At 66.7% G+C, this 57,671-nt stretch carries 16 protein-coding genes (1 of these 16 running past the window's edge); 10 read left to right on the top strand and 6 right to left on the bottom strand.

The window, feature by feature from the left end; translation table 11 throughout:
* On the top strand, positions 1-310 hold the 3' portion of the coding sequence (gene rlmH, locus MTBLM5_RS17390; protein ID WP_173977311.1) for a 23S rRNA (pseudouridine(1915)-N(3))-methyltransferase RlmH. Its footprint begins 149 nt before the window's first position; 310 of the gene's 459 nt are visible here — the last part of the coding sequence; its start codon lies beyond the left edge, outside the window; its stop codon occupies positions 308-310.
* A gap of 123 nt (positions 311-433) precedes the next feature.
* Entirely contained in the window at positions 434-940 is a 507-nt protein-coding gene (locus tag MTBLM5_RS17385) for a hypothetical protein (RefSeq protein ID WP_173977310.1), read from the top strand.
* A 192-nt stretch (positions 941-1,132) separates the two neighbouring features.
* On the opposite strand, the gene MTBLM5_RS17380 is transcribed toward MTBLM5_RS17385, so the two are convergent.
* From MTBLM5_RS17380 to MTBLM5_RS17360, 5 genes are all read right to left on the bottom strand, one after another.
* On the bottom strand, positions 1,133-1,927 hold the full coding sequence (locus tag MTBLM5_RS17380; protein WP_173977309.1) for a hypothetical protein: 795 nt from the start codon (positions 1,925-1,927) through the stop codon (positions 1,133-1,135).
* A 44-nt stretch (positions 1,928-1,971) separates the two neighbouring features.
* Positions 1,972-3,669, bottom strand: coding sequence for a diguanylate cyclase domain-containing protein (locus tag MTBLM5_RS17375; RefSeq protein WP_173977308.1), 1,698 nt, complete (start codon positions 3,667-3,669; stop codon positions 1,972-1,974).
* A 93-nt stretch (positions 3,670-3,762) separates the two neighbouring features.
* The gene (locus tag MTBLM5_RS17370; protein WP_173977307.1) at positions 3,763-4,485 is read right to left on the bottom strand and encodes a response regulator; all 723 of its coding nucleotides are present in this window, start codon (positions 4,483-4,485) and stop codon (positions 3,763-3,765) included.
* Positions 4,486-4,576: 91 nt separating this feature from the next.
* Entirely contained in the window at positions 4,577-5,113 is a 537-nt protein-coding gene (locus MTBLM5_RS19015; RefSeq protein ID WP_254431116.1) for a metalloregulator ArsR/SmtB family transcription factor, read from the bottom strand.
* 76 nt (positions 5,114-5,189) lie between these two features.
* Entirely contained in the window at positions 5,190-5,813 is a 624-nt protein-coding gene (locus MTBLM5_RS17360; RefSeq protein ID WP_254431120.1) for an SUMF1/EgtB/PvdO family nonheme iron enzyme, read from the bottom strand.
* A 333-nt stretch (positions 5,814-6,146) separates the two neighbouring features.
* Between MTBLM5_RS17360 and MTBLM5_RS17355 the strand changes: the two genes are divergently transcribed.
* From MTBLM5_RS17355 to MTBLM5_RS17345, 3 genes are read left to right on the top strand one after another with little or no spacing between them, the layout of a single operon-like run.
* Positions 6,147-49,910, top strand: a complete 43,764-nt coding sequence (locus tag MTBLM5_RS17355; RefSeq protein ID WP_173977305.1) for a LamG-like jellyroll fold domain-containing protein — start codon at positions 6,147-6,149, stop codon at positions 49,908-49,910.
* A gap of 40 nt (positions 49,911-49,950) precedes the next feature.
* On the top strand, positions 49,951-51,723 hold the full coding sequence (gene mutL, locus MTBLM5_RS17350; RefSeq protein WP_173977304.1) for a DNA mismatch repair endonuclease MutL: 1,773 nt from the start codon (positions 49,951-49,953) through the stop codon (positions 51,721-51,723).
* Complete coding sequence (locus MTBLM5_RS17345; RefSeq protein ID WP_173977303.1) at positions 51,723-52,616, top strand: hypothetical protein; 894 nt, start codon at positions 51,723-51,725, stop codon at positions 52,614-52,616. The genes mutL and MTBLM5_RS17345 overlap by 1 nt, the downstream gene beginning before the upstream one ends.
* Here MTBLM5_RS17345 and MTBLM5_RS17340 read toward each other — a convergent pair.
* Entirely contained in the window at positions 52,603-53,010 is a 408-nt protein-coding gene (locus tag MTBLM5_RS17340; RefSeq protein ID WP_254431115.1) for a response regulator, read from the bottom strand. The two genes, MTBLM5_RS17345 and MTBLM5_RS17340, sit on opposite strands and share 14 nt — an antisense overlap.
* 203 nt (positions 53,011-53,213) lie before the next feature.
* Between MTBLM5_RS17340 and nadA the strand changes: the two genes are divergently transcribed.
* From nadA to MTBLM5_RS17315, 5 genes are read left to right on the top strand one after another with little or no spacing between them, the layout of a single operon-like run.
* Positions 53,214-54,236 carry a quinolinate synthase NadA gene (gene nadA, locus MTBLM5_RS17335; RefSeq protein WP_173977302.1) on the top strand — a complete coding sequence of 341 codons (1,023 nt, stop codon included), beginning with the start codon at positions 53,214-53,216 and terminating at the stop codon, positions 54,234-54,236.
* Positions 54,226-55,062, top strand: coding sequence for a carboxylating nicotinate-nucleotide diphosphorylase (gene nadC / locus MTBLM5_RS17330; RefSeq protein ID WP_173977301.1), 837 nt, complete (start codon positions 54,226-54,228; stop codon positions 55,060-55,062). Before nadA ends, nadC begins: the two co-directional genes overlap by 11 nt.
* An 18-nt stretch (positions 55,063-55,080) precedes the next feature.
* Positions 55,081-56,697 (top strand): L-aspartate oxidase, encoded by a 1,617-nt coding sequence (gene nadB / locus MTBLM5_RS17325; protein ID WP_173977300.1) that lies wholly within the window; start codon positions 55,081-55,083, stop codon positions 56,695-56,697.
* Positions 56,694-57,089 (top strand): cyclic nucleotide-binding domain-containing protein, encoded by a 396-nt coding sequence (locus tag MTBLM5_RS17320; protein WP_173977299.1) that lies wholly within the window; start codon positions 56,694-56,696, stop codon positions 57,087-57,089. The genes nadB and MTBLM5_RS17320 overlap by 4 nt, the downstream gene beginning before the upstream one ends.
* Positions 57,086-57,463 (top strand): hypothetical protein, encoded by a 378-nt coding sequence (locus MTBLM5_RS17315; protein ID WP_173977298.1) that lies wholly within the window; start codon positions 57,086-57,088, stop codon positions 57,461-57,463. The genes MTBLM5_RS17320 and MTBLM5_RS17315 overlap by 4 nt, the downstream gene beginning before the upstream one ends.
* The last annotated feature ends 208 nt before the right edge of the window (positions 57,464-57,671 follow it).

The raw sequence follows: 57,671 nt of genomic DNA, 5'->3' as shown, positions 1-57,671 counted from the left end.
CGAGGCCGAGCTGCTGCTGGCGGCGATTCCTGAGCGCGCCCTGGTGGTGGCGCTGGACGAGCGCGGCAAGACGGTGGGGTCCGAGGATTTCGCCGCCCAGATCGGGCGTTGGCGCGACGATGGCGTCGCCGACCTGGCCTTCCTGATCGGCGGCGCCGACGGCCACGGCGAGGCTGTTCGGTCGCGCGCCCAGTTGCTGCTGTCGTTCGGGGCCATGACCTGGCCGCACATGCTGGTCCGCGCCATGCTGGCCGAGCAGGTGTGGCGGGCCCAGGCGATCCTTTCCGGCCACCCCTATCACCGCGCTTGAAAGCGCTTTCCGCCCAGGTCGGAATCCATTCGGCTTAACCCAAGGTATACGTCTTTTCTTGAAATACGGACCCGCTCGCGCAAGGATGGGCCTGCACGGGGTGGATACGGAAGGGGTGGCTCAGTGGAAGGGGATATTCCGCCGGAAGAACTGGCGGGCTTCGAGGAATACAAAGCCAAGGTCGCCGGCACCAATATCAGCGGGCAGACCTTGCTTGCCACCGACTATCTCAATCATTTCAATGAGATCGTGATGCTTCTCGACATGCTGCCGGACATGCCGGACATGATCGAGGAATGCAAGATGTGGCAGCCCAAGGATTACAAGTCCCACTTCGCCGATTCGACCTTCTCGGACAAGCAGCTGGCCATCGAGGCCTATGACCGGGTGCCGACCAAGTTCCGCCGCCCGTTCGAGGAAACCATCGGCCAGATCAATCAGCTGTTGCTGGACGGCATGGACCGGCTGGACCATCTGATCGCCGACGGCGTGGCCACCGACCAACTGCAGGAATCCTGCCGCGCCCTGGCGCGCGCCGCCCAATTGCTGATGGATTGCGCCTCGTCGATCATCCACGGGTCCGACCGCGCCATGGCCCAGGCCGAAATCGACGGACTGCTGGGGCGCTAAGGTGGGTCGATATTCAGGCATGTCCCGCCCAAACATCGTGACGGCAGGGATTTCAGACACAGATGAACACAGATAAACGCAGATGAAATGGTATCTTTCTTCATCTGTGCCCCGCGAAGCGGGGTTCTGTGTTCATCTGTGTCCTAAGTCTTGCCCTCGCCGACCGAATGTCGATTGGCGCCAATGGCTCCCCTATTTCTTGGTCTTGGTCAGCTTGTTCAGCCGTTCGGTGCGCTTGGCCTTGGGCTCGCTGTCGGCCTCGGTTTCGGCCGGCGGGGTCTGGTTGACGAACGGGTTGACGCCCTGCAGCACCATCCACACCTGGGCGAAGAAGGCGCTGGCGACGCCGATGCCGGCGAACGAGATCATCAGCCTGACCGAATCGACCGCCACGCCGGCCAGACCCTCGGTCGGCAGGGTGGCCGCCGCCTCGTCCCACAGCATATTCATCACCAGGAAGGGCAGGCCGCACAGGACATAGCCCAGGCCCACCCCCAGGCCGCCGGCCAGCACCATCAATTGCAGGCGGTTGCCGCCGGCCTCGCCCGGCTTGGACAAGGCGACGTGGGGCAGCACCAGGAAGAAGCAGCCGATCAGCAGCTGGAAAATCTGCACGCCGGCCACCGCCAGCAGCGGGCCGTCCTTGATGCCGTCCAGCAGCAGTTCCAGGAACGGCCGGGGGAAGCTTTCGAACATCAAGGCGACCTGATAGATCACCGCCACCAGCACCGCGCGCAGGCTGAAGCCGAACCGGACCGGCTGTTCGTCCAGGGCGACCTGCCGCATCCAGGCGGTGGCGAAGGTGCCGATGGCCAGGGACTGCAAGATGAAGCCGATCGACGGGCCGGGAGCCGGAGTCGCCTGGGCCAGGCGCGCCACGATGGCCACCACCAGCCAGGGGGCGACGCAGCGCAGGAACGGGCCGGGCCGCTCCATCGGCAATTGGAAGGCGCGGGCAGCTTGGGGGGTGAAGCGAGAAAGGCTCATGGGTGCCTCGGGTGCCAAAGGGGCGACACCATAGCGCGAAACCGTCAGCCGGTCACCAGCCCCGGCGCATGAAACTGCCAACTGCCCCGGCCGGCGCGCTTGGCGCGGTACATCGCCTCGTCGGCGGCGGCGACCAGGGTGTCGGGGGCGATCCCGTCCTGCGGATAAAGGGCGATGCCGACGCTGGCGCCGACCTGCACGCGGACGCCGTCGATTTCGAACGGTTCGGCCAGCGACGCCACCAGTTTGGTGGCGATGCGGCCGGCATCGTCGGGCCCCTGCACGCCGGGAACGATGATGGCGAATTCGTCGCCGCCCAGGCGGGCCACCAGGTCCGAGGTCCGCACCGCGCCCTCGATACGGGCGGCGGCGCGCTTCAGCACCTTGTCGCCGGCGGCGTGGCCCAGGGTGTCGTTGACCTGCTTGAAGCCGTCGAGGTCGAGATAGAGCAGCGCGAACGAGCAGCCATCTTCCTTGGCCAGGCGGACCTGATTGGCCAATCGGGCCTCGAACTGGGCGCGGTTCAGAAGGTTGGTCAGGGCGTCATGCTCGGCCCGCCACCGCACCGTGGCCTCGCGCCGCTTGCGGTCGGTGATGTCCAGGAAGGTCGCGACATAGCCCTCGACGCGGCCATCGGGGGTCTTCAGCACCGAAATGGACAGCGATTCCGGAAAGACCTCGCCGGCCTTGGTTTTGTTCCACACCTCGCCGTGCCATTCGCCGGCCTGCAGCAGCTCGGCCCACAGGGCGCGGTAGAACGCCTCGTCGTGGCGGCCGGACGACAGGAGCGACGGGTTCTTGCCGATGACGTCGGCGGCCTCGAAGCCGGTGATGCGGGTGAAGGACGGGTTGACGGCGATGATGCGGTTGTGGTCGTCCGAGACCATCACCCCTTCAGAAATATGGTCGAACACCGTCTTGGCCTGGCGCAGCACCCGGTCGTGATCGCGCCTGGCCGCCTCGCGCTGTTCGATGCTGGCGCGGAACACCTGGGTCGCGCGGATCAGGTCGCCGATTTCGTCCTCGCGGTCGGTTTCCTGCTCGGGCACGTCCAACCCCTGGGCCAGGCGGCGCATCGTCCGGGTCACCTGGGCCAGCGGCCGGGTGACCGACTTGCCGATCCACCAGGCCAGCAGGACCCCGATCAGGCCGATCAGGCCGGTATGGCTGCCCCACTGCAAGATGGTGTCGCGCCACACCTGATCGAGATCGTCGACATAGATCCCCGAGCCGATGATCCAGCCCCATGGTTCGAAGCGCTGGACATAGGACAGCTTCGGGCGCGGCTCGGCGCTGCCGGGGCGGGGCCAGAGATACGAGACGAAGGCCCCCTCGCCGGCGGCGGTGCGCTCGACGAATTCCTGGAACAACAGCCGGCCGCTGGGATCGCGGGTCTGGCTGACATCGCGGCCGATCCATTCGCCCAGCGGGTGCCAGACGATGACCGGGTTCAAGTCGTTGATCCACAGATAGTCGTTCTTGCGCCACGACATCGAGGCGATCGCCTCGACGCCTCGGGTGCGGGCCTCGGCGTGGCTGATGGCCCCGACGCGGGCCTGGTCGTCCAGATAATGCAGGTGGCCCAGGGCCGCCTCGACCAGGATGCGGGCCTGGCTTTGGCGTTCCGTCTGGATGCGCTGGTGCACGGCCTGAACGCCGCCGATGGCGATCACCACCACCGCCGCCAGCATGACGACCAGGATAAGATAGAGCCTAAGCCCGATTGGTGTATTGCGTAGCATCCCCGACCTCGCGGCTGGGTCTAGCATACCGACTTCGGTGAAGGATACCCAACCGAAGGTATCGCGGGGCGCGGATTTTTTTTAAGTCCCGGGTTACTTGTTCAGTTCGAAATAGCCCTGGACCAGCATGATCTGCTTGATCAAATCCTCGGCCGAGATCGGCTTGGTCAGGACCTTCGAGGCGCCGACCTGGCGGGTCAGCTCGTGGGCCTGCTCGTTCTTGTCGCCGGTCAGGATCAGCACCGGCTTCTTGCAATTGACGTTGGCCTTGTCCGAGCGCAGCTCCTGCAGGAACTGGCCGCCATCCATCTTGTCCATGTGCAGGTCGCACAAGATGACGTCGGGGAAGATCTCGCCCGAGCGCAGCATCTCCAAAGCCTCGATGCCGTTCCTGGCCTCGGTGATCTGGGCCGGGTTGGCCTTGGTCAGCAGCTTCTTGATGATATTGCGCATCACCTCTTGGTCATCGATGATCATGATATGCAGGCCGGCGGTGCCGATCTGGATGGACAGGGCGGCGCCGTCCTTGAACTTCTCGACCTGCTTGGCGACCTCCTTGGGCAGCGGGATCTTGTGCAGGCGGCAATGATTGCCCAGGGCCTGGCCGACATCCTCGCGCGAGAAGGCGAAGCGGGTCTCGACGCCGCCGCGCACCGCCGGGAAGGTGACGGTCAGGGCGACGTCCTGGGCCGGGTCGAACGACAGCGCCAGCGGCGGCGTGTCGGGCATCGGCTTTCCATTGGCCTCGCCATAGCGGCGCATCGCATCCAGAAAGTCTGCGCGCGGAAAAACGATGACGCGGCGTTCCATAATCATGATCGGTATTCACCCGGTTCCAAACCCGCCGATGTCATACCTTGTGCGTCTGTGTATTTCTAGTGGCAGCGTGTGACGGAATGAAATGATTTCATCGAGCCACCGCCTGACCGAGCCCCCGCAACAACTCCCGCGTTTGGTTTTTCGCCAGCGAATAGTAGATGCGAGTGGCGTCGCGGCGGGTCGAGACCAGTCCTGCCACCCGCAGCCGGGCGAGGTGTTGTGACAGTGCCGAGGGCTGCAGGCCGACCAGGTCGCGCAGCTGGCCGACACTGCGTTCGCCGTTGGCCAGGTCGGCCAGGATGGCCAGGCGGACCGGGTTGGCCATGCCCTGCAGCACCAGGACGGCCAGACTTACTTCCGACCGGCCGGGCCGGCGCAAGGGCGCGGCGCGCGACAGGTCCTGGGGCAGGGCGCCACGGGTCTGCAATTCCCCTAAAATCGCCTGGGCCTCGTCGGGCGACAGCGCCAGGCCGGAATCGGCGGCGCGATCGCACACCTCGTCGGCGGTCAGCGCCACCGTCGGGCCGGAAAAGATCAATGAAGTGATCGCCACGCGATGGGCGGTCGGGAACAAGCCGGCCCGGCGCAGGGCGGAAATGGCGGTTTGCATGCTGTTGGCGGTCATCGGGTCCTCCTTGCTCAGACGTGCAAATGATAATCACTCGCAATAAAAGCGCAAGCGGAAATTCCGATCCGGTCGTTCAGCGGCGTGGGGCGGGCGGTTCGCAGACCAGGCGGATGCCGATATTATAGCTCCCCAGGCGGCCGTCGTTCTTGGCCCGCGCGTTCCAGCGGGCGTTGGCCGAGTAATAGTACCACGAGCCCCCCTTGATCACCCGCTGGGGGCAGGCGGCAAGGTCCTGGTCGATCGGCCCGGAACGGTCGGCCGACCAGCAATCCTGGACCCATTCCCAGACATTGCCGTTCATATCGAGCAGGCCCCAGGGATTGGCCGGGAAGCTGCCGGCTGGGAGCGACCCGTAGATCGGGGCCGGGCCGCAATCGCGGCAATTGGCCAGGTTGGCGCCAGGCTCGTCACCCCACCAGAACGCCGTGTCGGTTCCGGCCCGGGCGGCGGCTTCCCATTCGCGTTCCGATGGCAGGCGGCATGTCAGTCCGGACCGCGCCGACACCCACCGGGCAAAGGCCTGGGCGTCCTCCCAACTGACATTAATGACCGGGCGCAGTCCCTTCCCCCACCCATGGTCATCCGAGACCGGGCGGCACTTCCCGTTTTGAGAGCATTTGGCCCAATCATCGAAGGATATCTCGCTATGACTTACGTATAGGTTGAGCTGCTCGGGTGAAGCCCCGATGGGGATCATGATCATGCGCGGGCATTCTGTGCACAGCACTACATTTTGTGGCGCTTCTGCAAGTGCCCCCCAACCACTCAGGTTGAAGGCACCAAAAATCGTCAAAATTCGAAGAATTCGCACCGCCGTTACCGTCGTCTTCAGGCCCTGGTTATTGGAATAATACCATGTTTGTGGCAGAATACCGTGCCTCCCCGTGTCGGCGAAATGGGGGGCGTAACAGCGGGGTTGGACGCTTTGCCCAAAGATGGAAAGACAGCGGCGGACGGTGCGTCGGCGGCGCAGCAGACCGTTATCGAAGCAGGTGGGGCGACCCGGGTCGTCATTCCCGGTGCCGATTTCTTGCTTGAGGCCGATTACGTTCGGGCCGGTGCCGACCTGATTCTGGTCGGTGCCGACGGTACCAAGGTTGTCGTCCGCAATTATTTCGCCACCGAGACTCCGCCGGCCCTGGCCAACGCCGCCGGCGCGGTGATCGATCCTGAATTGGCCGAATTGCTGGCCGGCCCGCTGGCGCCCGGACAGTTCGCCCAGGCGGGAGTTCCCGGCAGCGGCCTGAAGAGCATCGGCAAGGTCGAGGCCAGTTCCGGTTCGGTCGAGGCCCGCCATGCCGACGGCACCCGCAGCATCCTGAAGCCCGGCGACCCGGTCTATCAGGGCGACCAGTTGCAGGCCGCCGACGGCGCCAATGTCGGGCTGATCTTCGCCGACGGCACCGCCTTCGCGCTGGGTTCGAAGGGCCGCGCCGTTCTCGACAATCTGGTGTTCGACGCGGACGCTCATTCCGGCTCGGGCCAGTTGTCGGTGGTGTCGGGCTCGTTCACCTTCGTTTCGGGCCAGATCCCCAAGACCACCCCCGACGCGCTGCAGATCAAGACTCCGGCGATGACCATGGGCATCCGCGGCACCGCCGGCGGCGGCGCGGTGTCGGGTGCCGGCGTCCAGGTGGTGCTGGTGCCGGAAAAGGGCGGCGTGGTCGGCGAGCTGACCTTCACCACCAAGTCGGGCCAAAGCTTCACCGTCAACACCCCCGGCATGGGTCTGTCGGTCAGCCCCAGCGGCGCCGCGCAGGTCCAGGCCTTCAGCGCCCAGCAATTCGGCGCCATGGTCGGCAACGCGGCGACCGGCAGTTTCACTCAGAATGTCAGCGGCGGCTTCAATTCTGGCACCGGCCCGGGCAACGAGCCGGGGCCGGGACAGTTCCTGCCGTCGGTCCCCAATCCCAACCTGAATTTCGACCAGAAGTCGCCGCTGGATAAATCCGCCGCCGAGAGAGTGGCCTCGCTGGTGCAAGAGGGTGGAAAGGCGCTGCAGGCTGAGATCAAGGTCCTGATCCAAGCGATCGACACGACCTTGCCGCCGCCGCCGACAGTGACGACGACAGCCGACCCGTACGCGTCGAAGATCACGACGGCGGTCACCGCGGTTTCGGCGCTGACCGGCGCCGTCACCGGCATCACCAAGGTTCTGGCGACGCTGAATCCGTCCGAGCAGGCCCATCTGCTCTATGACATGATCCTGACCGACGTCAGCGGCACCAAGCTGGAAGAAGCCCAGGCGATCTTGCAGCTGCTTTCCGGCCATAGCTGGAAGCCGGCCAGCGAGGTCGGCCCCGACGGGGCCACCATCATCACCTATTCGTTCCCGACCCAGGTGCCGGCCGATTATGCCGGCTCGGTCGAGGGCCAGGGCTTCATCGCCTTCACGCCCGAGCAGCAGGCGGCGGCGCGCGCCGCCATGGCCGAATGGGCCAAGGTCGCCAACATCACCTTCGTCGAGGTCACCGGCGACGGCGGCGAGATTCGCTTCGCCAATTCCACCACCGGCCCGGAAACCGCCTGGGCCTATCTGCCGGGCGAGGGGACCGGCGGCGACGTGTGGTTCGACGCCGGCGACCCGCAATTGGGGTCGCTGGTGCCCGGCAGCTATGGTTTCATGACCCTGCTGCACGAACTGGGTCACGCCTTGGGCCTGGAACATGCCGGCGATTACAACGGATTCGCCGTCCAGACCAGCGCCTACGATTCGCAGATCTACAGCATCATGTCGTATTTCGGCGGCGGTCTGGTCGGCTATTCCGATAGCCCGCTGCTGCACGATATCGTCGCCATCCAGCAGATGTACGGGGCGCGCGGCGAGGATCTGGCGGCTCAGTATCTGGGCGGCCTGCCGTTCGCCACCATCGCCGCCGACGGCACCATCCAATTCGCCGCCTCGCAGGATTATGACGACGACGGCGACATCGACGCCACCGACGACGCCATCGAGACGGAAATCAACGCCACCATCGCCGCCATCTCGTCGGACCTGGACGGCGACGGCGTCATCGGCGACACCGACGACAAGATCGCCGCCCTCGAAGCGTTGATGACCACCAAGCAGAATGCGGCCGAGGCCATCGTCACCGAGCTGGGGACGGCGGCGCAAGGCAGCGCGCTCTATAAGAACCTGCAGACCGCCACGGCGGAAGTGAAGGTGGCCAAGGCCGCCGCCAGCGCCCAGGTGATCGCCGCCAAGCAGGCGGCCGTGCAGACCAAGATCGACGCGCTGATGAGTGCGTGGGAAGCCAATTCCAGCACCGACATTTCGGCCATCACCGCGCTGAAGGCCAAGCTCACCACCTATCAGACCCAGTTCAACACCTACAAGACCGAAGCGACCACCCTTTCGGCCAATTTCGTCAGCACCAAGATCAACAACCTGATCAGCAACACGATCGGGCCGGCGCAGACCAAGCTGACCACCGCTCTCGAGGCGGCGACCGCCAAGGCCAACATCCTGGGCACCGTCGCCGCCAATCCCAATGACAATTCGGTCATCACCACCGCCATCAACGCCTGGGTCGACGGCACCGCCACCTCGGACGAGGCGACCAAGGAAGGCACCCGCGTCGCCGCCACCTTGACGGTCAACGCCGCCAAGACCGCCAGCGCCAATGCCATCGCGGCGTTGGAAGCCGCGCGCACCGCCGAGCAGCCGGCCTATCTGGATTGGCAGGAAAAGCTGGGTGCCGCGCAGGGCAAGCGCGCCTATGCCGACGGCACCGTCAAGCCGATCGTCGATGACGCCGCCGACGCGGTCGCCACCTTCTCGACCACCGCGACCACCGTGGTCATCGGGAATGCCACCGTCAATGTCACCGCCGGTGCCAGCCTGACGCTCGCCGCCAACAAGACCCTCGAGGCCTGGGGCGAAAGCGGCGCGGCCCGCTTGGACGCCATCGATCAGGCGCTGGCGGCGGCCCTGTCGGCCAAGACCAACGCCGCCGCCAACTACACCGCCGCCGTCAATGCCTACAAGGCCGCCCATGCCGGCGCTTCCGACGCCGATGCCGACAAATATGTCGAGGTGGCGGCGTGGAAAGTGCAGAAGGTGGTCGCCGACGATGCCTATGCCCGCATCCTGACCGCCGACGCCCTGGTGCGGCTGGGCAGCGACTACAATATCGCCCTGCAGAAGGTGGCCAGCGCGGTGTCGGCCGCCACCACCGCGACCAAGTCCTCGCTGCTGGCCGACGCGCTGACGGCGGCCAATGCCGCCAAGACGGCCGCCGATACCGCTTTCACCAATTCCAGCCCCGCCGACCTGGCGGTGACCACCCAGGCCAAGAATTTGGCCGCCGACGCGGTGACCAAGATCCAGGCCGCCGCCAACGCGCCGTCCGACGCCAGCCTGCTGAATGCCGCCCTGGCCCTGCCGCCGCAGGACGCCACCTTGGAAGCCACCACCATCCTGGTGGCGCAGGGCCTGGCCGCCGACCTTGAGGTCAAGGGCTTCTTCACCGCGCTGTTGACCGAGTACCAGGCCGCCTATGCCACGGTGAACGCCGCCGCCGCCGCGGCCGAAGCGATCGCCGCCCAGGCCGAGACCGCCTATGTCACCCTGCACGGCCAGGTCCTGACCCTGGAGCAATCGGCGGCGACCGCGCTTGGCGCGGTGCTGACCGCCTATGACAATCTGGCCAAGGCCCAGGGCGCGGAAGCCGCCGCCGAATGGTACGAGAGCTTCTCGGAAACCATGGCGACCAAGAGCGTCAGCAATGACCTGCTGACCGCCGTCAACGCCGCCGTCGATGCCACCAAGCTGGCCGAGCAGGCCGCCCAGACGGCCAAGACCCAGGCCGGCGAGGCCGACACCCATGTCGCCGACGTCACGGCGACGCAGTCCGACGCCACCGACGCCCGCGCCGCCGCCGATCTGGCCCAGACCAAGTATCTGGAAGCCGAGGCCGCCCGCGCCCAGGCCCAGGCTCTGCTGGCCAAATCGACCACCTGGCGGGTCCATTCCAACGACATGGACACCATCTACCAGGCGGCGGTGAAGGCGGTCCTGTCGGCCTCGGCGGCACGCGATTCTGCCGATTCGGCCGCCGACAACGCCGAGGCGACCTTGGCTCTGGCCCAGGCCCAAGCCGCCGGCGACGCGGGTGCCATCGCCGCCGCCCAGGCGGCGCGCACCGCCGTTGCCGCCCAGGCCGAGACCCAGGGCATCACCGCCGCACAGAAGCAGGCGGCTGCCGCGGTCGAAGAGGTGCTGCGGCTCGAGGCCCAGGCGCAGGCGGCACTGACCCAGGTCAACAAGGCGCAGGCCGCCTTCGCCACCGCGCTGGTCAACACCAACCAGGGCATCGTCACCACCGACCTCGGCACCGTCCAAACCAAGCTGGGCAACGCCCAGACCGAGCTGGCCAACGCCCTGGCCGCCAACACCCGGGGCGCGGCCGAGACCGCCGCCACCAACGCACGGGCCCGGTTGGAAGAGGCGCGCACCGCCGCCCTTGACGCCATCGCCAAGGCCGACGCGGCTTCGGTCGATTGCGCCGATGCCGGCCTGGCCGCCATCGCCACCTCGAAGACCACCGCCGAGAATGCGGCGACCGCGGCGGTCAATTTCGCCAGTGCGGCCAAGACCGCCCTGGCGACGGCCAAGGCCAAACTGGATTTGATGAATCCGACGCGCAACGATAACGCGACGTTGGCCACCGATATCGACAACGCCAAGAATACCGCCGTCAATTCCTCGAACGACCCCAACGGAACCAACGATGCCGCCGGCAAGCTGGCGGCTGCCGCGGCCGAGCTGGCCACCGTCAAGGCCATCGTCGCCTCGTTGCTGGCTTTGGGACCGGCGGCGGCGGCCAAGGCCAAGAGTGCCAACGATTCGATCCTGTTCCTCGAGCAGCAGGTGATCAAGGCATCGAAGGCGGTAGCCGAAGCCGATTCCGCCGAGAAGCAGGCCCTGCAGGTCGATGCCGCCGCCGAGGCCAAGCTGGCCACCTACACCGCCGCCGCCGCCGCCAAGGCCGCCGCCGAGGCCGCCGCCGCCGAGGCCGCCGCGCGTGAGCTCGAGCGCATCGCCGAGGCCGAGCGCACCCGCACCGCCCTGGACGATGCCGCCAACAGCCAGGCCGGCGGCTATGCCACCGACGCGCAGACTTACAAGAACCAGGCGCGCGACTACCAGAACGAGGCGCGGACCGCCTTTGACGATGGCGACATCGCCGGCGTCCAGCTGGCTTCGACCAAGGCCGCCGCCGCCGCGCTGAAGGCCAAGGCGGCGTTCCAGGCCGCCGCCGATGTCGCCGACGGCCACGCCGTCGCCATCGGCAATGTCGCCACCGCCGCCGATTACAACAAGCAGGCGCAAAGCTATGCCGCCGCCGCGCGGGCGATTTCCGACGCCGCCACCAATCTGGAAGCCGCCGCCGCCTCGTGGCGGACCGGCACGGTGGTCACCGCCCGTTTCGGATCGGTGGCCGCCAATACGCTGGCGTCGACCTCGCTGACCACGGCCAAGTCGTCCTATGACGCCGCCGCCACCGCCGCCGCCGCCGCCCGTGCCGAGACCCGCGATCCGCTGGTGGCCGCCGCCGCCGCCGAAGCCGCCCGCGATTCGCAGGCGACCTCGAAGGCCGCGGCCCTGGCCGATTATCAGACGGCGCTGGCCGCCAACAACAACGACGCCACCAATCTGGTGGTGATGGCCTACAAGGACGCCTACGACGCGGCTGTGGCCGCCTATGACAATGCCGTCGATGCCGCCACCAAGGCCCGCGCCGCCGCCGATTCGGCGGTCACCCGCGCCACCCTGGCCGAGGCCACCTCGGATTCCGCCTACGATTCCTATGTCGCCGCGCAGGAATCGGTGGCCGACGCCGCCTCGGTCCAGGCCAACGCCGAAGCGGCCGAAATCATCGCCCAGTACACCGCCCAGCGCGACATCGAGACCTCGATGTCGGCGGCCCTGGCTTCGGCCGACGCGGCGCTGAAGAAGGTCACCACCAATACCGGCGACACCGACAATCTGGATTACGCCGCCACCGCCAAGACCAAGGCCGACGCCGCCAAGGCCCAGGCCGATGCCGCCAAGGCGGCGTACGACGCGGCGGCGGTCGATCCCAACGACGCCACCGTGTTCGGCATCTCGGACGCGACCGGATACAATACCGCCGCCCAGACCGCCTACAACCAGGCCAAGGCGGCGTCCGACGCCGCCCAGCTGGTGGTGGCCGAAGCCGACGCGGCGGTGATCGCCGCCAAGGCCGCCTATGACAAGGCCGCCGACCTGCCCGACCAGATGCTGGTCGATCTCAATAATGACGGCAATTTCGACAACGATGCCAACGACCCGCAAGCGGTCGCGGCGGCGGCGGCCCGGGCCGTGCTGTCCAAGGCGGCGACCGATTACGCCAAGGCCCTGGGCATCCAGTCCGAAGTCGCCAAGCAGGCGGCGCTGGCCAAGTCCTATGCCGACCAGGCCTTCGAATCGCTGAACGTCACCAAGTCGCTGCAGGCCCAGACCCAGGCGGCCGGCGCCGCCAGCCTGGCCGACGCCCAGTTCGCCGCCGACCAGGCCAAGGATTCCGCCGCCAGCGCGGCGACCAAGGCCGCCGAAGCCAAGGCCGCCGCCCTGGCCGCCCGCGACCTGATCGACGGCACCGGGTCGAACGACCTGCGCACCACGCTGAACACCCAGATCACCGACGCCACCGGCCGCCTGACCGATTTCGGTGACAACAGCGCCGGCCGCTACAAGGTGCTGGCCGACAAGATCGCCGCGCTGCAGACCAAGTTGACCACGCTGCAGGGCCAGGGCGTCACCGTCAGCGGTGTCGATGTCAATGCGCTGAACACCGCCAGCGGTACCGCCAACACCGCCATCGGCACCGCCCGGGTCGCGGTGCTGGGCGATGCCGGCAACAATGTCTTGTCGGCTTCCGCCAAGGCCGACGCCGCCTATACCGCCGCCGTCAACGCCTTTGACGCCCCCAACAGCACCGACGACGCGACCGGGCTGGCGGCGACGGCGCAAGATTCCTACGACGCCACCGGCACCACCAACGATGCCGCCGGCCAGGCCGCCATCGCCGCCGCCGCGACCGACCTCGCCACCGCCAAGGCGGCGGCGGAAGCGGCCGGCGTCTTCGCCAAATCCGCTGCCGCCGCCTCGGAATCGGCGGCCATCAAGGCGGCGGTCGCCCAGGATCAGGTCAAGGTGGTGGCCAACCTGCAATCCGACATCTCGGGGAAGGTCGCCGCCGCCGCCAAGGCGCTGACCGACGCCGAGACCAAGGTCACCATCGCCATCGCGCGGGCCGATGCCGCCGAATTGCAGTCGCTGGCGGCCAACATCGTCGATACCACCGGCACCGCCAACGACGCCCTGGGCAAGGCGGCGGCGGCGACCACCGCCAAGACGTCCGCCGCCAGCGATATCGCCTCCATGCTGACCGCCTACACCGCGCGGGTCGGCAATACCGCCGCTTCGGCGTCGTCGGACCAGACGGCGCGCGCGCTGATCGATGCCGCCTACAAGAAGGCGCTGCTGGCCCAAGGCGCCCTGGACGACGCGGTCAGCCAGTCCAACACCGCGCTGGGTGCCGCCAATGACGGCGCCACCGCCAAAAGCGCCTATGGCCAGTTGGCGCTGATCAACCAGACCATCGGCGGCACCAAGCTGGGGGCGGCCACGGTCAGCGCCGGCCAGGCCACCGAATATGTGAACACCATCCAGGCGGCCAAGGCGGAAGTGACCCGCCTGGCGGCGATCGTCGATGCCGCCAAGACCAATGTCGATGCCCAGCGCGTGGTCGTCGCCGACCAATTGCTGGTGGTCAACGCCGCCACCACCCTTCTGACCCAATCCGACGCCGCCCGCACGCTGTACCAGACGGCGGCGGCGCAGTTGGACATCGCCAAGGCCAAGGCGGCGACGGCGGCAGCCCAGGCCGACCTGGCCAAGACCTATGCCGACCGGGCCGCCCAGGCGGCGATGAACGCGGCGTCCGAGGTCAATCCCAACGCCCTTTACCTGGGCAAGACCGCCGCCCAGTGGAGCACCGAGGCCGCCGCCGCCAAGGCCGCCGCCGCCACGGCGCGGGGCGACGCCAACACCGCCTATCAGAACGCGATCAACGCCTACGACAATCCCAATTCCACCAGCGGCGACGCCGTCGCGGCGGCTACCGCCGCCGATGCGGTCAAGACGGTGACCTTGTCCACCGGCGCCTTCACCCTGGAAAGCAGCACGTCTGCGCAGGCTTGGGCCGACAAGGCGCTGGCCGCCAGGAACGAGGCGGCGACCCAGGTCGATAATGCCGACCGCGCACTTGCCACCGCCACCAATGCCGAAAGCTCGGCCGCCGCCTCGGCGACCGCCGCGTCGAACGCCAGCAACGCCGCCGCCATCTTCGAGCAGGCGGTCGACAGCGCCTATGCCGGCGCCCAGCGCTCGGAAGCCGACGCCCTGGCCGCCAAGAGTGCCGCCGCCACCGCGAAGACCAGCGTCGACCAGATCATCGGCGCCGATGCCAACGCTGCCGGCTCGGTGCTGAACAAGCTCACCACCATCATCAGTTCGATCGACACCTGGAAGGCTGCCAATCCCAGCGCCGATGCCAGCGTCGCCAACGGCATTCGCGCCAAGGCGGTGGCCCTGCTGGCCAAGGCCGACAGCACTACTGTCGGTGCATTGGGCATCAAGCAATTGGCGGCTGCGGCGGTGACCGACGCCACCACCTTCTCGGACCAGGCGAGCGCCAAGGTCACGGAGATCAACACCATCGACCTGACCTCGCCGAACCATGCCAGCCATGGCGACGTCAACAATATCGCCGACGCCCAGGCCGCCAATAGCCTGGCGACCGAGGCGACCACGGCCGCCACCAACGCCAAGAACAAGGCGACCATCGCCAGCCTGCAGGTGTCGAGCGCCAACCAGCTGGTTGCCGATGCGGCCGCACTGTCGACCAGCTTCTCGGGATGGCAAAGCCAGGTCGCCCAAGCGGCGCAACTGTCCGCCGCCCAGGCGGTGCAGACCGCCGCCGCCGCCGCCGCCGCCGATGCCAAGAACGATGCGGTGACCATGTCGGAAGACGGCACCGCCACCATCAACGTGCTGGCCAACGACACCCGGACCGACGGGGCGGCGCTGAACCAGGGCCGCATCGTCTCGGTCGGACAGCTGACGCCGCCCGGGCACGGCAAGGTCACGCTGTCGGCCGACGGTACCCAGGTCATCTATACCCCGGATGCCAATTACTCCGGCACCGACAGCTTCACCTACACCATCACCAACACGGTGACGCTGACCAATTCCTACACCGGCCTGACCGAGACCAAGGTGACCTCGGACACCGCCACGGTGACGGTGACGGTGCTGGGCGTCAATGACGGCCCGACCGTGGTGGCCGATGTCGGCACCGCGCTCAATTCCTCGACGCCGGTCACCATCGATGTGTTGGCCAACGACAGCGATTTCGACGGCGACACGCTGTCGATCTCGGCGGTGACGCAAGGCGCCAAGGGCACGGTGGCGATCAGTTCGGGCAAGGTGATCTACAGCCCGACCGCCGCGCAATTCCAGTCGCTCCGGGCCGGCGAGACCGGGACCGACACCTTCACCTACACCGCGTCCGACGGCAAGGGCGGCACCACGACCGGCACCGTCACCGTGACGGTGACCGGCACCAACGACCTGCCGGTGGTGTCGGCCTTCACCAAGGCCACGGTGGAAGAGACCCCCTACATCTTCCAGGCGTCCGATTTCGCCGGCGCCTTCGTCGATGTCGATGGCGACGCGCTTTCCAAGATCAAGATCACCACCATTCCGACGGCGGCCTCGGGCACGCTGGAATTCACCACCGACGGCACCACCTGGATTCCGGTCACCACCACCTTGCTGCAGACCGGCGAAGTGACGGTCACGGTGCCCAACCTGAATGCCGGCTATCTGCGCTTCGTTCCCAACGGCAGCTATACCGGGTCGGCGACCTTCGGCTGGAAGGCCCATGACGGCACCGGCTATTCGGCCAGCGACGCCACCGTCACGGTCACGGTGTCGAACGTCAACGACGCCCCGACCTTCACCGCCGACGCCAGCCTGCCCGTGATGACCGAAGGCGCCACCAATCCGGCCGGCGCGACGGTCAGCGCGCTGTTCGGCGCGTTGTTCTCGGACGCGGATGTCGGCGGTTCGATGGGCGGCATCGCCATCGTCGGCAACAGCGCCGACCCGGTGAAGGATGGCGTCTGGCAATTCTCGTCCGACAACGGCACCACCTGGACCAATGTCGGCACGGTCAACGATACCGGCGCCGCCTTGGCGGTGCAGGCCAGCGCCAAGCTGCGCTTCCTGGCGAATTCCGATGCTTCAGGCGCCATGCCCGACCTGATCGTGCGCGCCGTGGACGACACCTATGCGGCGGCCAGCGGCACCTGGTCGAACAGCGCGACGGCGACCAAGTCCTTCGTCAATACCGGGACGCCGACCGGAACGTCGTTCTTCTCGCAGACGACGAAGGCCCTGCACGCGACCGTCACCGGCACCAACGACGCCCCCAGCCTGTCCGGCCCGGCGGCCTATTCGGTCGAGGAAGACACCGCCACGCCGACCGGCATGACCGTCGGGGCGCTGTTCGGGGATGTCTTCGTCGATCCCGATCCCAGCGCCGCGCTGGCCGGCATCGCGGTGGTGGCCAACAGCGCCAACGCCGCCACCCAGGGCAAGTGGCAATATTCGGTCAACGGCACCAGCTGGACGGATGTCGGCACCGTCAACGACACCGGCTCGGCCCTGTCGCTGTCGGCCGCGACCCAGTTGCGTTTCGTCCCGGTGGCCAATTACGAGGGCAGCACGCCCAGCCTGACCGTGCGGGCCATCGACAACACCTTCACCGGCCTGTTCTCGGATGCGGTCACCCGCATCACCACCAGCACCGTCACCAACGGCAATGCCACGGCGATCTCGGGGACGACCGGCACGCTGAACGCGACGGTGTCGGCCGTCAACGACGCGCCGACCATGACCGCCACGGCGACGCTGGCGGCGGTGGTCGAGGATAGCGGAACCTATCCGGGGGCCACGGTTTCGGCGCTGTTCGCGGCGAATTTCTCGGATATCGACGCGGGCGCCTCGCTGGCCGGCGTGGCGGTGGTCGGCAACAGTGCCGAGATGCAGAGCCACGGTGCCTGGCAATATTCCAGCAATGGCGGCGCCAACTGGACGGTCATCGACACCATCTTCAACGATACCGGTGCGGCCCTGGCACTGTCGGCTGCGACCCTGGTGCGGTTCGTGCCGGCCCCGGAATATAGCGGAACCCCGCCGTCGCTGGTGGTGCGCGGGATCGACAATTCCTATGGCGGCGGGTGGTCCGACAGCGCCGGCAACGGCATGATCGTCGATACCTCGACGCGGGGCGGCATCACCCCCTTCGCCGCCACCACCACCCAGCTTGCCACCACCGTCACCGCCATCAACGATTCGCCGGTCCTGCTGGACACCGACCGGGTGTCGGTCACCTATGATTTCGAGAATCTGACCCCCGGCGTCGGCATCGACGGCCAGGACGGCTGGGTCGCCAACACCCTGGGCAGCACCCACGCGCTGGTGGGCGACACGACCGCGGACGGCGCCTTCACCGACGGCACCGCCTATGCGCCGTCAAGCCCGCAATCGGTGGGGCTGAACATCTCGCGCATGATGGCGCTGCCGGCCCGTCAGCCGGGCGACAAGCTGGTCATCGAATACGACACCACGCCCAATTACTGGGGCTCGTTCTTCCGCCTGGGCCGCGACATCAATGTCGACGGCAATCTGGTGGATGGCGCCAATCTCGATGCCGGCGAGGCCTCGATCGGCGTCGAAATCCACCAGACCCCGTCGGAACAGATCCGCCTGCACCTGGCCGACGGCACCCAGACGGTGTGGCAGGATCTTAACCTGACCAACGATTCCTATATCGCGGGTTGGGTGCGCTTCCGTCTGACCCTGGACCCGGCCGCCAATGGCGGCCAGGGCAGCCTGAGCCTGGAATACAAGGAACTGACCCAGCCCGGCGGCGGCACCTGGCAGAGTGTCGGCGGCCTGACCAACATCCCGGCGGCCCTGGGCGCCACCGGAGCGGCTGATCCCGCCAGCTGGAACGCCATCGTCTTCGGCGGCGCCAACGGCGAATCGCGCCTCGACAACATCGCCATCTCGGCCCAGCCGAGCCTGCACGCCATCGTGCCTCCGATCGCCGAGGATACCACTGCCCCGGCCGGCTTGTCGGTCGGCGCCCTGCTGGCCGGCCTGGTGGTCGATGTCGATGCGGGATCGGCGGTGGCCGGTGTGGCGGTGGTCGGCAACAGTGCCAATTCCACCACCCAGGGCGTCTGGCAATATTCGACCGACAGCGGCGCCAACTGGCACAATGTCGGCACGGTCGGCGACAACGCCACCGCGCTTGCGCTGTCGGCGGCGTCGAAGCTGCGCTTCCTGCCGGCGGCCAATTATGACGGCACCCCGCCCGGCCTGGACGTGCGGGCAGTCGATAACAGCTATGCCGGCGGCTGGACCAATGGCGCCAGCAAGGTCACGCTCAACGCCGCCAGCCATGGCGGGGCGACGGCGCTGTCGGATCAGGTGGCGACCATCGACACCATGGTCACCGAGGTCATGGACACGCCGATCGTTTCGGCGCCGACGGTGCAGGCGACGACGACCGTCGATACCACGGCGACGCTGGCCCTGGCGGCCGCGGTCACCGACCCCAGCGAATCCGTCGCCTGGGTCGATATCTACAACGTGCCGACCGGGGCGACCATCACCAACGCCATCAGTCTGGGCGGCGGCGTGTGGCGGGTGCTGCCGGCCAATCTGGGCACCCACACCCTGACCTTCCCGGCCGGCGGAGAAACCGATCTGGCCCTGCCGCTGATGGTCACCACGGTCGATGGCTTGACCAGCCTGACCACCTCCAAGACCCTGTATGTCGCCGTCGGCTCGACCATGGAGGTCAATGTCGATGGCACCTATGACGGCAGCCCGCTGGCGATTTCGCAAACCATCACCGGCGGCAGCTCGGTCGATGTCATCACCGGCGGCTCGGCGGCCGATACCCTGATCGGCGGGGCTGGCGACGACACCGTGTCGGGCGGCGATGGCGCCGACGTGATCGTCGGCGGTGCCGGTGCCGGCAACGACGTCTATTACGGCGGCACGGCCGCGAGCGACACCAGTGCCGACGACTGGATCAAGTATCCCAGCGCCGTCAATCCGGTCACCGTCAACCTGACCGCCGGGACCGCTTCCGGCCTGGATGTCGGCGCCGATACCATTTCGGGCATCGAGCATGTTGTGGGCGGCGCGGGCGCCGATTCCATCATCGGCAGCGCCGTCGCCAATACACTGATCGGCGGTACCGGCGACGATACCCTGACCGGCATGGCCGGCGCCGACGTTTTGGTCGGCGGGCAGGGCAACGATACTTTTGTCGCCACGCTGGGCGATGGCAGCGACCGAATCATCGGCGGCGACAGCACCGGCGACACCGGCATCGACACCCTGAACATGTCGGCACTGACCGCATCGGTGACGGCCAACCTGTCGGTGGGCACGGTGGTCGGCTCCGATAACGGGTCGGATTTCGCTATCGGCATCGACAACGTGATCGGCGGGTCGGGCGACGACATCTTGTATGGCAACGCGCAAGCCAACGTCATCGATGGCGGCGCCGGCAACGATATCCTGCGTGCCGACACCATCTATAATCGCGCCGGTTCGCCCAGCCAAATCTTCCGGGTCAGCGAAGCCGCGGACGGTTCCGGCGGTAACGGTTATTCGGGCGAGGCGGTGGTATCCGCCAACGGCCGCTACGTCGCCTTCACCTCCAACGCGACCAATCTGGTTGCCGGCGACACTGATACCGACACCGACATCTTGCTGAAAGATCTGGCGACAGGCGCGATCCAGCGGGTGTCGATCTCGCCGACCGGCGGGACATCGGATCATGATGTCGATGTCGCCAAGATCTTCAAGGTCAGCCCGGACGGACGCTATGTGCTGTTCGCCTCGGATCAGGCCTATGCGCCGACCGACACCGCGGTCGGTGATCAGGGCGATCTGCTGATCAAGGATTTGCAGACCGGGGCGGTGACGCAGGTCAATACCACCACGAACGGCCAGCAGGGCAGCTGGACCGTCGAGGGCGCCGATATGTCGGCCGACGGCACCTCGGTCGTGTTTACCGCCTATGTCTGGAGCCTGCCCGGTTCGGGCGTTCAGCACAAACACGTCTTCTCGAAGAATCTCGCCACGGGCGAGCTGACCCAGATCGATTCCGGTGTCGCCAATCTGGATCAGGCCGGCAGCCAGGTCGTGCTATCGACCGACGGCAGCAAGGTGATGTTCAGCACGTCGGCGCCGTTGGTGGCCGGCGCGCCCGGCGGTGGCGCCCAGTCGGTTTATGTCAAGGACCTGACCACCGGCACGGTGGTACTGGCCAGTTCCGAGGCCGACGGCACGCCCTCGACCGATGGTGGTTATTCCGCGGTCCTGTCGGGCAACGGCAAGTTCGTCGCCTTCACCAGTTCCGCCGATCTTCTGAATGACGGATTGACCGGGGTCGCCCATGTCTACGTCAAGAATCTGGAGACCGGCGGATTGGTCCGTGCCGATGTGGCTACCGACAACACGGTCGGCAACGCCTCGGCCTACAATGTTTCGATTTCGGCCGATGGCCGCTATGTCGCCTTTGCCTCCACTGCCGGGAATCTGGTGGCCGCCGACGGGAATGGCGCGCCGGACGTGTTCATCAAGGATGTGGTCGGCGGAAGCCTGATCCGCGTCACGCCTGAAACGCCGTTGGTCAGTCACGCCTTTACCGGCTACGACGACGTGCGGATTTCCGCCGATGGCCATCATCTGATCTACTCGACATGGCAAGGTCTGACCGCCGGCGACAGCAATGCCACCCGCGATGTCTTCACCGTGTCGAACCAGCTGTGGCAAGCTCCGTCCGGTGGCGACACCCTGATCGGTGGCTTGGGCAACGACACGCTGATCAGCGGCGTTGGCGTCACCTCGCTGGTGGGCGGCGATGGGCTGGATACCGCGTCCTTCTCGGGCGCGACCGAAACGGTCAATGTCAACCTGGCGACCGGGACGGTCACCAATGACGGGTTCGGCACCGCCGAGACCATCGCTTCGGTCGAGAATGTGGTCGGCGGCGCCTTCGACGACACCTTGTTAGGCGACGCCAGCACCAACACTCTGATCGGCGGTAGCGGGTCCGACACCATCCGCGGTGGTGGCGGGGCCGACATCCTGTCCGGCGGCGCCGGCATGGATTCCTTCCTGGTCGGGGCCGGCGAGTCCACCAGTGCGGCCACCGACACCATCACCGATTTCGGCGGGACCGATGTCCTGAATTTCAGCGCGGGCGCCGGGTACAAGTACTACGTCTCGCCCACACCGGTCGTCGGCACCAACGTCGCGGCGGCGATCGCCGCGCTGGATCCGGCGGTCACCGACGCGGTGGTGTTCCTGTCGAACGGCACCGACGGCTGGCTGTACGTCAAGGGCGCCGGGACCGGCACCAGTTTCGACGGGACCTTGGTGGCGCTGGCCGGACAGTCGGCGCCGGTGTCGATGGCCAATATCGGCGGCGTCAATGGCCAGTTGACGATCGGCACGGCGGGCAACGACGCCATCCCCCTGGCCGGCGCGGTCAGTGGCGACATGGCGGCCGGCGGCACAGGCGACGACACCTATATCGGCAGTGTGATCCCGTCGGGCCAGGCGACCTTGTTCGACAGCGCCGGCAACGACATCTTGGATGTGTCGGCCATCGCCCAGTGGCAGTTGAAGGGGATGGAACGGTCGGGCACCGATCTGGTGATCCGCTTCGCCCCCGAGGCCGGCGGCGGTTCGGTGCTGATCAAGAACCATTTCGGCGGCAACGCCATCGAACAGTTCCTGGGCGATGACGGCTTGGGCACCATGACCACCGGCCTGACCGGCGGCACCCAGCACGACATCATCGTCGGCACCACCGGGGCGGACGTCCTGACCGGCGGCGGCAGCGACGACATGTTCTTCGGTGGCGGCGGGTCGGATACCTTCATCGGCGATGCCACCACCGACGCCTGGGGCAACATCAAGGGCGGCGAAGTGTCGTTCGGCCTGTCGGGTGCGGCGGTCACCGCCAATTTGTCGGCTGGTACCGGCAGCTCGGGCGGCGACACCTACACCTTCCAGGCCATCGATTCGGTGATCGGCTCGGCGCTTGGCGACACCCTGACCGGGCGGGCCAGCGGTTGGTCGGGCCTGACCGGCGGCGCCGGTAACGACAGCTTGATCGGCGGCGGCGGCAACACCTGGGCGCTGTACGAGACCTCGGCGGCGGGCGTGACCGTCGATCTGTCCGCGGGCACCGCCAGCGACGGGTTGGGCGGCACCGATAGCATCACCAACATTTCGGGCGTGCGCGGCTCGGATTTCGCCGACACCCTGATCGCCGCGGCCGGCGGTTCGACCCTGGCCGGCGGCAAGGGCGCCGACGTCATGACCGGCGGCGCGGGCGCCGACACCTTCCTGCACCGGGTGGGCGACGCCGACACCATCACCGGCGGCAGCGGCTGGGATATGCTGGCCATCGACACCGACGGCAACGGCTCGGGCGCGCTGAACCTGACCACCATGACGGCGCAGATTTCCGGCATCGAGGCGGTCAATCTCAACTGGAACAGCGGCAATCAGACCGTCACGCTGAACAGTGCCGCGCTCACCGCCGTCACCGGGGGCGCCAACCTGTTGTTCATCGACGGCAGCGCCGGCGATCAGGTCAATGTGACCGATAACGGCTGGGCATTCACCAGCCTGTTCACCTCGGGCCAGACCTATGCGGTGTTCACCAACGGCGCCTCCACGCTGAAGATCGACACCGATATCGGCATGTCGTTCGCGGGCGTCACCAACATGGCGCCGGCCCTGGGCGGCACCTTGGCGGCGACCACCACCGAAGGTCAGTCGGTCACCCTGACCAGCACGATGATCGTCGGCTTCGACCTCGAATCCTCGGCCTCGGCGCTGACCTATGCGGTCGCCAGCCTGCCCGGCAACGGCACGATTGTCGTCAACGGCAGCACTCTGGCCGTCGGCGGCACCTTCACCCAGGCCCAACTGACCGCCGGCCAGGTCGTCTACCAGCACGGTGGCAGCGAGATTTCCACCGATACCTTGACCCTCACGGTCTCTGACGGCACCAATACCAGCGCGGCGAGGACCCTGAACCTCAGCGTGACGCCGGTCAACGACGCACCGGTCGTCGAGGGACTATCCGCGGGCGCTCCGTGGTCCGTCATGAACTTCGACGGCTCGGACGATTACGTCACGGTGGCGGCCCCCACCGTCGGCGGCGACCTGACCATCGAATGCTGGGCCAAGGTCGACAGCGTCGGCAACTGGGCCCGTTTCTTCGACATCAGCGCCGATGCCGTTAATCAGCGCCTGGTTCTCGCGCTGGAAGCCGGCACCGGAAAGCTGGCGTTCCAGACCCGCACCGACGCAAACGTCACCACCACCCTGACATCTGCGTCCGCGCTGCCCCTGAACCAGTGGCTGCATCTGGCGGCCACCGTGGATTCGTCGGGCAATGGCACCCTCTACATCAACGGCGAGGTCGTCGGCACCCTTCCGGGCATGTCGCTGTTCTCGGAGGCGGCCAGGTCTTTGAACTACATCGGCAAGAGCGGCTACGGGCCCGATCCGCTGTTCGATGGCCAGATGGCCGAGGTCCGCCTGTGGAACACGGCGCTGACCCAGCCCCAGATCCAGGCGAACATGGACCAGCGCCTGACCGGGTCCGAGACCGGACTGGTCGGCTGTTGGCCCCTGAACGACGCCAACGTGGTCAACCTGGTCACCAGCACCACCGAGACCGTCAATGGTTCACCGGTCGTCGCCGCGACCGGCCCGACCATGGCATCCGGCGTGGTCACCTCGGGCCTCACCGTTGCCGAAGAGGGTTCTTTCTCGGGTGTCCTGGCGGGCAGCGACGCGGAAGGATCGTCCCTGACATGGGCCAAGGCGGCGGACCCGTCCCACGGCACGGTCACCGTCAACGCCAACGGCTCGTTCGTCTACACGCCGAATGCCAACTATTACGGCAGCGACACCTTCGCCGTGACGGTGTCGGACGGGCTGTTGACCACCAACCAGTCGATCACCGTTACCGTTACCAGCGTCAACGACGCGCCGGTGGTCGCCTTTACCGACAACCTGACCGCTACCGAGGACACCGTCCTTCCGATTTCCGGGGTCTCGATCTCGGATGTGGACGGCCTGCCGACCGACCAGTTGCAGGTCACCCTGACTGCCGGCAACGGCACCGTGTCGCTGGGCACCACCACCGGCCTGACCCTGGGTGCCGGCGCCTTCACGGGCTCGTCCGTCGTGACCTTCACCGGTAGTCGGGAAAACATCAACACCGCCCTGGCGAGCCTCAGCTATCGCGGCCAGTCCGATTATTCCGGCCCCGGTCAGATCACCTTCAGTGTCGTTGAACTGGGCGGAAGCGATCCCAAGACCGGAACCGCGACCATCAACCTGAGCGTCCAGCCGGTCAACGATACGCCGGTGCTGAGCCTGCCCAACCCGACGTCGATGTTCATCGAAGGCGGATCGACGCAGCCCCTGGCGAACCTGACCCTGACCGACGTCGATACCGGCGGTTTCTCGGGCATGGTGGTCCGGATCGACAATCCGCAGGCCGGCGATTCGTTGTCATTCACGCCGACCGGCAACGTCACCGGCAGCTACAATGCCGGGACCGGCATCCTGACGCTGACCGGCAATTCTGCGCTGGCGGATTACCAGGCGGCGGTGCGTTCGGTTACCTATAGCAATACGCTCGACAATCCCTCGACGACGCCGCGCCAGATCACCGTGGTCGCCGACGACGGCACCAGCGCCGCCACCATCACCTCGACCGTGACGGTGACGCTGGCCAACGACGCGCCGGTTTTCTCGAGCTTCCAGATCAATGCGGGTTCCACCAGCACCGACAATTCGGTCACCGCCGGCACCCAGTACCAGCCGGTAGCGGCGAAGCTGGCCGATGGCGGCTATGTGGTCGCCTGGAAGGGCACGCTGCCCAGCGACACCGAATACAGCTGCATCGTCATGCGCCGCTTCAACGCGGACGGCACCGCGCGCGATGTTGCTGACGTCATGGTCAACACCACCACCGCCGGCGACCAGGGTCTGCCGTCGGTGGCCGCCCTGACCGACGGCGGCTATGTCATCACCTGGAACAGCGCGGAAGGCGCTGACATCGGCGTGCGCACCCGCGTGTTTAACGCCGACGGCACCGCCCGAACCGCTGTCGATTTCTTCGCCGACACCGACCATACCGGCGAACAGGCCTACGCCCAGTCGGCGGGCCTGGCCGGCGGCGGCTTCGCCGTCGTCTATTCGACCGGGGCGTCCGGCTCCCGCAATATCGGGCTGCGTCTGTTCAACCCCGACGGCAGCGAATTGCTGTCCGAGCGGACGGTCAATACCGACAATACCATCGAGCAGCTGTATCCGACGGTGGTCGGCCTGAAGAACGGCAATGTCGCGGTATTCTGGCAGACCAACAGCGTGCCGGGTGGGTCCGGCACCGACATCGCCGGCACCATTCTGTCGCCGACAGGAACGGTGGTGGCGGCCGACTTCATCGTCAATTCGACCGTCGCCGGCGGCCAAAGCTATCCGGCGGCGGCCGTTCTGTCCGACGGCACCTTCGTCGTCGCCTATCAGACCACCACCACCACCTCCGACATCCTGGTCCGGCATTTCGCTGCCGACGGCACGCCGATCGGCGACGAGGTATCGCCGCTGCAAAACACCACCCTGGTGCAATACCGGCCGCACATCACCGCGACGCCCGATGGCGGCTATGTGATGAGCTGGTATTCCGACAACGGTACCCGGCAATACATCGCGCGCGCCTTCAACGCCGACGGCACGGCGCGAACCGACGAATACGTCCTGGGCACCACGCTGAACGACGAGACCGGCGGCAACGCCATCATCGGCCCGCTGTCGAACGGCGATTACGCCGTGGTGTGGGGCAGCCAGCCCGCCAGCGACATCAATATCTCGGATCGTCACTTCAAGTTCGCCCCGGCGCCGGTGACCCTGGCCACCATCGCCGAGGACAGCATTGGCAGCTCGGGCAGCTTGGTGTCGGTGCTGACCGCCGGCACCGCCGACCCCGATGGTGGCGGCGCCTTGAAGGGCATCGCCATCACCGATGCGCCGGCTGCCAACGGCACCTGGCAGTACAGTCTGGACAACGGCACCAACTGGCTTGATTTCGCCCTGATCGCACCGAATTCTTCGCTGCTGCTGGCCGACACCGACAAGATCCGCTTCACCCCCACCGCCAATACCAGCGGCGCCGCCACCTTCACCTGGCGGGCGTGGGACCAGACCAGTGGGGCGCACGGCCTCAAGGTCGATACCACGGCCAATGGCGCCACCACCGCCTTCAGCGCCACCACCGCCACCGCCACGGTGACGGTGACACCGGTCAACGACGCGCCGACCCTGACGCTGACCACCAATACCGCCAGCTTCGCCGAGGGGGCTGGCGCGGCCACTCTGTTCTCCACCCTGGCCCTGACCGACATCGACAGCACCGACATGACCGGGGCGACGGTGACGGTGGGCGGGTTCGTCGCCGGCGACCTGCTGTCCTTCACCAACCAGAGCGGCATCACCGGCAGCTACAACGCCGCCACCGGCGTTCTGACGCTGACGGGTACGGCGAGCAAGGCTGCCTATCAGAGCGCGCTGGGCTCGATCACCTTCTCGAATCCGTCCGACACCTTGGCCGCTGGTTCGCGCACCATCTCGGCCACCGTCACCGACGGCACGGCCACCAGTGCCGCCGTCACCTCGACCGTGACGATGGTTCCCACCAACGACGCCCCCACCGTCACGGTCAGCACCGGTTCCCTGGTGGCCGGCGCGCCGGTGACGGTGCATCTGGCCAATACCGGCGCGCAGACCATGCCGGTGGCGACGCGGCTGGCCGACGGCTCGTATGTTGTGGCGTACCATGGGGAAAGCACGGTCGATAGCGATGGCAACCTGGCCATCTTGCTGCGCCAGTTCAGTTCCAGCGGCGTGGCGTTGGGGACCCAGGAGATCGGCGTCAATCTCCCCTCCGGCGCCCAGCAGGTGCGCGCCGACATCGAGACCCTGACCGGCGGCGGCTTCGTCGTCATCTGGGACAACGAGAACGATGTTTTCGCCCAGGTTTACGATGCTGCCCTGAACAAGGTCGGGGCCGAGATCACCGTCAACACCAATACCACCGGCGGCCAGTACTTTCCGGCGGTGGCGTCGCTGTCCAACGGCGGCTTCGTCGTCGCCTGGATGGAAGCCAACGCCAGCGCCAACGACGTTGTGTTCCAGCGCTTCGACGCTGCCGGCGCCAAGGTGGGCGGCGAGACACCGGCGGCCCAGAACACCACCGGTTTCCAGTCTCTGCGGCCCGGCTCGATCACCGGCTTGGCCAACGGGACCTTCCTGGTCACCTGGGAAACCGACAACTCGGTATCCGGCGGTAGCGGCTACGATATCGACGCCCGTCTGTTCAACAACGACGGCACGCCGGTCGGGGCCGAATTCCGGGTCAACACCACCGTCGCCAGCAACCAGAACGAATCCCGCGCCGTCACCCTGGCCGATGGCAGCTTCGTTGTCGCCTGGCAGACCAACGACGGCAACGCCGGCGGTAACTGGGTCGACATCGCGGTCCGTCATTTCGCCGCCAACGGGACGCCGCTGGGCAGCGAGTTCATCGCCAACTCCACCCTTCCGGGCGAGCAGAAGCCGCCGGGACTGGCCGCCCTGCCCGACGGCGGTTACATGGTCACCTGGCAGGCCAGCGTCAATTCGGTCACCACGATTCTGGGGCGGGTGTTCAACGCCAACGACACCGCCCGCACGGCCGAGTTGACCATCGGCACGGGCACAAGCTGGAACACCACCGCGACGCCGGTGGGCTTGGTCGATGGCTCCATCGCGGTGATCTGGCCGTCAAGCGCCAATGGCGGCGACGTGGTCAGCACCCTGCTGGGGCCGGCCGGCTCGGCGTCGGCGCCGCTGGCGGCGACAGAAGACACGGCGCTGGCGATTTCCGGCATCTCGGTCTCGGACATCGATGGCCTGGCCAGCGACACCATGCAGGTGACCCTGACCGCCGCCCACGGCAAGGTGACGCTGGGCACCACCACCGGGCTGAGCCTGGTGTCGGGAAGCTTTGTCGACGCCGCGGTCATGAACGTCAGCGGCACCCGCACCGCCCTCAACACGGCGCTGGCCACGCTCAGCTACAAGGGCTCGGCCAATTATGCCGGCGCCGACCAGGTCACGGTCAGCGTCAACGACATGGGGGTTGGCGGCAGCGGCGGTGCCCTGACCGGAACCGCCACCGTCCATATCCAGGTCGCCGCCGCCAACGACGCGCCGATTTTGACCGTCGACGGCACTCTGGCGCCGACGGCCGAGGACACCGTCTCGCCCATCGGCGCCTCGGTCGGCAGCCTGTTCGCGCCGCTGGTGACCGACGTCGATGCCGGGGCCACCATGACCGGCGTCGCGGTGATCAGCAACGGCGCCACCGAAGGCACATGGCAATATTCGGCTGACGGCGGCAGCAATTGGGTGGCGGTCGGCACGGTGACCAACGCGGCGGCGCTGGTGCTGCAAAGCTCGAGCCTGCTGCGCTTCCTGCCCAACGCCAATTTCAACGGCTCGCCCACCGGCATTGAAGTGCGGGCCATCGACAATTCCTATGCCGGCGGCTGGAGCACCAACGGCGCGAAGGTCACCGCCGACACCACGTCGAGCGGTGGCGCCTCGCCCTTCTCGAACAGCCATTACCTGTTCACCGGGGTTACGGCGGCCAACGACGCGCCCTATCGCCCGACCGCGCTGGTGTTCGACGGCAACGATTCGTTCACCATCCCGACGAATAGTGTGACCAAGTTCCAGGGCGCCGAGAACTTCTCGGTGGTGATGGACATCAACCCGGCCGGCGGCGGAATCGGCACGTTGTGGCGCCAGCACGCCTATAACGGCGAGCTTGAGGTGATCACCGACGTTCAGGCCAACGGCGCGCTGACCTTCGCCATCGGCAGGCAAAGCGTCGGCTGGGATTGGAAAGTCACGTCGGCCGGCGTCGTCGACATGAACGAATGGTCGCAGGTGGCCTTCGTCAAGGACAACACCGTCGCCCGGGTCTATGTCAACGGCGTCGAGGTGTTCTCGCAGACGATCGGCGCTACCCAGTTGGGGGCAACCGAGACCACCGCCCAAACGGTGTTCGGCACCGATGGCGGCAACAACAAATACAGCGGCCAGCTGGGCAGCCTGAAGGTCTACGCCCTGGGTCTCAGCCCGGCCGAGGTCGCCACCCTGGCGGCCGGCGGCGCGGTTGGCACCAATCTGGTCGGCGACTGGCAGATCAATGAAGGAACGGGTCCGGTCCTGTTCGACGCTTCGGCGCAGGCCAACAATATCACGCTGCCCGGCTCCATCGCCTGGAACACGTTGACGCTGCCGGCGGCGAGCGAGGATATTTCGGTCACGCTGACCACGGCCCAGCTGATCGCGGGCGTGGTCGATATCGACGGCGACAGCCTGGCCATCGCTAACCTGAGCGCCGACATGGGCTCGGTGGTCGCCAACGGCGGCGGCACCTTCACCTACACCGCGCCGGCCAATTATTCCGGCCCGGTTCAGTTCACCTACAATGTGGTCGATGGCCACGGGGGCTCCGTCCCCGGCGCGGTCAGCATGACCATCAACCCCACCAACGATTCCCCGACCATCGCGGCGCCGATCGCGGACCAGATCGCCCCGGTCGGAACGCCGTTCAGCTATACCTTCACCGTCGGGACCTTCGCCGACATCGATGCCGGCACCACCTTCACCTATGCGGCGACCAAGAGCGACGGATCGGCCCTGCCGGCCTGGCTGACCTTCGACCCGGTGTCGATGACCTTCAGCGGCACGCCGCCGGCCGAACTGGCCGGGTCCAATGTGGTGATCAACGTCACCGCCTATGACGGGCAGGGCGGCGCGGTCGCCGATCAGTTCGTGCTGTCGCTGGCCACCTATACCGGCACCGCCGGCAACGATTCCTATGTCGGCGGCAGCACTGTCGATGTCATCGATTTCGGCGCCGGCAACGACACCGTGACCGGCGGCGGCGGCAACGACACCCTGACCGGCGGGGCGGGTTCCGACCTGGCGATCTTCGCCGGCAACCGGGCCGATTACGCCTTCACCGCCACCGGCACCACCCTGACGGTCAGCGGGACCGACGGCGTGGACGTGCTGAACGGCTTCGAGACGCTGCGCTTCGACGATGGCGACATCGTGGTGTCGGCCACGGCCGAACGCCGGGTCAACAGCGAGACGTCCGGCGGCCAATCGACGCCGAAGGCGGCGGCATTGACCGGCGGCGGCTATGTGGTGACCTGGACCAGCGCCGGCCAGGATGGCGATTCCGGCGGCATCTATGGTCAGCGCTACGATTCCTTCGGCAACGCCGCGGGCGCGGAATTCAGGATCAACACCACCACCACCGGCGACCAGGGCGTCCAGGCGGTGGCCGGTCTGTCCAACGGCGAATTCGTCGCCGTGTGGGGCACGCCCAACCAGGACGGTGCGGGCTTCGGCATCTACGGCCAGCGCTTCGACGGCAATGGCGGCGTGCTGGGCAGCGAGTTCCTGGTCAACACCTATACCACCGCCGACCAGTATCACCCGTCGGTGATCGGACTGCAGGGTGGCGGCTTCGTGGTCAGCTGGCAGTCCTATGGCCAGGACGGCGCCAATGCGGGCATCTACGCCCAGCGCTACGCTTCCGACGGCTCGGCCGCGGGCAGCGAGATTCACGTCAGCACCTACACCGCGCTGGATCAGCAAAAGCCGCAACTGGCGGCGCTGGCCGACGGCGGCTTCGTCGTCACCTGGACCTCGACCGACCAGGACGGGTCGAGCTATGGGGTCTACGGCCAGCGTTACAACAGCGTCGGCACCGCCCAGGGGGGCGAGTTCCGCGTCAACACCACCACCTCGGCCGAGCAGTTCGGGCCGTCCGTGGTTGGCCTGGTCGGCGGCGGCTTCGTGGCGACCTGGCATTCCAATGGCCAGGATGGCGGGTCCTATGGGATCTATGGCCAGCGTTACGACGCTTCCGGCGTGGCCGCGGGAGTGGAATTCCGCGTCAATACCACCACCGCCGACGAGCAGGCCTGGTCGTCGGTCACCGCCCTGTCCCAAGGCGGTTTCGTGGTGACCTGGCAAAGCAACGGCCAGGACGGATCGTTCCACGGCATCTATGCCCAGCGTTACGACGCGAACGGCGTGGCCCAAGGGGTCGAGTTCCGCGTCAACACCACCACCACCGATTCCCAGTCGGCACCGTCGGTGCTGGCCCTGCCCGACGGCGGCTTCGTGGTGACCTGGCAAAGCAACCTGCAGGACGGTTCCGGCAACGGAATCTACGAGCAGCGTTTCGATGCTTCCGGCAATGCCATCGACCTGTCGATGTTCGGCACGGCGGGGAACGATAACCTGACGGTCGGCGCCGGCATCGATTCCGTCACGCTGGGGACCGGCAACGATCTGCTGACCACCACCAGCGCCGCCCTGGCGGCCGGGCAGGGCGTCGATGCCGGCGCCGGCACCGATACGGTGATCGTCACCGGATCGACCGCGCTGTCGGCGGCGGATATCGCGCGTCTGGGCAATGTCGAGACCGTCAAGCTGGGCTCGGCCTCGGCGCAATCGATTGCGCTGGGGACCGACGTGCAAAATGCCAGCCTTCGTGAAGTCGATGCGTCGGGCGCCAGTGGCGCGCTGACGGTCGATGGCTCGGGTCGCACCTCGTCGCTGACCGTCACCGCCGGCTCTGGCGCCGACATCGTCACCGGCGGTTCGGGTGCCGATTCCCTGGTCGGCGGGGCCGGCAACGACACCATCACCGGCGGCATGGGTCTCGACACCATCAATGGCGGCGTCGGCACCGATGTCGCGGCCTTCTCGGGCAACAAGGCGGCCTATACCATCTCTGCCGCCAACGGCACCCTGACGGTGACCGGCACCGACGGCACCGATACCTTGACCGGCATCGAGGCGCTGTCCTTCGCCGATGGCACCGTGACCCTGTCGCCGGCCGACATCAGGGCCAACACCTATACCGTCGGCAGCCAACTCGGCCCGGTGGTGGTGGCGCTGACCGGTGGCGGGACCGTGGTGACGTGGTACACCGATCTCCAGGACGGCTCGGGCTACGGCGTCTTCGCCCAGCGCTACGATGCCGCCGGCCTGCCCCAGGGGGCGGAATTCCGCGTCAACACCTATACCGGCAACGCCCAGCAAATGCCCGCAATCGCGGCGTTGGCCGATGGCGGCTTCCTGATCAGCTGGGCGTCCTACCTCCAGGACGGCGCCGGACAGGGCGTCTATGCCCAACGCTACGACGCGACGGGCGTGACGCAGGGGGCGGAATTCCGCGTCAACACCACCACGGTCAACGACCAAACCGTTCCGGCGGTGACGAATCTGGCCGATGGCGGCTTCGTGGTGACCTGGGCGAGCAACCTGCAGGACGGTTCCGGCCTCGGCATCTATGGCCAGCGCTACAATGCGTCCGGAACCGCCCAGGGGACCGAATTTAAGGTCAACACCACCACGGTCAACGACCAAACCGTTCCATCGGTGACGAATCTGGCCGATGGCGGCTTCCTGGTGACCTGGCAGAGCAATCTGCAGGACGGCGACCAATCCGGCATCTACGGCCAGCGCTACAACGCGGCGGGTGTTGCGGTCAACCGCGACGGCACCACCGTCGGCGCCGACGAATTCCTGATCAACACCACCACTGTCGGCAGTCAGGCCAATCCGTCTGTCACCGGATTGGCGAACGGCGGCTATGTGGTGACGTGGGATGGCGTCGTCAACGACGTTTTCGGCCGGATCTACAACGCCCAGGGGGTGGCGCAGGGCGCCGAGTTCGTCGTCCATTCCGTTGTCAACTACACCCAGTCATTCAGTTCGGTGACGGCCTTGACGGGCGGCGGTTTCGTGGTGACGTGGCAGGATGGCCGCAACGCCGGCGGCGGCGGCACCGGCAGCTACGACGTTTACGGACGGATCTTCGATTCCGCCGGGACGGCGCAAGGGGCTGAGTTCCGTCTCAACACCTTTGACCACGATTTTCAATCAGTTCCGTCGGTGGCGGCGCTGCCCGATGGCGGCTTCACGGTGGCGTGGGCCAGCTACGGCCAGGACGGTTCGGCCTATGGCGTCTATGGGCAGCGTTTCGACGCCCAGGGCCAGGCGGTGCTGGGCCAGGCGCTGGCGCTGAACGGCACGGCGGCCAACGACACGCTGAACGTCGGATCGGGCATCGCCTTCGTGGATGGCGGCGCCGGCACTGACGCCGTGGTGATGACCACTGGCGGCACGACCCTTCAGCTTGATAACGTCGAGGGGCTGACCGGCAGCAGCGGCAACGATATTGTCTATGTCGATGGCTCGATCCTCGACACCAATGCCGCCGCCAGGGCCTTCGATGGCGGCATGGGCATCGATACGCTGGCCATCGCCGCCTCGGTAGCCCGGACCCTCGATTCCAGCGAACTGACCGGGCTTGCCGGCTTCGAGAATTTGAACCTGCTGTCGCTATACGCCTATTCCCTGACGCTGAACGACAGCAACAACGCCGCCGGCCTGACCATCGACGCGACCTATGCCACCTCGCTGGTGGTCGATGGCTCGGCGGAAACGACTGCCGGGCTGACCGTCATCGGCGGTACCGGTGCCGACACCCTGACCGGCGGCGGCGGCACCGACACGCTGACCGGCGGCGCCGGCGCCGATATCTATCGCTTTACCTCGAACACCCAATCGACCCAGGCCGCCACCGACACCATCATCGGCTTCGGCACCGGTGCGGACACCATCGCCTTCACCGGCATCGCCGGCATTTCCTATGACCCGGCGACCGTTGTGACCTGGACCACCGATGTCGCCACCACCGCCGCCCTTGTCACCGCCAATGCCAACTGGACCAACCGCGCGGTGTTCTTCACCAACGGCACCGACGGCTGGATCGTCGTCAAGGGGGCCGGCACCGGCACCAATTTCGACGGCACGCTGATCAAGCTGGCCGGCGTGACCGCGGCCCCGGCCTTGTCGACCCTGACCGGCCTGGTCGAGCCGCCGCCGCCGTTGGCGCCGGTGGTGCTGGCGCCCGAGGGGTTGGCGGCGACGTTCGGCCCCGATGGCAGCTATCTGAAAACCGACTCGTTGTCCGGCCTGGGGGCCGGAACCGAGATCACCGTCGAGGCGTGGACCAAGTCTTTGGGCGGTATGACCGCCGGTCAGTCCTCGACCCTGTTGTCCTATGTCGCCCCCGACGGCGGCAAGCTGGTGCTGGCCATCAACAACGCCAACCAGGTGGTGGCGATGGTCGATGGCGCCCAGGTGACCTTGACCCCCGCCGTGTCGGTGGCCGCCAATGAATGGCATCATCTGGCGCTGACCTGGCGGGCCAGCGACGGCCAGGTGGTGCTGTTCAAGGATGGCGTGCAGGCTGGCTCGGCCACGGGCGTCAATACCGGCGGCTCGATCGGTTCGGGCGGCGCGCTGGTCATCGGCCAGAATCAGACCTTCGCCGGCGGCGGCTTCGTCAACAATGCCGAACTGAAGGGCTCGATCGACGAAGTGCGGGTGTGGAGCACGGCGCGCACCCAGAGCCAGATCGTCGACGGACTGGACGGCCCGCTGTCATCCACCACCGGCTTGGTGGCCAATTACACTCTCAGCAGCCTGACGGGTCCGACGGTCGCCGATTCCAGCGCCAACGCCAACACTCTGCAGATTTATGGCGACGTCTATCAGGCCACCTACGCCGTGGGTTCGGAAGACACGCTGCTCAGCGGTTCGGCCCTGCAATGGGTCGATGCCGACGCGGTGGCCGGCTCGGTGACCTTCGCCATCAACAGCCCGGCCGGGCACGGCAGCGTGACGATGTCGGCCAACGGCACCTGGTCCTATTGGCCGGCGAACAATTACAACGGCACCGACAGCTTCACCATCACCGCCACCGACAGTTCGGGTGCGGTGGCGACGCGGACCATCGCCGTCAAGGTGACGCCGACCAACGATTTGCCGACCATGAGTGTCGAGGCGCCCGGCGGCGCGGCGGCGCTGAATCTCGGGCCGGCGAAGTACGCGGCGACCGCGGCACCGGTCACGACCGCCACGACCAACGTCACCATCGAGGCCTTGATCAAGGGCGCGACCCAGGCCGCGACCCAGGTCATCGCCTATAACGGCACCTTCGGCAGCGACGGCTATGGCCTGGTGATCGCTCCCAATAACGGCCATATCGGTATCATGGTCGGCGGGACGCTGCTGGAATCGACGGCATTCCCCAGCGCCACCGGCTGGCAGCATGTCGCCGCCACCTATAACGGCACCAATTGGGTGCTGTATCTCGATGGCGTGGCCACCGGCCTGACCGGCAATACCGCGACGGCTCCGGTTCTGCCGACCGGCTCGACCGGCATCGGCACGGCGATCAACAACGGCTCGCTGACCTCGTTCTCCGGCACCGTCGACGAATTGCGGGTGTGGAACGTGGCGCGCAGCCAGGCCCAGATCCAGACCGACATGGACAACCAGATCTCGGGCGCCAGCTCGGGCCTGGCCGGTTATTGGCGGATGGACGACGGTTCGGGCACCCAGGCCGCCGACCAGACCTCGGGCGCGCATCCCCTGGTCTTCGGCACCTCGGGGGCCGATCCGACCTGGCAGAGTGCCGCCGGCATGGTGGCCGACGGATTGTCGCGCATGGTCTTCGAGGATTCCTCGGTCAGTGGCCACGTGACCGCGACCGATCCCGATGGCGAGACCCTGACCCTGACGGTTTCCACCGCGCCGACCAACGGTACGGTTTTGCTGTCGCAAAGCGGTGACTGGACCTTCCGGCCGGCCGCGAACTGGCCAAACACCGCCAATTCGTCCGACACGTTCACCATCCGCGCCACCGACCATGCCGGCCAGTGGGTCGACAAGACCTTCACCATCTCGGTGGCGGGGGTGAATGACGCCCCGGTGGTCACCAGCGCCACCACCCTGCCGGCAATGGTGGAAGACGCTGCGCCGACCGGCCACGGCATCAGCACCTTCCTGACCGGTCACGCCACCGATGCCGAGCTGGCGCCCGGTTCGCTGGGCATCGCGGTGACCGGCACCGACAACAGCCACGGCGCCTGGCAGTACAGCACCGATGGCGGCACCAACTGGTCGGCGATGGGGAGCCGCAGCGACGCATCGGCGCTGATCCTGACTCAGTCGTCGATGGTGCGCTTTGTGCCGAACGCCGACTATAACGGCACCGCCAGCTTTACCTGGCGGGCGTGGGACGGCACCACCGGCAGTGGCGGCCAGGTGGTCAACATCACCGCCAGCGGCGGCACCACCGCGTTTAGCGCCACCGCTCAGACCGCCAGCATCACCGTGACGCCGGTCACCGACAGGCCGGTCATCAATGGTGTCGCGTCGATCTCGGACAGCTTCAATGACGGGGTGATCGGCAGCCAGTGGACGGTGGTCGAGGGGGCCCTTGCCCCCGTCACCAACCCGACCGGTGTCGAAGACACGATCGTCGAATCCGGCGGCTCGCTGCAAATCACCAACCGCGAGCTTCTGCGCTCGGCCGGCCAACTCGCCGGAACGCCCACCAACCCGCTGGTGATCGAGGGCAGCTTCGTCGCCAGCACCGACGACGGACTGATGATTGCTCTGCGGACCGGCGGGGTATCGAATTCCGGCAATAGCGGCGCGCCGTCCGACGGTATCGCGCTGGTGGCATGGTACAATGGCGGGGCGACAATCCAGAATCTGGGTGGCGGCACCCTGTCGGCTGTCACCGGTGACGGCGCGCTCGCCTGGAATGTCGGCAGCACCTATCGCTTCCGGGTCACCGACGACGGCACCAACATCAGCTTCACGGTGGTCGATACCACCAATCCGTCCAATACGGCGGAGTTGACGGCGACCAGCACCTACGCGCCGGCCACCAGCTACGTGGTGCTGAGCAACCGCGAGCAGACCAACGGTACCGACCATACCCTGTCGCTGAACGATCTTTCGATCCAGACCGGCACGGTGGATGCGGCCGGCACGACGACCGAGGATGCGCCTCTGTCGATCAACGTATCGACCTTGCTGGCCAACGATGTCGCCGATGCCGGCGGTCTGACCATGACCAGCGTGTCGATGCTGCCGAAGGACGCAGGGCTCGGCACGGTGGCACTGGACGGCAACGGCCATGTGGTGTTCACGCCCAACGCTTCCTTGCAATCCATGGCGGCTGGCGAGACTCGGAACGTCGAGTTCACCTATTCGGTGATCGATGCGCAGGGCGAGACCGGCACGGGCGTCGCCTCGGTCACCGTGACCGGCGTCAACGACGCCCCGGTGATCGCCGGCGCCATCACCCGCAACACCAGCCTGCTGTTCGACGGAATCAACGATTACGCCAGCGCCGGCGACGTGTTCGACACCGGCACCGGCGACTTCACCATCGAAGCGTGGATTCGCCCCGACACCCTGGGCAGCACCCAGGTCATTGTCGGCAAATCGTTCCAGGGCGACAGCTCGGGCTTCTCGCTGCGCCTGGATGCCGGCCATCTCGACTTCCAGGCCCCGGGCCTGACGGCGGGCTCGCTGACCTCGCAGACCTTGAACGTCGATCAATGGGCCCATGTGGCGGTGACCCGCTCGGGCGACAGCTTCACCCTTTATGTCGATGGTCAGCAGGTCGATCAGACCTCGGGCTACGGTGTCAATCTCGACAATTCCCGCCCGCTGATGGTCGGCGCGACGATGAATGCCGGCGGCTCGACGGTCACCAATCCGTTCGACGGCCAGATCGACGACATCCGCCTGTGGACGACCGCGCGCAGCGCGACCCAGATCGCCCAGAACGCGGAAAAGACCCTGGTCGGCAATGAAAGCGGCCTGGTGATCAATTGGGGCTTCGACAATCTGGATTCCGGCGCCACCACCATTCCCGACCGCGCCGGCAACGACGCGCCGTTGAGCCTGGGGTCCGGGACCAGCCAGCCGATCCTGTTCCGTCCGCCGGTCGTCGGCACCGATTTCTCCGGTAGGAACGGCTTGGTCACCCAGGTATCGGGCGAGCCCTATACCGGCGACGTTTCCGTCGAAAGCTGGGTCAAGTGGGACGGCACGATCACCGCTGATTCGCAAGTCATCGTGTTCAATGGCAATTCAGACGGCAACGGGTTCGGTGTCTTCCTGGACTCGACCGGGAAGTACAATGTTCTGTGCGGCGGCCATGCCACCTCGGTATCGACCGTCCAGCCCCAGGCCGGCGATTGGCAGCATGTGGTGGCGACACGGGTGGGCGGCACCGTTCATCTGTACATCAATGGCAGCGAAGTCAGCGTGACCAACACGACCGGCAGCATGACCCCCTCGGACGGGACGGTGCTGATCGGCGCGAGCGCGGTGGGCACCCAGAATTTCCATGGCGAGCTGGCCGAGACCCGCATCTGGCACAAGGGCATGAGTGCCAATGACGTGATTGACGTCATGACCTATGCGCCGACGCCGGCCACGCCGGACCTGATCGGCTATTGGCCGCTGGCGGACGGCGAAGGCACCAACCTTGTCGGCATGGCCGTGCTGGACGGCGCCACCCTGGCGGCGGCCACCGGGACCGGGCTGGGGATCGTGGGCGCCACCACTGTCGCCACCTTCGACGGCAATGACCGCATCGCCTTCGGCGACATCGCGGGCATCGGCAGTACCGCGACCGTCGAGTTCTGGGTCAAGGTCGGCTCGCTGACCGGCACCCAGACCTTGCTGTCGCGGTCGGGCGCCTTCGACCTGACCGTCAACGCCTCGGGCATCATCTCGTTCACCACCATGGACGCCACCGGGGCCACGCAGACGGTGACGGCCGGTTCGGCGGTCACCGCCGGCCAGTGGGTGCATGTGGCGGCGGCATACGATTCCTCGCCCGATGTCCAGACCAAGACCCTTTACCTGAACGGCGTCTCGGCCGGCAGCGCGACCGTGGTCAACGACCTGTTGGACGACACCCAGATGGTGTGGAGCGCCGGCGCCCAGTTCGGCCCGAGCGGTGCCGCGAACTATCTGACCGGCCAGATGAGCGATCTGCGCATCTGGAACGAGGCCCTGAGCGCGGCCACCATCAATGTCCAGAAGGACATCCGCATGAGCGGGGCCGAGCCCGGCCTGCTGCGCTATTGGACCATGGACGAGGCGGTGGGCAGCACCCTCGATACCGGCGTCTCGGGCTTGCATGACGGCTATAGCGGCTATCTGCTGGGCGGCCCGACCTGGGGCGCACCCACCGGTACCGGCCTGACCCTTGTCGATTCCGCCAAGGTTTTGTCGTTCGCCGGCGACCAGCGGGTGATCACCGACAAGACCATGCTGGTCGGCTCGCACACCTTCGAGGCGTGGTTCCGCGCCCCGGCCAGCGCGGTCGATCAGGGCATCGTCGGCTTGTACGATGTTGGCGGTGGCAGCAAGGTCGATGTGCGCCTGTTGGCCGACGGCAGCATCAAGGCCACCGTGGTCGATCAGATGGGCTCGTGGAAGTCGTTGGTCACGACCCAGACGGGCCTGGACAACGGCAACTGGCACCATGTCGCCTTCAGCTTCGATGTCAGCAGCCAGACCCTTTCGATTTACACCGACGGAACACTGCAGGCCGGAACCGCCAGCAATGGCGGCACATCGAACATGTGGTCCGGCTCGCGGTTCGACGGCCCGGTGGTGGTGGGCGTGGGCAGCGACGGCGTCGATGCCTTCACCGGCCAGATCGCCGATGTGCGGCTGTGGAATACGGTGCGCACGGCGGGCGAGGTCAGCGGCGGCATGAACACCCGCCTGACCGGCACCGAGACCGGGCTTCAGACCTATCTGCCGCTGAACGAAGGTTTCGGCAGCCAGGTGTCCGACAATGTCGTGCCCGGCACCATCGCCGGCGACATGACCGCCCAGGGCGGCACCACTTTTGGCGCGCCGACCGGGACTTTGGCCCTGGAAGGGGCCACCAATGTCGCCAAGTTCGACGGCACCGACGACGTCATCCGCAGCACCGAAGTCATCAAGCTTGGCTCGCACACGGTCGAGACCTGGGTGCGCACCGCGCCTGGTTATTCCGAGGGCTGGGCCGGCCTGGTCAGCATGCCCGACGCCGCCTCCGATCCGCTCAATTCGATGCAACTGGTGCTAAACAGTGCCGGCAAGCCGATGGTCGGGCTTTATCTGGACGCCGCGCATTACACCGAACTGGCCAGCACGGCCTCGGTCAATGACGGCAACTGGCACCATGTCGCCTATACCTATGACGCCACCGCCCGCACGGTGACGGTCTATGTCGATGGTGTCGCCACCGGCAATGCCACCATCTCGGCCGGGGCCAATTTCTCGGGCGTGGTCGGTGCGCTGCAAATGGGCGTCAACAATGCCGGCACCACCTTCGCCGCCGTGGAAATGGCCGACGTCCGGGTGTGGGACAAGGTGCGCGTGCAGGCCGACATCGCCGCCGATCGCACCACTCGCCTGGCTGGCGACGAGGACCATCTGGTCGGCTATTGGCCGCTGAACAGCGGGTCGGATCTGGTCAACCACGTCGATATGACCGAGGGCAGCTATGCCCCGCCGGCCGCGACGGTGCTGACCACCGACGAGGACGTGCCGCTGTTCGGCGCGGTCTCGGTGACCGACGCCGATGCCACCCAACCGGCAAGCTACAGCGTGACCGGGGCGCCCGCCCACGGCACTCTGACGGTGAACGCCGACGGGTCCTTCGTCTATCTGCCGAAGTTCGGCTATGTCGGCGCCGATGCCTTCACCATTCAGGTGTCGGACGGCACCGCCACCACCAGCCAAGCCTTCAGCGTCACCGTCGCCGACACCACCGAGATCGACGGCGCCAACGTCGCCGGCAGCTTCGCCCAGTTCGACGGAATCGATGATTACGCCGCCACCGCGGCCGGCGTCGTTGACCTGTCGGGCAAGTCGTTCACCTGGGAATTCTGGGCCAACCGCGCCTCGGCAAGCACCAACGACTTCGTCCTGGGGCAGGGGACGGCTGGGGCGGGGACCGGCCTGCAGGTCGGTTATAGTTCGGGCAGCGTTTTCAGCTATTCGTTCTATAGCGTCGATTTGACCTACACCGACCCGCAAGGTGACAGTGTCGGCGAATGGGTGCATTGGGCCGGGTCGTACGATGCCACCACCAACACCCGTATTCTTTACAAGAACGGCGTCGAGGTGATGCGCGACACCGCCTCGGCCGATTATACCGGCACCGGCGCCCTGCTGATCGGCAAGACCTCGTGGGCCGGCAACCAATTCAGTGGCAGCGTCGATGACGTCCGCATCTGGTCGGGCGTGCGCTCGGCCGGTCAGATCGCCGATAATTTCCAGACCACGCTGTCCGAGAACGAGCCGGGCCTTCTGGCCAACTGGACCTTCGACGGCGCCAATCCGCTGGCCGATTCCGCCGGCAGCTCGATCGCGCTGACCGCCAGCGGCTCGACGGCGCCGGACATCGTCGCGCCGCCGGTCGAGGCGGTTCGGTTGGACGGAATCAACGACAGCATCGCGATCGCCGACAACGCTGCCTATCATACCTCGGCCTGGACGGTGGAGACGTGGTTCAAGACCACCGACACTTCGAACTCGGTCAGCCGCATCATCCACAGCCAGCCTTTCTCGCTGCTGGTGCAGTCGGACGGCACGCTGCGGGCGGAAACCTATAACGGCAGCGGCTGGCCGATGATCACCAGTACCAATACGGTCGCCGACGGCATGTGGCACCATGCCGCCCTGAGCTATGGGCCCGGTACCGCCACTTTGTATCTTGATGGTGTGTTGGTGGGCTCGGTGGCGACGGTCCCGGTGGCCAATACCGGCATGACCGTGGGCAACCTGTCGCCAGCGTCGGACTCGTCGCAGGCCTTTGCCGGCGATGTGGCCGACCTGCGTCTGTGGAACAGTGCGCGCAGCCAGTCCGACATCCAGGGCGCGATGAACGAGCGGCTGGCCGGCACCGAGACCGGGCTGATCAGCAACTGGCGCCTGGACAACGTGGCAGGCGGCGTCGCCCCCGACCTTAAGGGGATTGCCGATGGGACCATCGGCGGCGATCCGGTCGCGGTCACGGTGCTGCCCGATATCGTCGATGACATCATCCACGTCCAGACCAACGGCGTCGTCAGCGGCAACCTGCTGGGCTGGGACCCGATGGCCGGCGACAGCCTGACCTGGATCGCCCAGACCAATACCGCCACCGCACATGGCACCGTCAGCGTGCTGGCCGATGGTTCCTTCGTATACAAGCCGACAGCCGGCTATGCCGGCGACGACAGCTTCACCGTGCAGGCCACCGACGGCCAGACCGTCACCAGCAAGACCATCACCGTCAAGGGCGAAAGCCAGCTGGCCATCGCCGGCGTTGGCGATGCCGGCGGCCAGTTGAAGCTGGACGGCAGCGACGATTACGGCACCGTCGGCGGCACCGTCAATCTTGCCAGCCAGTCGTTCAGCTGGGAATTCTGGGCCAACCGTTCGTCTTCGACCGACGCCGACCTGGCGTTGAGCGTCGGGGGGCAGTCGACCGGAACGGTACCCACCGACGGATTGCTGCATGTCGGCTATATCGGCAGCAATCAGTTCAAGTTCGGCTTCGCCTATGACGACCTGACCTATACCGCTCCGGGAACCGGCGTGGGCGAGTGGGTGCATTGGGCCGGCACCTACGATGCCGCCACCAATACCCGCATCCTCTATCGCAACGGCGTCGAGGTGGCGCGAGACAAAGCCACCGGAGATTTCATCGGCACCGGTCCGATGGAGATCGGGCGCGCCGTCTTCCCCGACGGCACCAACAATTTCAACGGTCAGCTCGACAATGTCCGCATCTGGTCGGATGTCCGCTCGGCCGAGGAGATCGCGGCGAATTTCGACAAGACGGTCTATGACCACGACGGATCGTTGCTGGTCAACTACACCTTCGATTCCTATAACGGCACCGCAATCGCCGATCATGCCGGCGCCGACAACGACCTGAACCTGGGCACCGGCACGACCGCGCCGGTGGTGATCAACCCGCCCGACAGGGCGCTGGATTTCAGCGCGACCGGCTCCTTTGTCTCGGCCGGGACCCTGGTCACCAGCGCCACCAGCACGGTGACCATGGAAGCCTGGGCGCGTCTGGATACCGCCAACCCGTCGGCGTCGCAGATCGTCTTCTACAATGGCGATCCCAATTCGGCCAACGGCTACGGCCTGACCCTTTACCAGGGCCATCCGGCGGTGTTCGCCAGCGGCAGCGCCAATCTGGTCGCCAGCACCACCACCATCAACACCGGCGAGTGGCACCATTACGCCATCGTGCGCAACGCCACCACCTGGTCGCTGTATGTCGATGGCGTGTCGGTGGCCCTGACCGGCACCACCACAGCCGTACCGGTGACCCCGACCGGGGCGACCACCATCGGCGGCACCAACACGCTGGCCCTGGCCGAGCAGACTTTCCTGGGCGCCATCGGCGAGGTGCGGGTGTGGAACACCGCCTTGTCCACCGGCCAGATCAAGTCGGCGATGAGCGGCCCGCTGGAAGGCACCGAAAGCAACCTGACCGCTTATTGGCGCCTGGACGGCACCGCCAATGATTATGCCGCCGGCAATTACGACGGCACCCTGACCGGCACCGCCAGCTATACCACCCAGCAGGCCCCCGACATCGGCAGCCTGGAGATCTGGGCGCAGGAAGGCCAGCCGACCGCCGGCCAGTTGTGGGCCGCGGGCGAGACCGGGGTGACCTGGCAAACCCTTTCCAACGTCGCCACCGCGCACGGCACCGTCACCGTCAATGCCGACGGCAGCTATGTCTACACGCCCGCAGCCGGTTATGCCGGCGCCGACAGCTTCACTGCCTCGGTCACCAAGGACGGCGTCACCAAGACCCAGACCATCGCCGTCAACGTCGAAGACAGCACCTGGCTGCAGGGCGTGTCGGCGACGGGCGCCGCGCTGAAGTTCGATGGCGGCGATTATGCCCAGACCAACCTGACCGCCGGCACCATCACCAACCGTTTCGCGGTGGAACTGGACTTCGCCGTGCAGTCGCTGGGCGCCCAGCGCGACCTGTGGGGCTTGGCCGATAGCGCCGGTACGCCGACCGCCTTCAAGGCCTATCTCGATAGTGCCGGACAGTTGGTGATCGCCTATACCAACAATGCCGGCGGCTCGGGACTTTATTCGACCGGCTATACCGCCACTGCCGGGACCTGGACCCATGTCGCGGTCAATTACGACCAAGGCAGCCTGACCTTGTTCGTCAACGGCTCGCGCTGGGGCAGCACCTCCGGCACCAATGTCAGCCTGTCCAATACGGCCCTGGGCTTCGTGGTCGGCAAGAGCGACGGGTCCAACAATTTCCTGGGCGAGATCGACAATGTCCGGCTGTGGAACGACACCCGCACCGGCTGGGAGATCAGCGACAGCTGGCGCCTGAAGGAGCCCGAGGACGTCGATCATCTGGTGGGGTCGTGGACCTTCGACACCCTTGGCGACGGGACCATCAACGCGATCAATTCCGGCGGTCCGTCGCTGATGCTGGGCGCGTCCGGCGCCACCGACGGGGCCGATCCGACCTGGATCAACCATACCGGCCGCGCCCTGGGTCTGACCTCGATCAGTCAAAGCATCACCGTCGATGACCCGGCCAGCGTCAAGACCGACAACTTCACCATGGAAGCATGGAGCCGCTACGATTCCTCGGCCGTCGCCAACGGCGGCACCATCGTCTATAACGGCAATGGTTCGTTGCGCGGCGCCGGCATCCTGGTCCAGAGCACGGCGGCGCTGGCCGCCGTCCATCCGGTGGTGTCCGTGGGTGGCCTGGCCACGCTCGAGGCGACCGGCGTGACGCTGGACCCCGGCGCCTGGCATCACTTCGCCCTGGTGCGCGAGAACGGCACCTTCAAGCTGTATGTCGATGGCGTTCAGGCGACGCTGGTGGGGACTTACAACAACGTCACCACCGCACCGGCGGCGCCCGATCCGGCTACCGACACCGTCACCATCGGCGGCGGCTTCGTCGGCGCCATCGGCGACGTGCGCATCTGGGACGTCGCCCGCAGCAATGCCGAGATCATCTCTGGCATCAACAGCCGCGTCGGCAACGACGAACCGGGATTGGTGGCCAACTGGCTGCTGGACGACATCTCGGGGACCTCGGCCCCCAACATGGTGGCGGGCGGATTGGCCGGCACCATCGCTGGCGGTGCCGCGATGATCAGCGCCAAGCCGGCCTTGTACGACGAATCCATTTCCATCAAGGAAGACACCGCCTTCCACGGCCGCGCCTTCGCCAAGGACGACAATGGCGACGCACTGACCTATTCCATCGTCAGCCAGGCGGCGCACGGCACGGTGACCCTGGCCGCCGACGGCACGCTGACCTACACCCCCGACGCCGACTGGTACGGCACCGACAGCTTCACCCTTGGCGCGCGCGAGACCGCCAATGCCGGGGCGACGCTTTCAACCAAGACCATCAGCATCACCGTCACCGCGGATAACGGCCCGGCTTCCATCACCATCCCGGCGGGCACCACCACCTCGTGGTACATGATGGGCCAGGATTACGCCGACAGCGACAGCGTCGTCTCGGTGGCCGGCACCGTCATCGTGCCGTCGGCGGTCGATGGGCGCGCCGATTCCGTCGCAATCGCCAGCACCGGCACCCTGAATCTGGATATGGGCAAGGTGACGGTGGCCCACGGCGCCTCGGTGGCGGCGGGCGGCACCATCAACCTGGCGACGGGCGAACTGACCGGCCTCGGGACCTTGACCAATGCCGGCACGCTTCAGGTCAGCGATGTCTCGTACGGCACGCTGGGCTTGGCCACCACCAATACCGGCACCATCCGGGTGCGCCAGCTGTCCGGGGGCTCCAACCCGCAGATGACGGTCAAGGCCAACCTGACCAACCAGGGCAATATCGAGATTTCGGGCGCCACCGTCGGCCGCTATGCCTCGATGACGTTCACCATGGGGGCGGTGCTGACCAATGCCAGCGGCGGCACCATCAGTTCCAGCACCGCCTCGACCAATGATGCCAACATCATCGGCGGCAATTTCACCAATGCTGGCGGCACGCTGTCGGTCGCGGCCAACTCGAAGCTGCAGATCAGCAATGACCAGGCGGTCGCCGCGCTCACCAGCGGCACCATCGACGTCGGTGCGGGCGCCACCCTGGCCATCAGCGGCGGGGCGGGTGGCACCATCACCTTGAACGGCGCCAACCTGAACCTGACCGGCACCGGCACCATCGATTTGGCGGGAACCCAGACCGTTGCGGTTGACGCCACCAACGGCTTCACCCTGAAGGCGGCCAACACCGCCACCTTGACCATGAGCGGCAACGTCACCGTCAATGGCGGCACCTTCACCAACCAGGACGTCCTGCGCTTCACCGACGCCAACGACGTCTTCAACGCGGCGGTGGTCAACGCCTCGACCGGTCTGATCGATCTGCGCCAGCAGGTGGCCGGTGCGGTGGGGCCGACCTTCAATGGCGGTCTGGCCAATTCGGGCACCATCGAGTTCTCGGCCGTGGCGGCCGCGACGGGCTCGGCCACTTTGACCATGGGCAACTCGTCCACCCTGACCAACCTCACCGGCGGCATCATCCATTCGGCCGCGGCGACCGGTGTCACCGGCATCCGCAAGATCGCCGGCATCGTCACCAATGCCGGCGGCACCATCGACGTCGATTACGATCTGACCATCGACAATTCGGGCACAAGCTTCGCCGTGGCCAGCGGCACCATCGACGTCGCCTTGGACAAGACCTTGACCATCGGCGCGGCCGCCGGCACCGGTACCGTCTATCTGTCGGGAACCGGTGTGACCTGGGCCGGCTCGGGTGTCACCGACCTGATCGGCACCCAGACCGTCGAGATCCTGGGCTCGGGCTATACCCACAACGCCACCGGCGACAGGTTGTGGATGGATGGCACCGTCACCGTGATCGGCCAGTCCTTCACCAATGCCGGGACGTTGTACCTGGACACCGCCGACGACACCTTCCAGACCGACCTGGTCAACGCCACTACCGGCGACCTGACCGTCCGGGGGATCAGCGGCCACGCCACCAACGTCACCTTCAGCGGCACCGCGGTCGATCTGATCAATCATGGCGATCTGATCCTGATCGACGAGTTTGGGGATGCCTTCGACACCGGCCTGACCTTTACCGGCGGCGCCCAGTTCACCAATGCCGCCAGCGGCACCGTGCTGATCTCCGGCACTGATGACGGCAACTTCATCACCGGCGGCACCATCACCAACCAGGGCCAGTTCAATCTGGAGAACTGGCTGAAGGTGAACAACGGCACCTTCGCCAATGCCGGCACCTTGTCGGTCGGCCAAAGCACCCTGACGCTGAACAACACCAGCCTGACCAATACCGGCACGCTGACCGGCGGCGGCACCATCGTCCTGACCAACGGCGCCAGCTTGACCAGCAGCGGCACCATCGACGCCGGAGTCGCGGGAATCGACGCTTCGTGGATCATGTCGGTGACCGGCGGGGTGACATTGACCTCGGGCTCGATCCTGCATTCCGACGTCTACGGCTATGCGGCGAACATCGCCACCAACGACGAACTGCATGTGTCGGGCGTGGCCAATCTGGCCGGCCAGGTGGTCCTGGATTTCAGGGACTACGTGCCGTTCGCCGGCGAGCAGATCACCATCATGACCTATGGCAGCAAGGTCGGCACCTTCAGTGGCGTGACCCACGATTTGGGCAGCGACTGGACGGCGTCGCTTAGTTATGGCGCCACCAGCGTCACCGTCACCATGAATCTGGTGAATGGCGTGACGATGGACAATGCCGGCTCGATCGCCACCGCCGCCAACTGGACCGGCGACATCCTGCCCACCGCGACGCAGACCGCCATCGTCGGCCTGGCCGGGGCGACCCTGGGCAACGGCGAAAGCCTGACGATCGATGGTCTGCGCGTCGGCGGCACCCTGTCCGTCACCGGCGGCACCCTGACCTTGAACGGCCAGGGCATGGTCAGCGGCATCTCGGGCCTGGCGATCGACGATACCGGCACCCTGACCGGAACCGGCAACCTGAATGTCGACGGCACCTTGGCTTTCGTCGGCGGCACCATGGCCGGCACCGGCACCACCACAATCGATGGCGTCCTGCAGATGAACATGGTGGCCGGCGAGACCGCCACCTTGAACCGTCGCTTGGAAGTGAATTCAAACGGCGGCGCCAACGTCATGAGCGGCGGCACCCTGGCCGGCAGCGGCACCTTGGCCCTGAGCGGAACGGGCAAGCTGACCGTCAAGGGCGACAGCACCATCTCGACCGCCATCGAGCTGGCACCGCTGGGCGCTGGCAGCGAACAAGGCGTCATCGAGGTCAACGGCATCACCGGGGCGGCGCGGCTGAATATCACCCACGCCTTCACCAATACCGGCCAGATCCAGCTGACCGACGGCGGTGTCGGCGGCCAGAGCGCCACCTTGCATGTCACCGGCGGCACCTTCACCAACCAGGGCGACATCGTGGCGATGTCGAACAGCACCGGCGCGCGCCACATCATCGATGCCGCCACCATGATCAGCAGCGGCTTCTTGCGGATGTCGGGCAGTGAATTGGAATTCTCGGGCGACAGCCTGACCAGCAGCGGCACCATCGAGATCGACAGCACCTCGTTCCTGGACATCAACAAGGCCGGGGCGACCTTCACCAATACCGGCCTGATCACCGGCGGCGGCGCGTTGGACGTCGAAGGGGCCAGCTTCACCAATAACGGCCTGCTGCGGCCGGGCGACGAGGCCAGTTATCACGGCTTCGACATCTGGGGGAACGTCACCCTGGGCGCCAACTCGGAAGTCGAGTTGGCGATGACCGGCAATCTGGCTTCCCGCGATACGCTGGCGATCCATGGCGACATCGTGCTGGGCGGCTCCTTGGACCTGTCCAACGTCGACAGCCAGGCCGCCGCCGGCAGCGCCGCGCTGATGACCTGGGAAAGCGCGTCTGGTTCGTTCGCCGAAATCACCGGGCTGAACGACGACGATTTGGGCAATTGGGTGCTGGATGTCGATTTCGGCACCACCGGCCTGACGGTTAGCACCAAGGCCATCTCAGGAATCGGGACCTCGGCCGCCGACGTCCTGGTCGGCACCTCGGCGCTGGCCGGCGACGCCATGGTCGGCGACGCGGGCAACGACACCCTGATCGGCAATGGCGGCAAGGACCTGCTGTTCGGCGAGGCCGGCGACGACCGCGTCTGCGTGTCCGACACCAGCTTCCATTATCTGGATGGCGGCACCGGCACCGACACCCTGGCCTGGAACAACGGCCAACTGGACCTAACCAGCATCCGCGACGACATCATCGAACGGTTCGAGGTGCTGGATCTGGGCGGCACCGGTTCGGTCAAGCTGGCGGCTTCCGATGTGCTGGCCATGACCAACGGCAACGCCACCGCCAACACCCTGACCATCATGGGTGGGCAGGCGGGTGCGGTGACCTTTGCCGATGGTTCCTGGACGGCGCAGGCCAACCAGACCATCAACGGCAGCAGCTATTCGGTCTACACCCACGATTCGGCGACGGTCCTGGTGCAGAACCCACTGCCGTCTTGAGACGGTTCCGCCCCGCGCGGAACCGTCTTATAGTGCGGCCATGTCGATTCGCCTGCTTCCCCCCACCCTGGTCAACCAGATCGCCGCCGGCGAGGTGGTCGAGCGCCCCGCCTCGGCCGTGAAGGAACTGGTGGAAAACAGTCTGGATGCCGGCGCCACCCGTATCGAGGTGGTGCTGGTCGAAGGCGGCCAGGCGCTGATCTCGGTCACCGACGACGGCAGCGGCATGGGGCCGGACGAACTGGCCCTGGCGGTCGAGCGCCACGCCACCAGCAAACTGCCCGACGACGATCTGGTCCATGTCGGCCATCTGGGTTTCCGCGGCGAGGCGCTGCCGTCCATCGGCTCGGTGGCGCGCCTGACGCTCACCTCGCGGGCCCGGGGCGCGGCCGAAGGCTGGAGCCTGAGTGTGGAAGGCGGCGCCAAGGGCCATCCGGTTCCGGCCGCCATCAGCGCCGGCACCCGGGTCGAGGTGCGCGACCTGTTCTATGCCACCCCGGCCCGGCTGAAGTTCCTGAAGGCGGCGCGCACCGAGCTTTCGCACGCCATCGACACCCTGGAACGGTTGGCCATGGCCCATCCCGCGGTCGGCTTCTTCCTGTCCGACGGCAGTCGCGCCTTGGTCAAGCTGGCGGCCGAGAAGGCGGACGATCTGGCCAAGGCCCGGCTGAGCCGTCTGGCCGCCATCATCGGCCGCGATTTCCACGACAATGCCGTTCCCATCGACATCGAACGCGACGGCGTGCGCCTGACCGGCTGGGCCGGGCTGCCGACCTACAGCCGCGGCAGTTCGGGCCACCAATATCTGTTCGTCAACGGTCGGCCGGTGCGCGACCGTTTGGTGGTCGGCGCGGTCCGGGGCGCCTATCAGGACGTGATGAGCCACGACCGCCATCCGGTGGTCGCCCTGTTCCTGGAACTGTCGCCCGACGCGGTCGATGTCAACGTCCATCCGGCCAAGGCCGAGGTGCGCTTCCGCGAGGCCGGGGCCGTGCGCGGCCTGATCGTCTCGGGCCTGCGCCATGCCCTGGCCGGGGCCGGGCACCGCGCCGCCACCGTCAGCCATGGCGGCGTCGGCTGGCGCCCGGGTGGCGGTGGCCATCCGGCCTCGTTCGCCCAGGCGGTGCGGGCGCAGGCGCCGCTGGGGACCGGGCTGGCGGAATCCCTGCCCGGCCTGGAACTGCCGCCCTCGGCTCCGGCGGCCGAATATTGCCCCCAACCGCCCGAACAGGCCTATCCGCTGGGCGCGGCACGGGCGCAACTGCACGACACCTACATCGTCGCCGAGACCGCCGACGGGCTGGTCATCATCGACCAGCACGCCGCCCACGAGCGGCTGGTGCTGGAACGATTGCGGGCCGGCCTGACCGAAGGGGGCGTCAAGCGCCAGATGCTGCTGCTGCCGGACGTGGTGGAATTGGGCGAGGCCGCCGCCGCCCGGGTGGCCGAGGCGGCGCCGGTCCTGGCCGAGCTGGGCCTGGTGGTGGAATCCTTCGGCCCCGGCGCGGTGGTGGTGCGCGAGATTCCGGCCCTGCTGGGGGCCTGCGACGTCCAGGCCCTGGTGGCCGACCTGGCCTGCGACCTGGCCGAATGGGGCGAGGCGCTGAAGCTCAAGGAACGGATGGTCGATATCTGCGCCACCATCGCCTGTCATGGCTCGGTGCGGGCCGGACGGCGGCTGTCGGTGCCGGAAATGAACGCGCTGTTGCGCCAGATGGAACAAACCCCCTTGTCGGGGCAATGCAATCACGGCCGCCCCACCCATGTCGCGCTGGGGCTGGCCGATATCGAGAAACTGTTCGGACGGCGCTGATGCTGATCAACATCTTTCTGGGCAACCATACCGCTTACGATTTCCTGCGCATGCAGGACATCCTGGCCCCCATCGCCGCCGGCCTGGTCGAGGCCGGGCACAGCGTCAAATACGATCTGAAGAAGCTGGCGCCGGCCCCGGCCGTCAACCTGCTGGTCGAGTTCTTCCAGCCGGCCTTCACCGAGGAACTGACCGCCTTCAAGGCGGCGCACGGCGACCGTCTGCGCCTGGGGATCCTGGGGACCGAGGACATGGAGGATGCCTCGGTGATGGCCAATCCCAAGCAGCCGTGGCGACGGGCCAATTTCGAACGCATCCTGCCGCTGGCCGATTTCGTCTGGACCTTGCTGCCCAACACCGACTGGTACCAGACCCGCGTGCCGGGCGGACGGGCCAAGTTCCTGGCCTACGGCCATTGCGCCAGCTTGCGCGAGCCGGCCCCGGTGGCGCCCAAGGATATCGACTGCCTGCTGTACGGGACGTCCGGCCCCTATCGCGAACGGATCATCGAACAATTGCGCGCCCGTGGCCGCAGCGTGTTCGTCTCGGAATGCGCGCTGCCCGACCATCTGCGCCGCGACCATGTCGGCCGCGCCCGGCTGATCCTGGATATCAGGCGCAACGAGGGCGTGCGCTATTGCAGCCCCAGCCGCATCTGTTACGGCTTGCATTCCGGTACGGCGGTGGTGGCCGAGCGGTTCGACACCAGCGCCCTGGGCGCGCTGTACCGCTATTGCGAGGCGCCGGCGCCGGACCGCTTCGTCGATCATGTCGATCAGTTGCTGAAGGGCGACACCGACCGGCTGGCCGCCGACGCGCTGAATCGCTTCGCCGCCGAGACCTCGATGCGGGCGAACCTGGAGACGGCGCTGGCTGGGATCAGTGCGGGCTAAGGCCGCGTTCGACGATTTCCTTGAGCCGGCGGCCGTTGATCGGCTTGTGCACCACCTGCAGGCCGGACTCGCCGGCATGGCGGACCCGGTCCATCGCGGTGTCGCCGGTGATCAGCACGCCGGGAATGCCGTCGCCGAACGACCGGCGCAGCAATTGCACCGCGTCGGTGCCGGTCAACCCATCGCCCAGCCGGTAATCGGCGACGATGAAATCGGGAATCTTGGCGCTGCTGGTCAAGGCGGTCAGCGCCTCGGCGCCAGAGGCCGCGGCCACCACCTCGAAGCCCCAGCTTTCCAACAAGGTCTGATAGCCGGCAAGGACGAATTCCTCGTCCTCGATGACGACGATCAGCGGCGCGACAAGCGGCTGGCTATTGGCCACGGCGGCAGACATCCCTCATGATCCTTCCCGACAGGATGATCGATCATGCGACGGGGCGATGAATTTTGGAATGCCTGCCTAGGGCATAGTGGTTTGGTTTATCACGCTCCGGGGCGTGACAGCAGTTGCGCTCGGGGGTGAAATTCGGTCTTACTAATTATTCCGAAGGAAATGCGCCGTCCCGCCAGGCCGTCGTAGCAAGGATCCGTGCCCACATGACCGAAACCGTTATCCTGCCGTCGCCCGGCGCCCTGACCGAAGCCGACATCGACCCCACCCTGGACATGGTCGAGGCGATCAACCGGCTGCGTCGCGAGAAGAACGCGGTGATCCTGGCCCATTACTACCAGGAAGGCGAAATCCAGGACCTGGCCGATTTCGTCGGCGATTCGCTGGACCTGTCGCGCAAGGCGGCGGCGACCAGCGCCGACATGATCGTCTTTTGCGGCGTCCGCTTCATGGGCGAGGTGGCCAAGATCCTGTCGCCCGGCAAGGTGGTGGTGATCCCCGATGCCGAGGCCGGCTGCTCGCTCGAGGAATCCTGCCGCGCCGACGCCTTCAAGGCCTTCCGCGACAAGAATCCCGACCATCTGGCGGTGACCTACATCAATTGCTCGGCCGAGGTCAAAGCCCTGTCCGACGTCATCGTCACCTCGTCCAACGCCGAGCTGATCGTCAATTCGCTGCCCAAGGACAAGCCGATCCTGTTCGCCCCCGACCGCCATCTCGGCGCCTGGGTGGCGCGCCGCACCGGGCGCGACCTGACGCTGTGGCCGGGCAGCTGCATCATCCACGAGCAATTCTCGGAAAAGGAACTGATCAAGCTGAAGGTGCGCCACCCCAATGCCAAGGTGGCGGCGCATCCCGAATGCCCCGACGCGATCTTGACCCATGCCGACCATGTCGGCTCGACGCGGGGCATCCTGGATTACGTGCTGAACCATCCCGGTTCCGAGTTCATCATCGCCACCGAGCCGCACATCATCCACCAGATGCAGAAGGCGGCACCGAACAAGACCTTCATTCCGGCCCCGGGCGCCGATGGCGGCTGCTCGTGCGCGGATTGCCCGTTCATGGCCAAGAACACGCTGGAAAAGATTTATCTGGCGATGATGAACGCCGCCCCCGCCATCACCATTCCGGAAGAGCTGCGGGTTCAGGCGCTGAAGCCGTTGGAACGCATGCTGGAACTGTCGGCCTCGGTGCCGATGTCGTCGGGGGCGCCCAATGCGGCCTGAACCCGACATCGAAGACGCGCGCCGGGTCATTTCAGCCGCCCTGGCCGAGGATGTCGGCCCCGGTGACATCACCTCGGCCACGGTCATCCCCGCCGACCTCAAGTTCAAGGGGGTGATGCAGGCGCGTCACGCCATGGTGGTGTCCGGCCTGCCGGTGGCCGCCCTGGCCTTCGCCATGGTGGTGCCGGAAGCCCGCTTCGCCGCCAAGGTCGCCGACGGCCAGCATGTCGCCGCCGGCACCGTGCTGGCCGAGATCGAAGGCCCCGCCCGCGGCCTGCTGACCGCCGAACGCACCGCTCTCAACCTGCTGCAGCTGATGAGCGGCATCGCCACCCTGACCGCCCAGTATGTCGATAAGCTGCAAGGCACCGGCTGCACGCTGCTTGACACCCGCAAGACCATTCCCGGCCTTCGGCGGCTGTCGAAATACGCCACTTTGTGCGGGGGCGCCAAGAACCACCGCATGGGTCTTTATGACGGCGTGCTGATCAAGGACAACCACATCGCCGTGTGCGGCGGCGTGGGGCAAGCGGTCAAGGCGGCCAAGGCGGCCGGGCTGCCCAATGTCGAGGCCGAGTGCGACACCCTGGACCAGGTGGCCGAGGCGGTCGAGGCCGGCGCCGACATCGTGCTGCTGGACAATATGGACCCGGCCATGCTGCGCCGCGCGGTCGGCGTGGTCGCCGGGCGCTGCCGCACCGAGGCTTCCGGTGGGGTCAATCTCGACACCATCCGCGCCATCGCCGAGACCGGCGTCGATTTCGTGTCGGTCGGTCGCATCACCCAATCCGCTCCGGCCGTCGATATCGGCCTGGACTGGTCCTGACGGATGGGGAACGTCGCCATGTCGTACGATCTTCTTGTCATCGGTTCCGGCGCCGCCGGCCTGACTTTGGCCCTGCGCGTGCTGGAAGCCAAGCCTTCCGCCCGCGTCGCCATCCTGGCCAAGGGGCCGTTGGCCGAGGGCAGCACCCTGTACGCCCAGGGCGGCATCGCCGCCGTGCTGGACGCCGCCGACACCACCGAATCCCATGTCGCCGACACCTTGAATGCCGGGGCCGGGCTGTGCAATGTCGATAGCGTCCGTTTCGTGGTGGAAAACGCCCGAACCGCCATCGAATGGCTGATCGACCAGGGTGTTGCCTTCGACCGCGAGGGCGACAGCTGGCACCTGACCCGCGAGGGCGGCCATTCGCACCGCCGGGTCATCCATGCCGCCGACGCCACCGGCCGTGCCGTCGAGACCTCGCTGGTCGAGCGCGTGCGCGAGACCGGGGCCGACGTCTTCGAGCACCACAACGCCGTCGATCTGATCCGCGAGCGGTTGCCGGGCGGCGGTTTGGGCCGCTGTGTCGGCGCCTATTCGCTGGACCGCATCAGCGGCCGGGTGCGCACCTTCGCCGCCAAGAAGGTGGTGCTGGCCACCGGCGGCGCCAGCCGCGTCTATATGTATTCGTCCAATCCCGACGGATCGACCGGCGACGGCATCGCCATGGCCTGGCGTGCCGGCTGCCGGGTGGCCAACATGGAATTCTCGCAATTCCACCCCACCTGCCTGTTCCACCCCCAGGCCAAGACCTTCCTGGTCACCGAGGCGGTGCGCGGCGAGGGCGGCCATCTGCTGCGCCCCGACGGCACCCGTTTCATGGACGAATACGACCCCCGGGGCGAGTTGGCCCCGCGCGATATCGTGGCGCGCGCCATCGACGACGTCATGAAGCGGCTGGGCTGCGAGTGCGTCTATCTGGACATCAGCCACAAGCCGGCCGAGTTCGTCCGCAGCCATTTCCCCACCGTCCACGCCGAGTGCCTGAAATACGGCATCGATATGACGCAGCAGCCGATTCCGGTGGTGCCGGCGGCGCATTACACCTGCGGCGGGGTGCTGACCGACTTGTCGGGCCGCACCGACGTCGGCAACCTTTACGCCATCGGCGAGGTGTCGTGCACCGGCCTGCACGGGGCCAACCGCATGGCGTCGAACTCGTTGCTGGAATGCCTGGTGTTCGGCAAATCGGCGGCCGAGGACATCGTCGCCACCCTGGGCAAGGTGGCGGCGGCGCCGGTGATCCCGGCCTGGGACGAAAGCTGGGTCACCGATTCCGATGAAGAGGTGGTGGTCGCCCACAACTGGACCGAACTGCGCCGCTTCATGTCCGACTATGTCGGCATCGTGCGGTCGACCAAGCGCCTGGAACGGGCCAAGCATCGCGTCAAGCTGCTGCTGTCCGAGATCGAGGAATATTACGGCACTTTCCGTGTCACCAACGACCTGCTGGAACTTCGGAACCTGGCGATGGTGGCCGACCTGATCGTGCGTTCGGCGCTGTCGCGCCGGGAAAGCCGGGGTCTGCACTACACCCTGGATTATCCCAGCCTGGACGTGATCGCGCCGGTGCAGAACACCGTGCTGGTGCCGAAGAACTTCTCGGCCCGGCGCAACGGGCAGGGGGGCGCATGAACGATATCGCCCAATCGCGCCGCAAGGTGTTCCGGGCCGGCGAGGTCATCTTCCATGAAGGTGAGCGCGGCCAAGAGGCCTATGTCGTCGAATATGGGCGGGTCGAGGTGTTCAAGACGGTCAAGGACCATGTCATTCCGCTGGGGACCATCATCCAGGGCGGCATCTTCGGCGAAATGGCCTTGATCGACGACCAGCCGCGCATGGCCTCGGCGCGCGCCACCGACGAGACCGCCTGCGTGGTGATCGGCAAGGAACGCCTGGCCGAGCAGTTGGAGAAGGCCCCCAAGGGCGTGCGGGTCATCGTCGGCGCCCTGTTGGGCAATATCCGCCTGATGGGGGCCGAACTGGCCGAGGCCCAGGTCATCTTGGGATCGGACGATCCGCGATGAGGCGCCGGCTGCTGCTTGCCGCCGCCCTGATGATGCCGTGCCTGCCGGCCCTGGCCGCCGGCAGCGGCGCCAAGCCGCGCGAGACCTACGTCAAGCTGCAATCGGTCAACCTGGAATTCTGGGATCAGGACGGCCTGTTCCACATGGTGATCCTTGAGCTGACGGCGGTCTATCCGCTGGAAGTCAAGGACGCCAAGCTGGACAAGAAGGTGGCCGAGAAGGTCACCCACGCCATGGCCTCGATGGCCTGGGAGGAATTCAATCGCGGCAATCCCGCCGCCACCGCCAAGGCCATCACGCTCGACATCATCCGCAAGGAACCGGGCGGCGACAAATGCATCGACGTGCTGATCAACCGGTTGGTGATCAGGTAAGGGCCAGGGGGGGCTGTCAGGTCCAGGCTGAAGCACACGCCCTCTGCCCGTCTTGGCCGGGCTTGGCCCAGGACTGCCCGGTTAAATTTCAGGCGCCGCCCCACACTCCGTCATGCCCGTGCTCGACACGGGCATCCATGTGGCGCCGAACAAAATCGAATGGAAACAGCGCGTTATGCGGATGCGCGTGGATGGCCGGGTCAAGCCT

This window comes from Magnetospirillum sp. LM-5 (genome assembly GCF_902729445.1).
Taxonomy (GTDB): Bacteria; Pseudomonadota; Alphaproteobacteria; order Rhodospirillales; family Magnetospirillaceae; genus Magnetospirillum.
The sequence above is the reverse complement of the archived record's forward strand: the minus strand, read 5'-3'. Positions and strand labels throughout refer to the sequence as shown.

What these genes read in the sequence shown, in the direction of transcription:
- MTBLM5_RS17380 (WP_173977309.1), bottom strand. Translation starts at nt 1,927, where the DNA reads ATGAGCCTTTCTCGCTTCACCCCCCAAGCTGCCCGCGCCTTCCAATTG.
- MTBLM5_RS17375 (WP_173977308.1), bottom strand. Translation starts at nt 3,669, where the DNA reads ATGCTACGCAATACACCAATCGGGCTTAGGCTCTATCTTATCCTGGTC.
- MTBLM5_RS17370 (WP_173977307.1), bottom strand. Translation starts at nt 4,485, where the DNA reads ATGATTATGGAACGCCGCGTCATCGTTTTTCCGCGCGCAGACTTTCTG.
- MTBLM5_RS19015 (WP_254431116.1), bottom strand. Translation starts at nt 5,113, where the DNA reads ATGACCGCCAACAGCATGCAAACCGCCATTTCCGCCCTGCGCCGGGCC.
- MTBLM5_RS17360 (WP_254431120.1), bottom strand. Translation starts at nt 5,813, where the DNA reads ATGATCCCCATCGGGGCTTCACCCGAGCAGCTCAACCTATACGTAAGT.
- mutL (WP_173977304.1), top strand. Translation starts at nt 49,951, where the DNA reads ATGTCGATTCGCCTGCTTCCCCCCACCCTGGTCAACCAGATCGCCGCC.
- MTBLM5_RS17345 (WP_173977303.1), top strand. Translation starts at nt 51,723, where the DNA reads ATGCTGATCAACATCTTTCTGGGCAACCATACCGCTTACGATTTCCTG.
- MTBLM5_RS17340 (WP_254431115.1), bottom strand. Translation starts at nt 53,010, where the DNA reads ATGTCTGCCGCCGTGGCCAATAGCCAGCCGCTTGTCGCGCCGCTGATC.
- nadA (WP_173977302.1), top strand. Translation starts at nt 53,214, where the DNA reads ATGACCGAAACCGTTATCCTGCCGTCGCCCGGCGCCCTGACCGAAGCC.
- nadC (WP_173977301.1), top strand. Translation starts at nt 54,226, where the DNA reads ATGCGGCCTGAACCCGACATCGAAGACGCGCGCCGGGTCATTTCAGCC.
- nadB (WP_173977300.1), top strand. Translation starts at nt 55,081, where the DNA reads ATGTCGTACGATCTTCTTGTCATCGGTTCCGGCGCCGCCGGCCTGACT.
- MTBLM5_RS17320 (WP_173977299.1), top strand. Translation starts at nt 56,694, where the DNA reads ATGAACGATATCGCCCAATCGCGCCGCAAGGTGTTCCGGGCCGGCGAG.
- MTBLM5_RS17315 (WP_173977298.1), top strand. Translation starts at nt 57,086, where the DNA reads ATGAGGCGCCGGCTGCTGCTTGCCGCCGCCCTGATGATGCCGTGCCTG.